The organism is Pseudomonas sp. TYF_14, assembly GCF_043105275.1.
GTDB classification, from domain to species: Bacteria; Pseudomonadota; Gammaproteobacteria; order Pseudomonadales; family Pseudomonadaceae; genus Aquipseudomonas; species Aquipseudomonas alloputida.
On sequence record NZ_JBICLK010000034.1, the window covers coordinates 57672 to 113777 of the forward strand.

Sequence of the window (56106 nt, forward strand, 5' to 3'; positions counted from 1 at the left end):
GGGTAACCATCAACGACAGTGAAACCAACGGCACCGACACCGCCATCGACGTGCGCCAGTTCTATGGCACGGTGGCCAACCCCGAGTGGGGCGAGGTGCTGATCGGCAAGGACTTCGGGCTGTTCGCCCGATCCAACATCCTGCTCGACGAACTGCTGGCCGGTTATGGCCAGGTCAGCGACACCCTGGGGCTGGTGGACGGCGGCGGGGTGTCGTTCGGCAACATTGGCAGCGGTTACCCATACCCGTTCCCTACCTCACAGATCACCTACCGTACGCCCGTGATGGAGGGCCTGCGGGTGGCGGTGGGCATCATGGACCCGGTGGACACCAACGACAGCAGCCCGACCGGAAAGGCCTACCAGGAAAACCCACGCACCGAGAGCGAGATCACCTACCAGTTCGACCTGGGTGGGGCGCAGATCTACAGCTGGGTCAACGGCAGTTACCAGACCTCGGACAATACTGACTCCACGGTAGAAACGATCACTTCCAAGGGGGTGGGTTACGGGGTGCAGGCAAAGATGGGCGGCTGGTCGCTGACCGGCTCGGGGTTCCAGGCCAAGGGCATCAACCCGTTCTTCACCAACAATGCCGGCGAACCGGTTTTGCGCAATGTCGACAGTGATGGCTACCTGCTGCAGGGCTCGTACAAGTTCGGCAAGAACCGCGTGGCGCTGTCCTATGGCAAGACCAAGGACGATGGCAACGGTGCGGTTGGCAGCGGCGCGGACTACGAGACCCGGGGTGTGGCGCTGTTCCATGACATCAACGACAACCTGAAACTGGTGGCCGAGTACAACCAGTTTTCCATCGACGGGCATGACACCAGTGCGCAGAACGAAGACACCGATACCTTTGCGGTGGGCGCGGTGTTGACCTGGTAAGCGGCCGGGGCCGCAAGGCGGCCCCGAATGACACGGTCTTTTACGCCCATGGAACCGCCCACCCGCTACCCAAGTAGCATTCGTCACCCACCACCCGCTCCTTAAACTGATCACTCAGCCACCCCGTGCCGGAGACCACGATGCAGCAGGCTCATAACGACGGTGTGGTCAGTGCCATGTCTCAGGCTACCGACGCACGGCTGGCCGCTCAGGACCTGGCGCGGCAGTTGCTGCACCCGCACCTGGGTTTCGTGCTGTTCTTCTGCTCCGCCGAATACGACTTGCAGGCTTTGGGCGAAGCATTGGAACAGGACTTTGGCGGCATACGCCTGGTCGGCTGCACCAGCGCCGGTGAAATCACCCCGCTGGGCTACGGCCGCAATTGCGTGACGGCGGTGGGCTTCGATCACCGGCACTTTTCGATCGCCACCGCGTTGATCGATGAAATGGAGCGCTTCAGCCTGATCGACGCGCAGCAGATGGTCGAGCGGCTGGTCGGCACCTGCCGCAGCAATACCCTGGCGCCAATCAAGGGCCACAGCTTTGCACTCACGCTGCTCGATGGCTTGTCCAGCCGCGAGGAGATGGTGCTTGCCGCACTCAGCGCAGCCCTGGGGGATATCCCGCACTTCGGCGGCTCGGCCGGTGACGACAATTACCTGAACCGCACCCATGTGTATTACGGCGGTGCATTCCACAACGGCGCAGCCGTGGTGGTGCTGGTCAACACCTGGCTCGACTTTGAAGTGTTCACGACGCATCACATCCTGCCGCGCCAGGAAAAGCTGGTGGTAACCGGTGCCGACAGTGCCCAGCGCCGGGTTTTCGAACTGAATGCCGAGCCGGCGGCCGAGGAATATGCCCGCCATATCGGTGTACCCGTGGCTGCGCTCGATCACCGGGTGTTCGCCGCCCACCCGCTGGCCGTGCGCATTCATGATCAGTACTACGTGCGGGCGATCCAGCAAATGCATCCTGACCTCAGCTTGAGCTTCTACTGCGCGGTGGAGAACGGCATCGTGCTCACGGCCATGACCCCGGGCCCGCTGCTGCCGAACCTGCACCAGCTGTTCGATGGCCTGCACCAGCGTCTCGGACCGCTGCTGCTGACCATCGGTTGTGATTGTTTCCTGCGGCGGCTGGAACTGGAGGCCCACCGCGGCCTGGAGCCGGTCGGCGCGTTCCTGCGCGAGCAACGGGTGATTGGCTTCAACACCTACGGAGAACAGTTCAATGGCATGCACATCAACCAGACCTTCACCGGGGTCGCCATTGCCCGCAACCGGCCTCCTGTCGGTCGCTGAACTGCAGGCCGAGCTGACCCGGCTGCAGCATCAGAACCACAAGCTGCAGCGTATCAATGACGCACTGATCGAGCGCATCGAGTCGGGCGTGACCCGGGGCAACGACCCATACGCCGCGTTCCAGCATTCAGTGGTGCTGGCCGAGCAGGTACGCGAACGCACCGATGCGTTGAACCAGGCCATGGCCGAGCTCAAGGCCGTCAACCGCCTGCTCAGCGAGGCCCGGCAGCGGGCCGAGACGGCCCACCAGCACCAGATTCGCCTGATTACCGACAACGTCCCGGCACTGATCGCTTACCTGAACGCCGATCTGGTCTACGAATTCACCAACAAGGTTTACGAAGAGTGGTATTGCTGGCCGCATGGCGTGATGCTGGGCCAGAGCCTGCGCGAGGCCCACAGCGAGCAGCACTACCAGCGCCTGGAAGGCTATGTGGCGCGGGCACTGGCGGGGGAGAGCGTGACGTTCGAGTTCGCCGAGACCAATATCAACGGCCAGGAACGCTACATGCTGCGTTCCTACGTACCGAACCGCCTGGCCAGTGGCGAAGTGGTGGGTATCTTCGTGCTGATCCGCGACATCACCGAGCGCCGCAACACCGCACAGGCGTTGCACCAGGCGTATCAGCACCTGGAGCAACGGGTGCGCGAGCGCACTGCCGAACTGACCAGCCTCAACGACCAGTTGCTGCGCGAAATCGAAGAGCGCAGCCAGGCCGAGTCGCGTCTGCGCGAGGCCAAGCGCGAGGCCGAGCAGGCCAACCTGTCGAAAACCAAGTTCCTTGCTGCGGTCAGCCATGACCTGCTGCAACCGCTGAACGCGGCGCGGCTGTTCACCAGCGCGTTGCTCGAGCGCGACGCGCCGCAAAACGCTGCCCACCTGGTGCGTAATGTCAGCAATTCGCTGGAGGATGTAGAAAACCTGTTGGGTACCCTGGTGGATATTTCCAAACTCGATGCCGGGGTGATCAAGGCAGATGTCGCCCCGTTTGCCCTCCACGAACTGATGGACAACCTGGCTGCCGAATACGTCCAGATGGCGCGTAGCGAAGGGTTAGAGCTGCATTTTGTGGGGTGTTCTGCCGTCGTGCGCAGTGACATCCAGCTGCTGGCACGCATCCTGCGCAACCTGCTCAGCAATGCTATCCGCTACACCCCCAGCGGGCGCGTGGTGCTGGGGTGTCGGCGCCTGCGCGGTGGCGTGCGGATTGAAGTATGGGACAGCGGCATCGGCATTGCCGAAGAACACCTGCAAGACATGTTCCTGGAGTTCAAGCGGGGTGATGTGCAGCGCCCGGACCAGGACCGTGGGCTGGGTCTGGGCCTGGCAATCGTGGAGAAGATCGCCGGCATCCTCGGCCACCGGATCCGCGTGCGTTCATGGCTGGGCAAAGGCTCGGTGTTCGCTGTCGAGGTGCCGCTGAGCACCACTGCTCCCAAAGCCCAGCCGAGCCAGGTTATCTGCGAGCCGATGCTCGAACGCTTGCGCGGGGCGAGGGTGTGGGTGCTGGATAACGATGCGGCGATTTGCGCGGGCATGCGCACTTTGCTGGAAGGTTGGGGCTGCCGTGTGGTGACTGCGCTGTCGGAGGAAGACCTGGCGCGTCAGGTGGACAACTACCACGCTGACGCCGACCTGCTGATTGCCGACTACCACCTGGACAACGACTGCAACGGTGTCGACGCCGTAGCGCGGATCAATGCCCGCCGCGCCCAGCCGCTACCGGCGCTGATGATCACGGCCAACTACAGCAACGATCTCAAGCAGCAGATCCGCGAACTGGGTCACACGCTGATGCACAAGCCCGTAAGACCGATGAAACTCAAGACGGCGATGAGCCATCTGCTGGCCAGTGGCGTGGCATAGCGGTTGGCCGCTTCGCGGGTTTACCCGCGAGGCGGCCGGAACAGGTCAACGGCGCAGATAATCAGCAAAATCGATATCGCCGGCACTGAGAATGGCTTGTACCCGGTTGTGCACATTGAGTTTGCGCAAGATCGCCGAAACGTGGGCCTTGACGGTAGTTTCGGCGATGTCCAGCGTGTAGGCGATCTGCTTGTTCGATTCACCTTTGGTCATGCGCTCGAGCACCAGCAGTTGCTTGCGGGTCAGGGCCTGGAGCATTTCCGGCGGGAAGCTCGGGGCATCGTTATGGCGCCGGCTGGTACTGCTTTTTTGCGCGCGGATGATGTCTGGCGGCAGGTAGACATTGCCATTGAGGATCTGCTCGATCGCTTCGATCATCTGTGAGCGTGGCGACGACTTGGTGATGAAGCCCACGGCACCGTAGGTAATGGCCTGCAGCACGATCTGCTTTTCCTGCTCGGCCGAAACGATGACCACCGGCGTGGTCGGCGCCTCGTTGCGCAGGGTGATCAGGCCATTGAGGCCGTGCATGCCGGGCATGTTCAGGTCGAGCAGGATCAGGTCGAGGTCGTCATGCGCCTGGGTCAGGGCCAGGGCGCTTTCAAGGTCGGCGGTCTCCATGACCTCGCTGCCCTGGAAACCATCGCTGATGACATTGTGGATGGCTTCGCGAAACAGGGGGTGATCGTCGGCAATCAGAATTTTGTACATGGCCTTTTCACCTTGTTTTTATTGGATGGAGCGGGGCACGCATACACAGGCACTTCAGGGAAACGGCACCGGTTGTGCCGGCTGCAATGGCAGGTTGGCTTGCTGCCAGGCATCCAGGCCGTCGCGGTACCAGTACAGGTTGTTATAGCCCAAGGCTTTCGCGCGTTTTACCGCGTTCCAGCTTAACCAGCAATCGGAGCGGCAGTAAAAGACCAGTGGTTGGTCCAGGTGCCCGGCCGTGGCTTTTTGCAGGTTACGCACGAAGTAGTCCTGCCATGCCGGGCTCAGTTCGCCGTCGCCGGTGTTGGCCAGCCACAGGCTGCCGGGGAGGTTGCTGTGCGGTTCGTCTTCGATGAAGCGACCTTGCAGCCATTGACGGCGATAGACGTCGATCAGCACCGGCCGGGGCGTCTGGCCCAGCAGGCCTTGCAATGTGGCGGTGTCGACGACTTGGCCGCCTTCGACCTGTTGCGGGGTCGGGCTGCGATAGTGCGTGGTGCGATAGCCGTCGGCGGAAAACAGCGGCGCCGTGTCAGCCTGGGCGATACCTAGCGTCAGGCTCAGCGAAAGTACCGCCAGCAAAGGGCGTGGCAGCCGGGGCAGGGCACGTGGCATGGGGGGGGTCCTTTTTGTTATGGACTCATTACATGCCAGTGGCGGTGCTTTGTGAATGCGACGATAGACAGTAAATGCAGTACTAAAGTAGTAGATGGCCGGGCGCCTGAAGGCAGGGAGACGCCCTAGGGAGCAACTGTCTTGCTCAATTTCTGAAAGCTGGCGCGATCCCTGTGGGAGCGGCCTTGCGTCGCGAAAGGGCCGCTCCCACACGCGTTACACGCCAGGTTTTCAGCGCGGCTTGCGCAGCGCTGCATGCTGGGGGTTGAAGGTGAGGATCGCCAGCAGGGTGAACAATGCGGTCAAGCCCAGGCACACCGCCAGCGCCAGCAGGTTCAGCCGCTCATAAAGTGCAAACCGCACCAGCTCTACGGCATGGGTGAACGGGTTCACAGCACACAGCCAGTACAACCACTGGCTGGCCTCGCGCATTTTCCACAACGGGTACAGCGCCGACGACAGGAAGAACAGCGGGAAGATCACGAAGTTCATCACCCCGGCGAAGTTCTCCAGCTGGCGGATGGCGTTCGACAGCAATAGCCCCAGGGCACTGAGCATGAAGGCCACCAGTAGCAATGCCGGCAGCGCCATCAGCAAGCCCGCTGCCGGTGGTTGTACCCCGTATAACCAGGCGATGGCGAGGAAGGCATAGACTTGCAGCAGGGAAATCAATGAAGTTGCCAGCAGTTTGCTGCCCAGCAGGAACGGGCGTGGCAGCGGGCTGGTCAGCAACACGCGCATGCTGCCCATCTCGCGGTCGTAGACCATCGACAGCGAGCCCTGCATGCCGTTGAACAGCAGAATCATGCAGGCCAGGCCGGGGATGATGTACACCTCGTAGGGGATGTAGGTGTCGTAGGGCTCGATGATGGCAATGCCCAGCGCTGCGCGAAACCCGGCAGCGAACACCAGCAACCACAGCAGCGGGCGCACCAGCGCGCTGAGCAGGCGTGTACGCTGCAGCACGAAGCGCAGCCATTCGCGCAGCATGATGCCGTTGAAACATTGCCAGTAAGCGTTCATCGGGCGTTGGCTCCTGAGGGGGCGTTGGTCAGGCGGGCAAAGGCGTGATCGAGGTCACCGCCGTGCTCAAGGCTCAGCGCATCGGCGGTGCCACTGGCCACCAGGCGCCCCTGATGCAGAATCAACAGGTCATCGCTGGGCTGCACTTCGTCCAGCAGGTGAGTGGCCCACAACACACTGAGCTGCTGCTCGCGGCACAACCGGCGCAGGTGCTGGTTAAGCGCCAGGCGGCTGGCCGGGTCGAGGCCGACGCTGGCTTCGTCCAGTAGCAGCAGGCGCGGTTCATGCAGCAGCGCGCGGGCAATTTCCACCCGCCGCCGATGGCCGATGTTCAGCTCACGCACACGATCGCGCCGGCGTTCGCCAAGGCCTTGGCGGGCCAGTTCGGCCTCGACCCGCAGGTGGCTCTGACGCCGCGACAGGCCATGCAAGGCGGCGTGGTAGCGCAGGTTCTGTTCAACGCTCAGGTCCAGGTCCAGGGTGCTTTGCTGAAACACCACACCCAGCTGGCGCAAGGCCGGACGTGCAGCGTTGCGTAGCGAGCAGCCGCACACGCGGATGTCGCCACGCTGCAGGTCGTACAGGCGCGTGAGCAGGGCGATCAAGGTCGACTTGCCGGCACCATTGGGGCCCAGCAATGCGGCGAAGCGCCCGGGTGCCAGGCTGAAACCGACCTGCCGGAGTGCCTCGCGCTGGCCATAGGCAAAGCTCACGTCACTGACGTCGAGGGCGTTCATGGTGTCACCACCACGCCCCAGGGGTAGCGCCCGACCTTCACCGACTTGAGCACTTTGAGCTGCTTCGCATCGATGACCGAAACGTCACCGCTGACACCGTTGGTGGCCAGCAACTGGCTCTGATCCGGGGTGAATGCCAGCTGCCAGACCCGCCGCCCGACCAGCAAGTAGTCGAGCACATCAAAGGTCTTGGCATCGATCACTGCCACGTGGTTGGCCGGGCCCAAGGCGACGAAGGCGTACTTGCCATCGGCGCTGAGCTTGATGCCCACTGGCTGGACTTTGTCCGGGTGCACACCCTTGATCTGGAAGTTCAGGGTTTTCAGCACCTGGCGCGTGGTCACGTCGAGTATGGTCACCGTGCCGCCGATTTCTGCCGAGGCCCACAGGCGCGAACCGTCTTTGCTGAACTCGACGAAGCGCGGGCGCTGGTCGACCAGCGTGCTGTCGGCCAGGGTCTGGGTGCTGGTGTCGATCCAGTGCAGCATGTTGGTGGTTTCGCTGGTGTTGACCGCCCACTTGCCGTCGGGGCTGACCGCCATGCCTTCGGGTTCGATGCCGACTTCGATCTGCCCGAGCACCTTGTCGGTGACGGTGTCGATCACCGTCACCAGCGCATCGTCCTCGTTTGATACATACAGCCAGCGGTCGTTGGGGTGCAGGGCGAACTGCTCGGGGTCCTTGCCGGAAGGCAACTCCTTGATGATCTTGCGGGTGGCCACGTCCATCACCTGCACCCGGTCCGAATCGCTGGCGCAGATGTACAGCAGCTTGCTGTCGTGTGACAGCAGCAAGCCACGCGGGCGCTGGCCCACCGGCAGGGTTTCGGTGACTTCCAGCGTTTGCAGGTCGATCAGGCTGAGGCTGTTGTCCTTCTCGTTGGAGACCCAGGCGGTGGCAGCCATGGTGTGACTGCTGGCCAGCGCCAGGGCGCCCGACAGCAGGCTGGGGTAAAGCAGGGCCCGGTGGAAGAGGGGGCGGCGCATGGCGGATTCCTTATTGTTGTGGTTGTCGGGTCAGGGGTAGCTACACGTCACTTCGGGCTTGTCATAGCCCAGGCTGTCCATTTCGTTGAAGGGATGCAGGAAGCCCTCCTGCGGCGAGGTGCTGACCAGGGCGCGGGGCTGAACCAACGGGATCGGCTGGCGCAGTTCGCCGTTCCACGGGCGGTAACTGAGCTTGCGCCCCTTGAAACCGTCCAGCGGCAATTGCTCGCTGAGCAGCAGTTGCTGCAGCGCGCGAGGTTCGGCCAGGCGCAGCTTGCTGGCCGCACTGGCGACACTGCGCACAGCCATCCAGGCGGCGAAGTCACGGTCATTCATCCAGCGCCCGGCCTGGGCCTCGAAGCGTTTTTGCAACTGCGCCGCCCCGAAGGTTTCCACCGTCTTGTGCCAGCCCGTGGGGGTCAGGCCCTGGGTACCGGCCACCGGACGTGGATACCACGTCTGGTAGGGCAGGTACTCGCCGAAGTCACCGCGTTCGTCGGCCACCAGTACCACGTCGTACTCGGCAGTCTGGGTGAACAGCGGCATGTCGGCCTGGGCGCTGCGGCGCTGGTCGTTGTCGAAGGTCCAGGTTTTTTCCGCGACCAGTTGCACGCCAAAGCGCTTCACCGACCGCCGCAGGGCAGCGGCGTACGCCTGATCGTCCGGGGTCTGGCCGACCACCAGCAATGCCCGTTGCCATTTGCGCAGCACCAGGAACTGCGCCAAGGCGTCGGCCAGCATGGCCCGGCTCGGCAGGCTATGCAGGACATTGCCCAGGCACTGGCTGCTGCGCAGGCTGTCGTCGGGGCTGCCGGCGTTGAACAACAAGCTGTCGGGCAGGGCGGCAGAAAGCGCACGCAGGCTGGCAGCCGGGGCATTCACCACGAACACGCGCAGGCCTTGATCATGCTGGGCCCTGGCGGCTTGCAGCAGGGCCTCGGGACTGTCGACATTGGCGCTGGTCAGCTGAAACTGCTGCTTCAGAAAGCGCCCGGTGCTATTGCTGTCGACAATGGCCAGTTCGGCACCTTGGAGCCCGGCATCGCCAGGTTCGGGGATGATGTTGGACAGCAGCGGGCCAGCGGCGGGGCGATAGCCCAGGTAGCCGATGCGTATGTGCAGCGGGGCTGCGGCCTGGCCCTGAACGGCGGGCGCCAGGGGCGTAGCCAGCGTTGCGGCCAAGGCCAGCAGGCAGGTCAAGGCAAGGTGGGCAGGCTGGCGCATAACACACTCCACGGCAGATGGCGCCAGCATAGGAAGCCCGCCGGGAGGGGGAAATATGCAGAAAGTAGCGCTCGGCCGGTACCAAGGTAGTAATTCAGTGCGGGGGCCGTGGTTTTACGATGGTCCACAACGGCCTGAGGAGAACCGCTTGTGCGCCTTGTCAACTTGTCGGCCCTGTGGCGAGTCAACCTCTGGGTCACGTTATGCTTCGCCTTGGTGACGCTGGCTTGTGCCGGGGTGCTGTTGCACCAGGCGGTGGCCGACGTCGAGCGTGAGTTGCAGTCCGCCGAAGCCGTGGTGGCATACCTGGGCGACACCGCCGAACGTGACCCGGCAAACCTGCAGCCCGGCTTGACCAAGAGCCTGCGCCATGTGCGGGTGCACTGGCTGGCAGCGGGTGAGGTGCCAAGGCTGCCGCAAGAGGCCGGTATCGATGCCTGGCTCGGCCGCCAGTTGTTCGGCGAGCGCTACCACAGCAGCCGGCTGCTGGACTTGAGTGATGGCCGTCGCGTGTTGATTGCCGTGGATGCGCGGGATGAAATCGATGAAGTCTGGGACTCCCTGCAACAACTGCTTGGCGTGTGTGGCCTGGCGTTGTTGCTGAGCTTGTGGACCATCCGCTGGGCGGTACGGCGGGCCATGGGCCTGCTGGATGAGCTGCTGGGGGCCTTGCACCAGGTCTCAGGCGGGCAATTGACGGCACGCCTGCGCGAGGCCGGCCTGCCGGAAGCGCGCCAGTTGGCCAAACACTTCAACCGCATGGCTGCAACCCTGGAGCAGGCTCAGGCCGACAATGCCCAGCTGACCCAGGCGCTGCTGGCAGTGCAGGAGCAGGAGCGTACACAGCTGGCGCAGACCCTGCACGATGATCTTGGGCAATACCTGGCAGGCATGCGTGCCCAGCTATGCCTGCTGCGTATGGTGGCCGAACAGCCGGAAATGGTGACGCAGACGGTGCAGGCCCTTGAACTCAACTGCGAGCGCCTGCAGCAAGGTTTTCGCGCGCTGGTGCACAACTTGTATCCGGTGGCGCTGCACTACATGCCGCTGGCCGAGGCCTTCGGGCTGTTGGTGAGCCAGTGGCAGGCCAGCCAGGGCATCGAATGCCGGCTGCGGGTTGGCGAGCACTTGCCGGCGCTGCCTGGGCCGAGCAGAACGCATTTGTACCGCTTGCTGCAGGAGGCGTTGACCAACGTCGCCCGGCATGCCGGTGCCAGCCAGGTGCGGGTGCGCCTGCAGCGCAGTCCCAAGGGCTTGCGCCTGTTCATTCGCGACAATGGCTGCGGCGCCCACCAGCCCCAGCGCCCAGGGGTAGGCCTGCACTCGATGGCCGAGCGCGCCCGCAGCCTTGGGGGGGAGTTACGCATTTTCAGCCGCCCTGGAGGCGGCTGGGCGCTGGCCCTTAACATTCCCCAGGAGGTGTGATGAATATCGTGTTGGTCGATGACCACGCCGTGGTCCGCCAGGGCTACGCCAGCTTGCTGCGGGCGGTGCTGCCATTGGTGCAGGTGCGTGAGGCCGCCAGTGGTGAAGAGGCGCTGGTCAGGGTACAGGAGCAGGTGCCCAACCTGGTGATCATGGACTTTGGCCTGCCCGGTATCAGTGGCCTGGAAACCACCCGGCGCCTGCGCCAGCGCCTGCCGCAATTGCGGGTGCTGTTTTTCAGCATGCACGACGAGCTGCCGCTGGTGCGCCAGGCGTTGGATGCGGGGGCTTCGGGCTACCTGACCAAGAACTCGGCGCCCGAGGTGCTGATCGAGGCGGTGCAGCGGGTATTGGCCGGGCATGCCTACATCGAGCAGCCCCTGGCCACCCAGCTGGCTTGCCTGTCACAGCAAAGCACCAGTGACCCCCGGTTGCAGCGCATGACCCAGCGCGAACTGGAGATATTCACGATGCTGGCCAAGGGAACCCCGGCGCGGGTGATTGCCGAGCAGTTGTGTATCAGTGCCAAGACCGTGTCCAACCACCTGACCTTGCTCAAGAGCAAGTTGCAGGTCAGCTCGCATGCCGAGCTGGTGCATCTGGGGATTGATCTGGGGGTGGTGCGGGTGGCGGGGTGAGGTAAGCGCCTGGCTTTGCAGATTCAGCGCCTGGGAGATCGAGCGCCTGGCTTTGCAGATTCAGCGCCTAGGAGATCGAGCGCCGCCCGCGCGGCGCATCGCGAGCAAGCTCGCTCCTACATTTGTTTCGGACCAGTATCGTCTGTGCCAGCGCGCGCGACCGCCTTGTTCGTCCGCCGCAATGTCGAGCCATGCACCCAGGCGCTCGCGCGCAAATCCCACAGGAATAACTGGCCCGAAACAAATGTAGGAGCGAGCTTGCTCGCGATGCGCCGCGCGGGCGGCGCTCGATCTCCTAGGCGCTGAATCTGCAAAGCCGGGCGCTCGATCTCCCAGGCGCTCAATCTCCCAGGCGCTGAACCTACCCGGCGAACCCTTCGCTCATTTGTCCCAGGTTTCAGGGCACCCCTTGCACCCCTCCATGTTGGCCTCCTGAAAATTCCCGTAATGCTGCCGTGCCCCGCGTAAATCGGCGTGTGCCAGGTTGCTCTGGCCAAACTTGGCCTCCTGCAGGTTGGCATCCCCCAGGTTGGCCTCTTGCAGGTCAGCCTTGCTCAACCAGGCCATCTCCAGGTCCGCCGCCTGCAAGTTGGCCTGCTGCAGCTTTGCCCCGGACAGCCTGGCGAACTGCAGATAGGCTGCGCGCAGGTCCGCCTTTTCAAACTGTGCGCCTTGGGCGAACAAGCCCCAGCCTTGAATGGCCACCAGCCTGCTGTTGCTCAGGTCAGCCAGGCGCAGATTGCTCTGTTGCAGGCTGGCGCGGGTCAGGTTGGCTCCTTGCAGGCGGGCTTTTTCCAGATTTGCGAGGTCCAGCTGGGCATGACGCAGGTCGGCATCGCGCAGGTCGGCACCGGCCAGGTTCATCTTGCGCAGGTCCTGGTTGGCCAGGTTGGCGCCGCGCAGGTTGGCCCCCGGGCACTGGCTGGCTTCGGCAATCACGCAGCCGTTGATGGTCAAGGGGGTATCGGTGCCGGCGTCGTCGGCGTTCACTGCCAGGGCAGGGGATAGCGCCAGCAGCAAGGTCAAGGGCAGGTAATTCATGGCAAAAGCCTCTGGACGGGAGAAGGGCAGAAACGGGGAGTGGCGCAGGCCGCTCCCCGCTGCAGGTCAACGTTGTGCAGTCTTGTTGTCCCAGCTCGGGATCTTGAACACCCAGAACGAACCACCCTGAGCCACCGGTTTGGTCAGCTCGGCCATGTCGCCGCCCCACAGCGGTACTGCACCGCCGTACCCCACGGTCACGCCGATGTACTGCTCGCCGTCCTGCTCCCAGGTGATGGGCGGCGAGACGATGCCGCTGCCGGTCTGGAACTTCCACAGCTCTTTGCCCGTCTTGGCGTCGAAGGCCTTGAAGAAGCCGTCGCCCGTGCCGGTGAACACCAGGTTGCCCTTGGTCGCCAACACCCCGGCCCATAACGGCAGGTGCTCCTTGTGTTCCCAGACCAGCTTGCCGGTGGTTGGGTCCATGGCGCGCAACGTGCCGACGTGGTCGTCGTACATGCGCTTGATACGGAAGCCCATGCCCAGATAAGCCGAGCCCTTCTTGTAGTTCACTTCCTCGGTCCAGTATTCCTCTTTCCACTGGTTGCCGGGGATGTAGAACAGCCCGGTGTCCTGGCTGTAGGCCATGGGGTTCCAGTTCTTGCCGCCCAGGAACGGTGGCGAGACTTCCACCGGCTTGCCCTTGGTTTCACCCGGCAGCGGCTTGGCCGGGCGTTGGCCGGGGTTTTCCACCGGGCGGCCGGTCTTCAGGTCGATATGGCTGGCCCAGGTGATGTTGTCGACGAAGGGGAAGGCGTTCTGCAGCTTGCCGTTGTTGCGGTCGACCACATAGAAGAAGCCGTTGCGGTCGGCGTGGGCGGTGGCCTTGACCACGTTGCCGTTCTTGTCCTTGTAGTCGAACAGCACCAGCTCGTTGTTGCCGGAGAAGTCCCAGGCATCGTTGGGGGTGTGCTGGTAGAACCACTTGACCTCGCCGGTACTCGGGTCGACGCCGACCTGGCCGGAGGTGTACAGGCTGTCGAAGTCATGCGGGTTGCCGTCCTTCGACGTGCGCGCCCAGGTATTCCAAGGGCCGGGGTTGCCAGCGCCGACAATGATGGTGTTGGTTTCGGGGTCGAAGCTCGCGCTTTGCCAAGGGGCACCGCCGCCGTGGCTCCAGGCTTCGACCTTGCCGGTTTCGGTGGTAGGGTCGTCTGGCCAGGACGGCGCCTTGACGTCACCGGTCGGGGTGCTGTCCTTGCCGTTCAGGCGGCCCATGTGGCCCTCCACGAAGGGCCGCATCCACACTTCTTCACCGGTGTCCGGGTCGCGCGCGAACAGCTGGCCGACCACGCCGAATTCATCGCCGGAGCTGCCGTGGATCAACAGCACCTTGCCGCTGGTCTTGTCCTTGATCAGCACTGGCGCACCGGTCATGGTGTAGCCGGCGCTGTGGTCGCCGAACTTCTTGTTCCACACCACTTTGCCGGTGCGCTTGTCGAGGGCGATGACACGCGCATCGAGGGTGCCAAAGTAGATCTTGTCGCCGTAGATCGCCGCCCCGCGGTTGACCACGTCGCAGCAGGGACGAATGTTGTCGGGCAGGCGGTGGTTGTAGGTCCACAGGCGTTTGCCGGTCTTGGCATCGAGGGCGAATACCCGTGAGTACGAGCCGGTGACGTAGACCACGCCATCGCTGACGATGGCCTGGGATTCCTGGCCGCGCTGCTTCTCGTCGCCGAAGGAGTAGGACCAGGCCGGGGTCAGCTTGAACACGTTCTTGTCATTGACCTGGGCCAGCGGGCTCCAGCGCTGGGCATTGGTGCCCATGCCGTACTGCAGCACGTCCTGGGTGGTCAGGTGGTCATTGGCGATGTCTTCCCAGGTGACGTTCTTGCCGGCAGGTGCAGCGGGTGTGCTGGCCGCTGTTGCCACATTGCCCAGGGCCAGGCTACCGGCCATCAGCAGGACGCGCACGCTCAGGGCCAGCGGGGAAAGGGCGGGTAGCGATCTTATTGTCATGGTTGCAGTTCCCAGTGGAGGTTTTGGCCTGCACAGGGTGGGGCGCAGCGGCCATCGCGGGATACGGAAAAAGTCCCGCCCTTGCCGGGAATAATTCCCGCGCGGCACCTCAATTGGCCCTTCGCCACAAGCCCTACTACCAAGGGATTAAGGCCCGGCCACCAAAGCAGCATTCGGCCGCCCGCGGGCTGTTCCTAAGATGGCGGCACGGCCTCTGTGGTTGAGGCTTTGTGTGCAATGGTGAGGGCATAACAATGACAACAAAATGCAATGTGTTGCTTGCTGCTGGGTTGCTGGCCGCAGCCGTGCTGACCGGTACAGCCTGGGCCCATGGCAACGTGGTGCCCCAGGCAGTGGAGACCAAGGGCCTGACCCCGATCAAGGACACTGGCGTGAGCCTGGACGGCGACGGCTGGGCCGCGGTCAACCCGTACCGCAGCTCGCCCGAGCACGACAAGGCCGTGGAAATCGGCGCCTCGGCCTACAACCAGAACTGCGCTGCCTGTCATGGCCTGGAGGCCAAGTCCGGTGGTATCGCGCCTGACTTGCGCATGCTCGATGCGGGTGATGCCGGCGATGAATGGTTCGTCGAGCGGGTACGCCACGGCGCGGTTCGCGACGGCCGCGTGTACATGCCGAAGATGGCCGACTACCTCAGCCAGGAAGCCCTGTGGGCGGTGCGCACCTACCTGGACAGCGTGCACGTCGAGGAGTGACGGCCATGCGTCTGTGGGCGGTGCTGTTGAGTGGCCTGCTGCTGTGGTGCGCGGCGGCCCAGGCGCAGGTGCGCAACTATGACGCGATCATCGCTGCCGGCGAGCTCAAGGTGGCGGTGTACAAGGATTTCGCCCCCTACAGTTTTCAGGACCACGGCCAGCCGCGTGGTGTCGATGTGGAGCTGGCGCAGGCCCTGGCCACGGCCTTGGGGGTACGCCTGCAACTGATCTGGGCGCCACCCGGAGAAAAGCTCGACGATGATCTGCGCGACTACATCTGGCGTGGCAGCCCGCTGCGTCATCAGCAATTGGCCGACCTGATGATGCGGGTGCCTTACGATCGCGCCTACGCGCAGCGGCGCAACGAGCTGGGGGAGCTGGAAAACGCCCAGGTGGTGATGTTCGGCCCCTATCAGCAGGAGCGTTGGCAGGTGGCCTACGATCGCCGTCGACTGGCCTCGGTGGCCAGTGTCGCGGTATTCCAGCAGCATCCTATCGGGGTCGAGGTGGACAGCGTGCCGTCGTTCTACCTGACATCGGTGTTCAACGGCATGCTCAGCGCCAGGACCCACCATTACCCCGGCGTGCAGCAGGCTTTCGCTGCCATGCAGGCCGGCCAGGTGGACGCAGTGATGGCGATGCGCGGCGAGGTTGACTGGCAGCTGCACCAGGCCGCCGACCCACAACTGGCCTTGGCAGAGAACGCCTACCCGAACCTCGGCAAACAGGCCTGGGAAATCGGCATGGCCGTGCATGAAAGCAACCGGCAGCTGGCCTATGCAGTTGAGGAGGCCATGGAAGCGATGATTCGCGATGGCCGGCTCAAGGCGATGTATGCCGCGTACGGCCTGCGTTACGAGGTCCCGGAGATGTATCAATAGGAGTGGCCATGAACTGGCGAGCAACTTTCCTGCTGGCCTGCTGGATGCCCTGGGCCGCCCAGGCTGCGACACAAGGCACCCACACAGACCCGGTGCCTTCCGTGATGTGGGACTTCTACCACAAGCAGTTGCTGGGGCAGGCGGCGTTCGTGTTCGATGACCGTGTGAAGCTTCTGGCGCCGCCCTTTGCCGAGGATGCACGGCAGGTACCGCTGGAGATCGACGCCCGGGCGTTCACGGGCGATGTGGTGCGGATTATCGCCTGGGCAGAGCTGAACCCTCTGCCGCGCATCGTCGACTTTCAGCCCGGTGAGCGCGTGTTGCCCTGGTTGTCGATCCGCATCCGCATCGAACAGGCCACACCGCTGCGCGCCGCTGTACTGACGCGCGATGGCCTGTGGCACGTCGGTTCGACCCTGATCGATGCGGCCGGCGGCGGTTGTACCGCACCCAGCGTGGTGCGCACCCAGCCCGGCTGGGAGGAGCACCTCGGGGAGGTGCTGGGCGGGCGCTACCCGCGTGGCGACAGCAGCCGCCTGCGCCTGCAGGTGGCCCACCCCATGGATAACGGCCTGGTCAGCGGCATTCCTGAGTTCTTTCTCAACCATGCCGAGTTGCAAGGCGCAGATGGCCAGCGCCTGGCCAGCCTGGAGCTGTACCCGGCGGTCAGCGAAAACCCCAACCTGGGCTTTGACATTCAGGGCCCCGGGCCAACACGGCTGCTGTTGCGGGACAACAGCGGCAACCAGTTCGAGGCGGCGCTGCCCTGAGCGCGTTGTCTGATTTCACCCTGACCCGAGGCACCGTCATGCGTTGGATCCTGCTGTTGCTGCTGTGCCTGGGGCTGCCGGCCCAGGCTGATCTGGCGTACCGGCTCACACCCCGGCAGATCGCCGAGGGCACCTGGTTGCTGGAAGGCAGCACCGACAATTTCGCCAAGGCCAATGGCGGCAATGTGGTCAACACCGCGTTCATCGTCACCGACAGCGGTGTGGTGGTGATCGACAGCGGGCCGTCGAAGGGCTATGGCGAGGCATTGCGCAAGGCAATTGCCACCCTCACCGACAAGCCGGTAGTGGAAGTGCTGTTGACCCATCATCATCCGGACCATGTGCTGGGCAACCAGGCCTTTGCCGATGTGCCGATCGGTGCCCTGGCCGGCACCCGCGACCTGCTGCGCCAGCAAGGCGATGCCATGGCCGAGAACATGTATCGCCTGGTCGGCGACTGGATGCGCGGTACCGAGGTGGTGCTGCCGACCCGGGTGCTGCAGCCGGGCGTGCATGAGGTGGGTGGGCACCGCCTGAGGTTGCTGGGGCTGGGCGGGCATACGGGTGCCGACCTGGCGATTTTCGATGAAAAGACCGGGGTGCTGTTCGCCGGCGACCTGGTGTTCTACCAACGCGCCCTGACCACGCCCAACAGCCCGGGGCTGCACGTGTGGCTCAAGGACCTGGATACCCTGCAGGCACTGCCCTGGAAACAGCTTGTACCCGGGCATGGCCCGTTGGCCAGTGATGCGCAGCCGTTCGTGCAGATGCGTGACTACCTGGGCTGGCTCGATGGCCTGATGCGCGATGGCGCGGCGCGCGGCGACGACATGGCCGAGATGATCCGCAGCCCCATTCCCGAACGGTTTGCCGGGATAAGCCTGACGCGTTATGAGCTTATCCGCAGTGTCAGCCACCTGTACCCGCGTTACGAGCGCCAGCAGTTACAGCGCTTGCCCTGACATTTACGGTGCCTGTGAGCCCCCGCGCCGCCCACCCATCGCTCAGGCCCCTACCAAGGAACTAGAAAACTCCGCACTGCGAGCAATTGTTGGCAATCGGGTCGGGACCAAGAATTCCCGACACACCGGGAAATTTTCCCGGGCACAACAAAAAAACCAAAGGTAGCCGTCATGACCCGATCCCCACGTCGCCCCTTGTTCGCCGTGAGCCTGGTGCTCAGCGCCATGCTGCTTGCCGGCGCGGCTCACGCCGCTGTCAGCAATGAAGAAATCCTCCAGGACCCGAAGAACCCGCAGCAGATCGTGACCAATGGCCTGGGCGTGCAGGGCCAGCGCTACAGCCCGCTGGACCTGCTCAATGTCAATAACGTCAAGGAGCTGCGCCCGGTCTGGGCGTTCTCCTTCGGCGGGGAGAAGCAGCGCGGCCAGCAGGCCCAGCCGCTGATCAAGGACGGGGTGATGTACCTGACCGGCTCCTACTCGCGGGTGTTCGCCGTGGATGCCCGCACCGGCAAGAAACTGTGGCAATACGATGCACGTCTGCCGGATGACATCCGCCCTTGCTGCGACGTGATCAACCGCGGCGTCGCACTGTACGGCAACCTGGTGTTCTTCGGCACGCTGGACGCCAAGCTGGTGGCCCTGAACAAGGACACCGGCAAGGTTGTCTGGAGCAAGAAGGTTGCCGACCACAAAGAAGGCTACTCCATCAGCGCCGCGCCGATGATCGTCAATGGCAAGCTGATCACAGGCGTTGCCGGCGGCGAGTTCGGCGTGGTGGGCAAGATCCAGGCCTACAACCCGGAAAACGGCGAGTTGCTGTGGATGCGCCCCACCGTGGAAGGGCACATGGGCTATGTGTACAAGGATGGCAAGGCGATCGAGAACGGTATTTCCGGCGGTGAGGCGGGCAAGACCTGGCCTGGCGACCTGTGGAAGACCGGCGGCGCCGCGCCGTGGCTGGGGGGTTACTACGACCCTGAAACCAACCTGATCCTGTTTGGTACCGGTAACCCGGCGCCGTGGAACTCGCACCTGCGCCCCGGTGACAACCTGTACTCCTCCTCACGCCTGGCACTGAACCCGGACGACGGCACCATCAAGTGGCACTTCCAGAGCACGCCGCATGACGGCTGGGACTTCGACGGCGTCAACGAGCTGATCTCGTTCAACTACAAGGACGGCGGCAAGGAGGTCAAGGCTGCCGCCACGGCCGACCGCAACGGTTTCTTCTACGTGCTCGACCGCACCAACGGCAAGTTCATCCGCGGCTTCCCCTTCGTGGACAAGATCACCTGGGCCACTGGCCTGGACAAGGACGGCCGGCCGATCTACAACGACGCCAGCCGCCCGGGCGCACCCGGCAGCGAGGCCAAGGGCAGCTCGGTGTTCGTCGCGCCGGCCTTCCTCGGCGCCAAGAACTGGATGCCGATGGCCTACAACAAGGACACAGGGCTGTTCTACGTGCCGTCCAACGAGTGGGGCATGGACATCTGGAACGAAGGCATCGCCTATAAGAAAGGTGCGGCGTTCCTCGGTGCCGGCTTCACCATCAAGCCGCTCAATGAAGACTACATCGGCGTGCTGCGCGCCATCGACCCGGTCAGCGGCAAGGAAGTGTGGCGCCACAAGAACTATGCGCCGCTGTGGGGCGGTGTGCTGACCACCAAGGGCAACCTGGTGTTCACGGGCACGCCAGAGGGCTTCCTGCAGGCATTCAACGCCAAGACCGGCGACAAGGTCTGGGAATTCCAGACCGGCTCGGGCGTGCTCGGCTCGCCCGTCACCTGGGAAATGGACGGCGAGCAATACGTTTCGGTGGTCTCCGGCTGGGGCGGCGCGGTGCCGCTGTGGGGCGGCGAAGTGGCCAAACGGGTCAAGGACTTCAACCAGGGCGGCATGCTCTGGACCTTCAAGTTGCCCAAGCAGTTGCAGCAAACGGCAAGCGTCAAGCCATAACGCCTGCCTACTGCCGCTTGCTGCCGCTGATCGGTGGCAAGCGGCCCTACTACCAAATGACGAGAGCCCCGCTGCCAACGATGCATTCGCCCGGCACGCGGGGCTTCTTACCATCGGTGCATCGCCTGTCGTGGGACAGGCACCGACCCGCAGAGGCTCAGCATGATCTACGCACAACCCGGAACTCCAGGCGCCGTCGTATCCTTCAAACCCCGTTATGGCAACTTCATCGGTGGCGAGTTCGTGCAGCCGTTGGCTGGCCAGTACTTCACCAACAGCTCGCCGGTCAATGGCCAGCCGATTGCCGAATTCCCGCGCTCCACGGCCCAGGACGTCGAGCGCGCCCTGGACGCCGCGCATGCCGCCGCCGAAGCCTGGGGCAAGACCTCGGTGCAAGACCGTGCGCGGGTACTGCTGAAAATTGCCGACCGCATCGAACAGAACCTGGAAGTGCTGGCGGTTACCGAAAGCTGGGACAACGGCAAGGCCATACGCGAAACCTTGAATGCCGACGTGCCGCTGGCAGCGGACCACTTCCGCTATTTTGCCGGTTGCATCCGCGCCCAGGAGGGTGGCGTAGGCGAGATCAACGAAGGCACCGTGGCTTATCACATTCACGAGCCGCTGGGTGTGGTGGGGCAGATCATCCCGTGGAACTTCCCGCTGCTGATGGCCGCCTGGAAGCTCGCCCCGGCCTTGGCCGCTGGCAACTGCGTGGTGCTCAAGCCCGCGGAGCAGACGCCGCTGTCGATTACCGTCTTTGCCGAACTGATCGCCGACCTGTTGCCGGCAGGCGTACTGAACATCGTCCAGGGCTTTGGCCGTGAGGCCGGTGAGGCGCTGGCCACCAGCAAGCGCATTGCCAAGATCGCGTTCACCGGGTCCACCCCGGTGGGCTCGCACATCATGAAGTGCGCGGCCGAGAACATCATCCCGTCCACCGTCGAACTGGGTGGCAAGTCGCCGAACATTTTCTTCGAAGACATCATGCAGGCCGAGCCGGCGTTCATCGAGAAGGCTGCCGAAGGCCTGGTGCTGGCGTTCTTCAACCAGGGCGAGGTGTGCACCTGCCCGTCACGGGCGCTGATCCAGGAGTCGATCTACGAACCGTTCATGGCCGAGGTGATGAAGAAGATCGCCAAGATCACCCGCGGCAACCCGCTGGATACCGAAACCATGGTGGGTGCTCAGGCGTCCGAGCAACAGTACGACAAGATCCTTTCGTACCTGGAGATTGCCCGGGAGGAGGGCGCGCAGCTGCTCACCGGCGGTGGTGCCGAGCGGCTGCAGGGTGACCTGGCCAGCGGTTACTACATTCAGCCAACCCTGCTCAAGGGCAACAACAAGATGCGCGTGTTCCAGGAAGAAATCTTCGGGCCAGTGGTGGGCGTGACCACCTTCAAGGACGAAGCCGAAGCGCTGGCGATCGCCAACGACAGTGAATTCGGCCTGGGCGCCGGCCTGTGGACCCGCGACATCAACCGCGCTTACCGCATGGGCCGCGGGATCAAGGCCGGGCGAGTGTGGACCAACTGCTACCACCTGTACCCGGCGCATGCGGCGTTCGGGGGGTACAAGAAGTCCGGTGTTGGCCGTGAGACCCACAAGATGATGCTTGACCATTATCAGCAGACCAAGAACCTGCTGGTGAGCTACGACATCAATCCGCTGGGCTTCTTCTAGACCGCGTCGCGGCCTTCGCGGGCTTGCCCGCTCCCACAGGTTCACCGCTGGTTCCAGAACCGGTGAAGAACCTGTGGGGGCGGGCGAGCCCGCAAAAGGGCCGGCACATGCATGGCCTACCCGTACCAACGCACCCCGCAAGCTCGTTCCAAAGTAGCATTCGGTCCAGTCCGCCCCCGTGCATTAATGCTTCTACCGGAATCCTCCGGCACAAGAAGAGGACTTGCCCTATGTGGACTAAACCCGCCTATACCGACCTGCGCATTGGCTTCGAAGTGACGATGTATTTCGCCAACCGTTGATGACGGCCCGGCCATCGCCACGGTGGCCGGATCCTCCTGGAGTATGCGCCTGTGAACCTGATTGATCGCCAGCAGGCCCTTGCCTTGGGGCGAGGCTTGCGCCTGGACTGGGAGCCACGGAAGGCTTGCCACGTGCTGTTGTACGCCGGGGGCATCATCGAGCTCAATGCCAGTGCCGGCTGGGTCTTGGAGCTGCTGGACGGCCACAGTACCGTGGCAACGGTCATCGACCGCCTGGCACAACGCTTCCCCGATGTACCGGGGCTCGAAGAGGACGTACTGGCGTTTCTGGAGGTGGCCCGCGCCAAATCCTGGATAGAATGACCGGTAGCCCCGCTTTGGTCTGGTTGCTTTCGTGGTGGGATGCTTTACGCTGGCGGTTATCTTCCAGAACAATAAGAACAGGCTTACCGATGAGCCAGAGTTTCAGCCCCCTTCGCAAGTTCGTATCGCCTGAAATCATCTTTGGTGCCGGCTGCCGGCACAATGTGGCCAATTACGCCAAAACCTTCGGTGCGCGCAAGGTACTGGTGGTCAGCGACCCTGGCGTGATAGCGGCCGGCTGGGTGGCGGATGTGGAGGCCAGCCTGCAGGCCCAGGGTATCGACTACTGCCTGTACACAGCGGTGTCACCCAACCCGCGGGTCGAGGAGGTGATGCTCGGCGCCGAGATCTATCGGCAGAACCACTGTGACGTGATCGTCGCCGTCGGTGGCGGCAGCCCGATGGATTGCGGCAAGGCCATCGGTATCGTGGTGGCCCATGGGCGCAGCATCCTCGAATTCGAAGGCGTGGACATGATCCGCGTGCCCAGCCCGCCGCTGATCCTGATCCCCACCACCGCCGGCACCTCGGCGGACGTGTCGCAGTTCGTGATCATTTCCAACCAGCAGGAGCGCATGAAGTTCTCCATCGTCAGCAAGGCGGTGGTGCCGGACGTGTCGCTGATCGACCCGCAGACCACCCTGAGCATGGACCCGTTCCTGTCGGCCTGCACCGGCATCGATGCGTTGGTGCATGCCATCGAGGCCTTCGTGTCTACCGGCCACGGGCCGCTGACCGACCCCCATGCGCTGGAAGCCATGCGCCTGATCAATGGCAACCTGGTGGAGATGATCGCCAACCCTACTGATATTGCGCTGCGCGAGAAGATCATGCTCGGCAGCATGCAGGCGGGGCTGGCGTTCTCCAATGCGATCCTGGGCGCAGTGCACGCCATGTCGCACAGCCTGGGCGGCTTCCTCGACTTGCCCCATGGCTTGTGCAACGCGGTGCTGGTGGAGCACGTGGTGGCGTTCAACTACAGCTCGGCGCCGGAGCGTTTCAAGGTGATCGCCGAGGTGTTTGGTATCGACTGCCGCGGTCTCAATCACCGGCAGATCTGCGGGCGGCTGGTGGAGCACCTGATTGCCCTGAAGCGTGCCATCGGCTTCCATGAAACCCTGGGCCTGCACGGGGTGCGCACGTCTGATATCCCGTTCCTGTCGCAACACGCGATGGACGACCCGTGCATCCTCACCAACCCCCGTGCGTCCAGCCAGCGTGATGTCGAGGTGGTCTATGGCGAGGCCCTCTGACGAGCAGCAGCGGGCGTTGGCCGGGCTGCTGGGGCTGGGTGACCACTCGGCGCGTAAAAGCCATTACCCGGAGCTGTCCGCCCGCCTGGACGAACTGGAAGCCGAACGCAACCGTTACAAATGGCTGTTCGAAAACGCCGTGCACGGTATTTTCCAGGCCAGCCTTCAGGACGGCATGCGTGCCGCCAACCCGGCGCTGGCGCGCATGCTCGGCTATGACGACCCGCAAGCGGTGCTGTTTTCCCTGACTGACCTGGCCGCCAACCTGTTTGATGGCGGTGCCGAGGAGTTGCAGGCCATTACCGCGGTGCTCGCCCGTGAGCACAGCCTGCACGGCTACGAAACCCGTCTGCGGCGCAAGGACGGCAGCCATCTCGATGTGCTGATGAACCTGCTGCTCAAACCCGGCCATGAAGGGCTGGTGGAGGGGTTTGTCGCCGACATTACCGAACGCAAGCTGGCCCAGCAGCGCCTGCAACAACTCAATGACGAACTGGAGCAACGGGTTGCTGCGCGTACCGATGAATTGCTGGAGGCGCGTGATGCCGCCGAAGCCGCCAACCGCAGCAAGGACAAATACCTCGCCGCCGCCAGCCATGACCTGCTGCAACCGTTGAACGCTGCCCGCTTGCTGATTTCGACCTTGCGCGAGCGGCCATTGCCAGAGGCCGAGCATGTGCTGGTGGAGCGTACCCACCAGGCCCTGGAGGGCGCGGAAGACCTGCTGACCGACTTGCTGGACATTTCCCGGCTCGACCAGGCGGCGGTAAAGCCGGATGTGGCCGTGTACCGCCTGGACGAGCTGTTCGCGCCGCTGGTCTCGGAGTTCAGCCCGGTGGCCGAGGCGGCGGGCCTGAAGCTGCATGCACGCATAGCCGACTACGCCATCAGCACTGACCTGCGGTTGCTCACACGCATCCTGCGCAACTTCCTCAGCAACGCTTGCCGGTATACCGAGGAGGGGCGGATCCTGCTCGGGGCAAGGCGCCGCGGCGGCCATTTGCGGCTGGAGGTGTGGGATACCGGACGGGGCATTGCGCAGGACCGGCTGCAGGACATATTCCTCGAGTTCAACCAGCTGGATGTGGGGCGTGCAGCGGATCGCAAGGGCGTTGGCCTCGGGCTGGCCATCGTCGAGCGGATCGCCAAGATACTCGGTTACCGGATCGAAGTGCGGTCGTGGCTGGGGCGTGGCTCGGTGTTCAGCATCGAGGTACCTCTTGGCAAAGAAGTGCCGCTGGCTGTTCACCAGGCTGTGCCGCTGCCCAGCGTCGGTGATCCGCTGCCGGGCCGCCGCCTGCTGGTACTGGACAACGAAGTGAGCATACTCGAGAGCATGGGCGCGCTGTTGGGGCAGTGGGGGTGCGAAGTGGTCACGGCTACCGACCGGGAGGGCGCCTTGCTGGCGTTGCAGGGGCGAGCCCCGGAACTGATCCTGGCCGACTACCACCTGGACCATGGCGTAGTGGGGTGCGAGGTGGTGAGGTACCTGCGTGAGCATTTTGCGACTGCCATACCGGCAGTGATCATTACCGCAGACCGCAGCGATCAGTGCCGGCGGGGCTTGCAGAAGCTAGGGGCGCCGCTACTGAACAAACCTGTGAAACCCGGGAAACTGCGGGCGGTATTGAGCCAGTTGCTCCTGGTGCATTGATAGGGTACTCGTTCACCACTCGGCGAAATAGAGCACTTAAATGGCCTGTCGCGAAGTTTGGATCCACTGGCCTTTGAAACTTACCATTCGGTCAACTTGCAAGAAGTTAGTAAACTAACTAATACGGCTTTAAATACCGCTGGTCGGTGCTTTTGCTCAAGAAATGAACGATTTGCCAGTGGGTCGTTCCTATTTGCCAGCGAATGTGTTCTTCAAGTACCACACTTCGCACCTCTCCCCAGAACGTACTGGACGTTCAACTTGATTTGAATCGCAGGGATGCACACGGGGCTTTTTACCTCTGACAATGGAGTAACGCCATGTCCAACCGAGGCTCAACGGTTGAGCCACTGTGTGCAATTGAGTAACCCTTTGCTGTTTCAATTAACGATATGAATTTGGTCTTCCCGGTGCGATCAAGTCGTACGCATGCTTGTTGCAAGGCCATCTAGCGCTAATGCATTACGTGGAGAATTCGACGTGGAGTTTAATACAATTATTAGCCTGTTCGGGCAGAAAGAATCCATGGAGCTGGTGCGGTTGTCGGTCATTTATGTTCATTTACTGGCCTGTTGTATCGCCATCGGCCTGGTATTTACCAGTGATGCCGAGATGGTCAGGGACTTGTTGAAGGGGCATCAACAGGCCAGCCATGACGGTAAGCACATGGCCCGATTGCAGGCGTCCGTTGCCAATGCCTTGATATTCCTGTGGCTTACCGGTGCCGCGGTTATTGGTATCGATTACCTTGAAAAAGGCATGAGTTATTTTGCCAATCCCAAACTTCACGCCAAGGTCATTATTGTCTTGCTCCTGACCTTCAATGGCATGTTGTTGCATCGTTATGTATTACCTGCCTTGCTCAAGGCCGGTTCTTTGCTTGACCTGAATATAGGCGTACGGATGTTTGCGTTGTTTTCTGGTGCACTGTCAGGTGTTTCCTGGTTATATGCAGCGATGCTGGGCGTCGGTCGGCCACTGGCCTGGAAGTATTCGTTGACCGAGTTGCTGTTGGCCTATCCGGTGATGATCCTGCTTGGCTTTGCCCTGATGGCCGCACTGACCCAGTGGGCGCGAAAACGCAAAATGGCCAAAGCGACGCCAGCACCTGTGTGGCCGCGGGTGGGCATTCCTTGCTGATGGCCTGAGGCACTGCAACGGCGCCGCGAAGCGGCGCTCGCGGTTACGCGTTTGCCTGCACGCTGCAGCCATAAGGCGGCGCTGGCAGTTCGGCCAGCAGGGTTTTCAAACCGTCGCTCCACTGCCTGCGAATCTGTTGATAATAGGCATCGTCGCTGGTAATGCGCTTGCGCGTCATGCTTTCCAGGCTGTTATTGCGGTACACCAGCAAGTCCAGCGGCATGCCCACCGACAGGTTGCTGCGGATGGTGGAGTCGAACGAAATCAGGCCGCAGCGCAGCGCTTCATCAAGCGGCGTGCGGTAATCCAGGTTGCGGTCGAGTATTGGCCTGCCGTACTTGCTTTCACCCAGCTGCAGAAACGGGGTGTCCGGTGTGGCCTGGAAGAAATTGCCTTGTGCATACACGTTGTAGATGGCCATGGGGCCGCCGGCTATCTGGCCGCCGACAATGAATGAACTGCTAAGGTCGATATCGGCCGTGAGCTTGCTGCGGTCTCTTTTGACCACCTCGCGCAGGGTGTCGGCGACCAGCACCGTTGCATCGTAGAGCGTGGCAACGTTCAGCAGGTGGGGGGCGTTGCCCTGGGTGTGTTGCTGCAGCAGGTTTACCACCGACTGCGAGGTCGCCAGATTGCCGGCGGTCTGCAGCACGATCAGCCGCTCGCCCGGGACGCTGAAGACGAACAACTTGGTGAACGTGGAGATCTGGTCGATGCCGGCATTGGTGCGTGAGTCGCTGATGAAGACAAGCCCGTCCTCCAGGTGCATGGCGACACAGTAAGTCATGCGGTTTCCCTTGTGTTGCGTGTGGAAGGGTCTTGCCGCACTCGCGCGGCAAGACCGGTCTGAAGCCAGTCTGTCACTGGCGATGCACGTGAACGCTGGCCTGCATCGATTCGGCGCCGCCGCCGCGGCGTACGCCCCTGACCGGGCAGGCATCAAGGTAGTCCAGGCCCACCGCCAGCTTCAGGTGACGCTCTGGCCGGGTCAGGCGGTTGGTAATGTCGAAGCTGTACCAGGCATCGTCGACCCAGGCTTCGGCCCAGGCGTGGCTGGCCAGGTGTTGTTCGTCCTCGGTGCACAGGTAGCCGGACACATAGCGTGCCGGTACCCCCAGGCTGCGTGCGCAGGCCAGGAACGCGTGCGTGTGGTCCTGACACACACCTGCGCCACCGTTGAAGGCTTCGATGGCCGTGGTGCCCACTGACGTGGCCCCAGGGCTGTAGGGCATGTGCTCGGCCAGGCCTTGCATCAGCCCGATCAGTGCTGCCCGGTCGCGGTGACTGCCACATTGCCGGGCGGCGAAAGCAGTCAGGGTGTCGTCGGCCTGCGTCAGGTGGCTGCCGCGCAGGAACGGCAGGGGCGACTGGCTCTCGGTTTCGTGTTCGCAATCCGGGTCGATCTCGACCTGGCCGTGTGCGGTAAGCGCCAGGTGGCCATGGGGTTTGTCCAGCGTCAGCACATGCAGAATGTTGCCGTAAGGGTCGATCTGGCCCTTGACCTTGCAGGGCAGGTCCAGTTGCCATTGATTGATACGCTGGCGTTCGCTGCTGCGCGGCGTCAGGCGCAGGAACTGGATACTGTTGCACACGTCGCTGGCATAGCTATAGGTCGTGTCGTGGCGAATGGACAGTTTCATACAACCTCCAGGTAGGAGTGATGGACGGCCTGGCCCAGTTGGTTGATGCGGCCGATGAAGTCGCTCAGCCAGGGGTGCAACCCTGCATCAAGGATTTCGTCGATTGCGGTGTAGCGCAGGCGCGCGTTCAGTTCGGCGGCCATGCGCTGGGCGGCACGCCCGGTACTGCCCGGCAGGCCTGCCAGGATCAGGTCCAGTTCCTCGATGCAGGCATGCAGCGAGCGCGGCACGTCCACCCGCAACAGCAGCAACTCGGACACCGGCCGGGCGCTGGGTGCGGCGCGATAGAGCTCGTTGAAGGCTTCGTACGAGGTCAGCGCGCGCAGCAGGGCGCTCCATTGGTAATAACCGCGGGCGGAGTCGTCGCTGACCTCTTCGGAGGCCTCGCCGAACATTTCATAGCGTGAATCGAGCAGGCGCAGGGTATTGTCTGCCCGCTCCAGGAAGGTCCCCAGGCGAATGAAGCTGTAGGCATCGTTGCGCATGATGGTGCCGGAGGTCGCACCGCGGAACAGGTGTGATCGTTCCTTGACCCAGTCGCAGAACTGGCTGATGCCATAGCGACCCAGGCCATTGCTGGCGATGTTGCGCATTTCGATCCAGGTGGCGTTGATGTTCTCCCACATGTCGGCGGTGATACGGCCGCGCACTGCATGGGCATTGGTCCTGGCGGCCTGCAGGCAGCAGTAGATGCTGCTGGGGTTGGTGGCGTCGAGGGCGAAGAAGTGCAGCATGCGCTCGGTGTCGAGTTCCTTGTGGCGACGCAGGTAGTCATCCAGCATGCCCGAGGCCATCAGCGACATTGCCAGTTCGGCATGGCCGTCGCTGCGCCCGGCCTGGGGCATCAGCGATAGCGAGTAGCTGACCTCGAGCATGCGTGCAAGGTTTTCTGCACGCTCCAGGTAGCGGGACATCCAGTACAGGTCGGAAGCGGTTCGCGAAAGCATGGCTCAGTCCTCCACCACCCAGGTGTCCTTGGTACCGCCGCCTTGCGACGAGTTGACCACCAGCGAGCCTTCCTTGAGCGCCACGCGCGTCAGGCCACCGGGCACCAGGCGGGTTTCACTGCCCGACAGCACGAACGGGCGCAGGTCGATGTGACGCGGTGCGATGCCGCTGTCGACGAAGGTCGGGCAGGTTGACAGGCACAGCGTCGGTTGAGCGATATAGGCGTGCGGGCGGGCTTTGATGCGCGCGCGGAAGTCCTCGATCTGGGCTTTGGTCGAGGCGGGCCCGACCAACATGCCATAGCCGCCGGAGCCCTGGGTTTCCTTGACCACCAGTTCGGGCAGGTGGGCCAGTACATGGGACAGATCCGCCGGCTTGCGGCACTGCCAGGTCGGCACGTTGTTCAGGATTGGTTCTTCGCTCAGGTAAAAGCGGATCATGTCGTCGACGAAGGGGTAGATGGATTTGTCATCGGCCACGCCAGTGCCGACGGCGTTGGCCAGTACCACATTGCCGGCGCGGTAAACCGAGATCAGCCCCGGTACGCCCAGCATCGAGTCAGGGTTGAAGGACAGCGGGTCGAGGTAGTCGTCGTCCAGGCGACGATAGATCACGTCCACCTGTTGGGGGCCGGCAGTGGTGCGCATGTAGACATGCTCATCACGCACGAACAGGTCGGCGCCTTCGACCAGCTCGATGCCCATTTCCCGGGCCAGGAAGGCATGCTCGAAATAGGCGCTGTTGAAACGGCCGGGCGTGAGCAGCACCGCGGTGGGGTTGTCCAGTGGGCTGGCGCTCTTGAGCGTGTCCAGCAGCAGGTTGGGGTAGTGATCGATGGGCGCGATGCGCTGGGCGGCAAACAGTTCGGGGAACAGGCGCATCATCATCTTGCGGTCTTCGAGCATGTAGCTGACGCCGCTGGGGGTGCGCAGGTTGTCTTCCAGCACGAAGTAGTTGCCATCGCCGTCACGTACCAGGTCGACACCGGCAATATGCGCATACAGCCCACGGTGAAGGTCCAGGCCCTGCATGGCGATCTGGTAGCCCTCGTTGGCCAGCACTTGCTCTGGCGGGATGATGCCGGCCTTGAGAATGCGTTGGTCGTGGTAGATGTCCTCCAGGAACAGGTTCAGCGCCTGTACCCGTTGAATGCAGCCACGCTCGACCGTGCGCCATTCGCTGGCGCGGATGCTGCGCGGGATGATATCGAAGGGGATCAGGCGCTCGGTATCCTGCTTGTCGCCATACAAGGTGAAGGTGATGCCTGCGCGGTGAAACAGCAGGTCGGCCTCGCGCCGGCGCTGTTCCAGCAACTCCAGCGGGGTGTTGGCCAGCCAGCGGGCGAACTCCTGATAATGCGGGCGGCAGTTGCCGTCCGCTTCGTACATTTCATTGAAAAAAGCCCGGGACATACCCACTCCTTGCCGCCGTTGCCGGCAGCTTCATTGCGGTTCATCTGCGTCTTTCAGGGTGCTGCCTTGCTGGGGTAAGTGGGAGCTGTGTCTCGCGTTAACCTCGGTTTCGGTAGATTGCCTGTGCGTTGAGTACAACCAGTCTGTGCAATAAAAGTGCCGAACACGCCAGGCGGCTCTGGGGGGCGGGAAATGTGAGGGGCACAACCGATGTGAGCTGCCTGGCCGCAAGGGCCGGCGCATCAAAAAAGGGCGCTATTGACCCGGGCGCGGGTTTTGAACCGAAATGGGGCGCAGGCCGGTGCCTGGCGGGAGAAAAAGGGAGTATTCCGGGTGCATGACGTGGGGCGGAGGGGGCATGCATCGAGCGCCGCGCGGGCGGCACTCGATTGCGCGAACGCTGAATATCGTGAGACGGGCGCCTTCAGGGCGTCAGAGGCAGGCGTAGACCACCAGTTCCACCAGCATTTCTTCCCGGGCGAGGCCAGCCACCACTACGGCCGCGCGGTTGGGGTAGGGTGCCTGGAAATACTCGGCGTACACGGCATTTACAGTTGCCAGATAACGGCGGTCGGTCACGTAGATCAGCACCTGGGTCACGGCATCCAGCGAGCTGCCAGCGGCTTCCAGGGTGTGGCGCAGGTTGTCCAGTGTCTGGCGGGCCTGGGCCTCGATGCCGCCGGCAACCACCTGGCCCTGCGTATCGATTGGGATCTGCGCAGTGTACAACGTACCGTTGCCGACGACCGCCCATTCCAATGGCGCCCTGGAGGCGAACAGCTCGGTCTTTATCGCATGCTTCATGGGTTGTTTCCTCAGTGGCAAGGGTGTTCAGTCGGCGTCGCTGCCGCCGCCTGCACCGTGGCGGCGTGAGGCATCGGTGCTCTCGACAAGGATGTGTTCGGCCAGCTGCCTGAGCCTTTGCCAGGTATGTTCGTTGACTGTAAAACCTTGCTGCAGTGTGCGCTGCGGGTCGCTTATCGCTTGGGCGGTCTGGCCTGCTCGGGTGAACAGCACCGTTACGTCCTGCGCGGCCGCTTCAATGGCCTGGGGCCGGGTTTCACTGCTCAGTTCCGGGCGCGGCATGCTGGCGGTAAAATCGGCCAGGTGGCATTGGCGGGCGTCCTCCCAGCGGGCTTGCACGTGCAGCCCCTGCACCGCTGCCCGGCTCAGGTAGCCCAGCAACAGCAAACGGTTGTGGCAGTGGCGTATGCGCAGTTCAGCCTGACCACAGCGCATGGCCTTGGCTGCCGCCAGTTCCACCACCGTGGCGGCGCAGCGCAACACGCTCTGGCCCTTGGCGTCGATCACCAGCAGGGCGTTATCCTCATGGCACAAGGCGTATGGCCGTGCAGCTTCGGCTTGCAGATAACGCAACGCCTTTTCCAGTGCACCGACGCCATCGAGCCCCTGCAGTTGCAACCAGCCCACGAGTTCGGCGGCATCCTCGCAGTCGCCCGGGGCGAAGCCCATGCCTTCGAATGCCTTGCGGCACATCACCTGTATTTCGTTAAGCGATACGCGCATGGTCAAAACTCCCTTTGCGGCATGACTGCGAAATTCCAGTCGTCTGCGAACGGCTGACCGATGTCGCTGACCAGCGGCGCGCCCTGGAACAGCGTGATACGCACCCAGCGGCTTGACTTGGGGTCGAATTTCCCCGCGCCGAAAAATGCCAGTTTGCAGCGCAGCAGGTGAATCGGCAGCATGTCCCGGGCCAGCAGGTTGGCACGGATTTCACCGTAGTTCGTTTTTGCCATGCCTTGCAGGCGGCGTACCGCGCCCTTGAACATCGGTTGGGCGATCAGGAAGTGAGCGGTCAGCGCCTGAGGCTGCAGTTGCAGGTGCTCCAGCAGCGCGCCATGGCACTGCTGGATATTGCGGGCGATACCCAGCTGCATTTCTTTTTCGGCTCCTGGCTCCTCTGCGCGAATGCCCAGGCGCGGCTCTTCTTTTTCAGCTGAGCGGTACCAGAAGAAGTGCTCCGCATCGGCAGCACTGAAGTCGTAGCGCAACGCCCAGCCATACTGCTGCTCGATGAGCTGGCGCAGTTGCCCAAGGGGCATCTGGGCGTCCAGCTGCCAGCTTTCGTTGACCCCCATGTGCTCGGCCAGGGGCGTGACCTGCTCGGGGTACAGCTCCAGCAGCAGGCTGACCAGAAGCTCCTGGCAGCCCACCCCCGTGTGTAATTGCGCCCAGGCCAGCAGGCGCGGCCAAAGGCCCGCGCCGTCGGCTTGCGTGCCAAGCCAGGTGGCCAGTAAAGCAAGCTCGGCCAAGGTTTGCAGGTTCTGCTCATGCTGGCGCTGGTCTTCGGTCCGGGACTGGCTCAGGTGCAACTGGGCGCGCGCCAGCAATTGCTGCAGGCGCGCCAACGGGGCGGGCTCCGCCGGCTGCGCCAGCACCAGGGCCAGGGCCGTTTCCCGCGTACTGATCCAGTGCTCCACCAGTTGAGGGTGGTTGATCAGAAAAGGGGCCATTCCCAGCCCGGTCGCGTTGCCGACCCCCAGGTAGCGTTGAAGGGCCGGGGCCAGTTGCACTGCCCGCTGCGGGGCGAGTGCCTGGGCCATGTGGTTGATCTGCTCGATGCTGAAGTGACGCAGCAGGTAGACGGTGAACATCTGCGCGCTGAACGGCTGGTTGAAGTCCGGGTTATCTTGCAGGCAACCAAAATCGGCGATGCCGAACTTGCCGTTACCGTAAACAGCTGTAGTGCGATACAGGTAGCCGACTTCAGCCAGTTGCTGTGGATCGGGCTGGCGACCTTCTGCCAGCGCCGCCAGAAACCGGTCGAAATTGCGCAAGCTACGGTTGGCCCGCGACAACACCAGCACGCGTGCATCGAAGCGGCCGGCTTCCTGCAGCGGCACGTTGCGTTGCAGGTCGGCCAGTTGTGCCGAGTCGACATCGCCGGCCACCAGCACGAAGCTGACGTCCCACTGGTCGGCGATGACCCGATCGCTGCGCTTTTCCGGCGGCAGGTAGGCCGAGAAGATCACGCAGTGGTAATGGCCGTTTGGCGTTTCGATGCGGTAGATCGCAGTGCCGAAGCCTTGACCATCGAGGTCGAAACAGCTGCGCCGGATTTGCCAGCGCTGTTGCATCATCCGCCGCATGCTGCTGCGCACGAAGCTTAGCGGGCTCTGGAAGTGGCTACCCAGCCGGGCCAGGTCCATGACTTGGCTGGCAGGGCGCAACGCGGGTATTGCAGGCACGCTGTTGGGCATTGTTGTTGTACCTGGATGGATCATGTTCAGACGCCTTGTTCACGGGCCATGTGTCGAGCGATGCGCACGGCATCCCACAGGGCTGGCAGGATCACCAGCGACACCGGCACCGCGGTGATGACAATGAAGGATTGCAGGGCCGTCACACCGCCTGCGCCAATGGTGATCAGCACCACCGCCGCCAGGCCCATGCCGATTGCCCAGAAACCGCGCAACCACTTCTTCGGTTTATCGTCGCTGGACATCGCCAGCGCCACGGTGAAGGCCATGGCGTCGCCATTGGTGGCCACTGAGATGAAACTTAGGAACAGGAACAGCGCGCTGACAAGGCCACCTAGTGGCAGGTTCTGCGTCACTCCCAGCAGCAGGTCTTCAGGCTTGGCGCCATGGGCGGTGACGCTGCCTGGCGTTTGCAGCTCCAGGCCGATCCCGGTACCGCCCACCACAGTGAACCAGAACATGGTCACCAGCGGTGCGATGATCGACAGCGTCATGATGATCTCGCGGATGGTGCGGCCCCGCGAGATCCGCGCGACATACAGGGCCACCATGGGCGCATAGCCGATGAACCAGCCCCAATAGAACACCGTCCACCAGTCCAGCCATTTGGGGTCGGCGCGGAACATTGTCAGGGGGATGAAGTGCTCCACGTGCAGGGCAAAGGCTGCCGGGAAACCGCCGAGGATGAACAGCGTCGGTCCGAATACCACCATGAACAGTGCCAGGCCGATCATCAACCAGACGTTGATTTCGCTGACAAAGCGGATGCCTTTGAGGCCCACCAGGCACGATACAGTGTACATCGCGGTGACCAGGACGATGGTCAGCGACTGGGTGACGATAGTGTTGGGCAACCCCCACACGGCGTGCATGGCGCTGCTGATCTGCAGGCCAAGGAAACCGATCGGACCGATGGTGCCGGCCACTACCGCGATGATCGAGGCAGCGTCGGCCAAGGTGCCGATCGGGCCCTTGAGCGCTCGCTTGCCGAACAGGGGGTAGAGCAGGGTACGCGGCGCCAGCGGAAGGCCTTTATCGTAATGCAGGTGCATCAGCACGATCGCCAGCAGGCTACCCAGCACGGCCCAGGCCAGGAAGCCCCAGTGCACGAACGATTGCGCCAGTGCCGCGGTGGCCGCCGCTTCGCTGTGCGGTTGCAGGCCGGCGAAGAAGGGCGGTGGGCTGGCAAAGTGCATCAAGGGTTCGGCAGCGGCCCAGAAGGCGCCACCACCTGCCAGCAAGGCGCACATGATCACTGCGATCCAGTTGAAGGTGCTGATGTCCGGGCGCTGGGTGACCCCGCCCAGGCGTACACGCCCGCACCTGGAAAAACCGATGAACAGGCTGACGGCGAAGGTTGCCAGCATCAGCACTTGCCAATAGAGGCCAAAGGCCTTTGTCGACCAGGCGAACAGGGTATTGACCAGCGCCGACACGGTGTCGATGTCGATCAGCGCCGCCAGCAGGAAGGCGCCGAGGAATCCGCCGCTGATCAGGAACAACGGCCAGTCGATATCGCGTGCCATAGGCAGGCCCATGGCCTGGCCGTCGGCCTGCAAGGTGGTTGGGTTTTTCATGAAACCTCCGGAACCTGCGATTGTTTTTATTGTTGATGCTGTCCGTGCAAAGGGTTCAGGCCTGTGCCGTGGTGGCGGTCTCCAGCAGGCGCAACCAGTTCAGCCCCATGATGTTGCCCACGTCGTGCTCGGCAAAGCCGCGGGCGCGCAGGCCCTGGGCGATGTTGCGGAGGTCGCGGCTGTCGCGGAACCACTGCAAGGGCGCCGGCCAGTTGGCGTTGTCCCTGGAGCCTTCGCCGTAGTCCTTGTCCTTGCTCCAGCGGCCGTTGCGCATCCATTCCAGCACCGACAAGGGTTGCGCCTGGCACAGGTCGGTGCCGATGCCGATATGCTCCACACCCATCAGGTCGGCGGTGCGCGCGACCATGTCGCAGAAACTTTCCAGGCTACAGTCCGAGGCACCCTTGAGGTGGAACGGATAGGTGCTGAAGCCCAGCAGCCCGCCGGACTCTGCGATCCCGCGTAGCACCGCATCGGATTTGTTGCGCTTGGCGGCGTGGAAGCTGGCAGGGTTGGCGTGGGAGATGATCACGGGTCGACTCGACAGTTCGATGGCCTCAAGCGTGCTTCGCTCGGCGCTGTGAGACATGTCGATGAGCATGCCGACGCGGTTCATTTCGGCGATCACCTGGCGGCCGAAGCGGCTGATGCCGTTGTCCTCGCGCTCATAGCAGCCGCTGGCCAGCAGGCTTTGGTTGTTGTAGGTCAGCTGCATGACGAACACCCCGAGCTGGCGGAAAACCTCTACTAGGGCAATGTCGTCCTCGATCGGCGAGCAGTTCTGGAAGCCGAAGAAGATGCCCACCCGGCCCTCCTCGTGGGCCAGGCGGATGTCGCTGGCCGTGCGTACCGGGCGGATAAGCTCGGGCCATGTTTCGAAGCGGCGGTTCCACTCGCCCAGGCGCGACAGGGTTTCGCGGGCGTTTTCGTGGTAGGCGATGGTGGCGTGCACCGCGCTCAGGCCACCGGCCTGCATCTGCTGGAATATTTCCTGGCTCCAGTTGGAGTACTGCAGGCCGTCGATCATCAAGAGGTCGTGCATGGCATGTATTCCTTCAGGGCCGCAGGTAGGTGGTCTTGACCACGGTGTAGAAGTCGCGAGCGTATTGCCCCTGTTCCCGCGGGCCGAAACTCGAGGCTTTACGGCCCCCGAATGGCACGTGGTAGTCGGTGCCGGCGGTGGGCAGGTTGACCATCACACAGCCGGTCTGGGCGCGGCGCTTGAAGTGGCTGGCGTGGCGCAGCGACTGGGTGATGATCCCGGCTGTGAGGCCGTACTCGGTATCGTTGAGCGTGGCCAGCGCCTCTTCAAAATCGCGCACGCGGATCACGCAGGCGATGGGGCCGAACACTTCCTCGCGGTTGATGCGCATGTCGTTGCGGCTGTTGATGAACAAGGCAGGGCGCATGTAGTAGCCATCGCAGGCCAGTTGCAGGCGCTCGCCGCCTTCTATCAGGGTGGCGCCTTCGGCCTGGGCCAGTTGCAGGTAGGCCAGGTTCTGTTCCAGCTGGCGTGCGTCAGCTACCGGGCCGATCTGGACGCCAGCCTCCAGTGCATGGCCGACCTTGAGCTGGCGCATGCGCAGGCGCAGCGCCTCGACGAAGCGGTCGTGGATGCCGTCGCAGACGATCAGCCGTGACGAAGCGGTGCATTTCTGCCCGGTGCCGAAGAAGGCCCCGTTGAGCGCGCATTCCACGGCCAGTTCGAGGTCGGCGTCGTCCATGACCACCAGGGCATTCTTGCTACCCATTTCCAGCTGGCAGCGCACCAGATTACCGGCGGTGGCCACCGCTACGCGTCGGCCCGTCTGCAGAGAACCGGTGAACGTCAGGGCATCAATCTCGGCGGACTGGATCAGGGCCTCGCCGACGTCGGCACCACTGCCCATCACCAGGTTGAAGGTGCCGCTGGGCAGGCCCTGACGGCTGATGATTTCGGTGAGCGCCCAGGCACTGGCCGGCACCAGGTTGGCCGGCTTGAACACCACGGCGTTGCCGAAGGCCAGGGCCGGGGCGATTTTCCAGGCGGCGGTGGCCATGGGGAAGTTCCAGGGGGTAATGATGCCTACCACACCCACCGGTTCGCGATGCACTTCGATGTCGACCCCAGGGCGCACCGAGGCGGCAGTCTCGCCCATCTGGCGCAGCACTTCGGCGGCGTAGTAATGGAAGAACTGGCCACTGCGGTTGACCTCGCCGATGCCTTCGGCCAAGGGTTTGCCTTCTTCTCGCGACAGCAGTTCGCCGAGCTCTTCCTTGCGGGCGATCAGCTCGTCGCCGATGGCCATGAGCACTTGCTGGCGGCTTTCCAGACCACTGGCGGCCCACAGGGGTTGAGCGGCGCGGGCGGCCTGGATGGCCTGGCGGGCCTGTTCGGCGCTGGCCTGATGGTACTGGCCGATCAGGTCGCCAGTGTCCGAGGGGCTGTAGTTGCCCAAAGTGGCGTGGCCTTCACACCACTGGCCATCGATGTAGTTGTTGTAGGTCTTGTGTGACATGGATGAACGCCTCCGTTTGCATGGCATTCATCATGCGAGCAATATGCAGCAAATAAAAATTAATAAAAAAAATGCTTTGATAAGGAATGCTAACCATGTTGCCCGAGCTGAAAATCGCCCAGTTGCGTTACTTCGTACTGGTCGCCGAACTCAAGAGTTTCCACGCGGCCGCCCGCCAGGCCTTTCGCACCCAGCCTGCGATATCCCTGGCCCTGCGTGAACTGGAGCAGAAGCTGGGGCAGGCACTGGTCGAAAAGGGCGGTGGCCGGGTAGAGCTGACGCCATATGGCGAGCATTGCCTCCCGTTGTTTCGTGGCTTGATCGAGCACCATGACCGTATTGCGCGTGAAGCCATGCTGTTTGCCCGGCATGAAATCGGCCAGGTCAGCATCGCCACCGTGCCTTCTGTGGCCAGCCGAATGCTGCCAGGGCCGCTGGCCCGCTTTGTGGCCGCGCACCCCAATGTGCTGGTCAGCATTCAGGACGGCACGGCCGAACGTGTGCAGCAGTTGCTCGCTCAAGGGCAGGTGGATTTCGGCATCAGCAGCCTGTGGGTGGACGATGACCAGCTCGAATTCGCCCCCATCGTGAATGATCAGGTTGGCGTGGTGTGCCGCAGCGACCACCCGCTGGCGCAGGCGGGCGGGCGGCTGCATTGGGCGCAGTTGCTGGGCGTGCCGATGATCCGCAACGGTACCTCGCAATTGCTGGCGGGTACCGAGGCCGAGGGTTTGCTGGCCGATAGCCGGCTGTTCATTTCCAACATGATTTCGTTGATCGCCATGCTGGAGGAGGGGGTAGGGATCAGTACCTTGCCGTACCTCGCTTTTCCGCAGGAGAACGACAAACTGGCGTTCGTACCCCTTGAGGAGCCCAGGGTAGAACGGCATATCGGCATGCTCACCCGCAAAGGGCGCAGCTTGTCACCTGTGGCGGGGGCACTGATGGCGTTTCTGCAAGTGCAGTTGGCGAAGGCTGGCTGATTCGTTGGCGGTAGGGGCATGGCGCGCCATCGCCGGCACTGAGGTTCGCAAACGCACGCCCGGCTTTCAGAGAACCGGGCCTGACGCCACGCTGACACCTTCCAGCGTGGTGAACGAGATGTCCTTGGCCGTGAGCAGAAAATCACGCACGTACGGCACCTCCAGCATGTCACTGCGCAGCGCAGCATAGAGGTTTGCCTGCAGGCCGTGCTCGCCAAGGCGCTTGGCGGTTACATAGCCGCGCGAACTGTATTCGTGCACGGCCCAGTTGGGCAGGCAGCAGACGCCGCGCCCGGAAGCAACCAGTTGCATCATCATCACGGTCAGTTCTGAAGTACGTACCTGTGCGGGCTCGACGTCGGCGGGGTCGAGGAAGCGGGTGAAGATGTCCAGACGGGTGCGTTCGATCGGGTAGGTGATCAGTGTCTGGCTGGCGATATCGGCGGGCTCCAGGTACGGCTTGTGGCGCATGGCGTGGTGGTTGTCGATGGCCAGCAGTGCCTCGTAGCTGAACAACGGCACGTAGCTGATACCCGGCAGTGTCACCGGGTCGGAGGTCACCACCAGGTCCAGGTCGCCGCGCTCCAGGGCTGGCAGTGGCGCGAAGGAAAAGCCCGAGGCGAGGTCCAGTTCCACCTCAGGCCAGGCGCCGCGAAACTCATCCACTGAAGGCATCAGCCACTGGTAGCAGCTGTGGCACTCGATGGCGATGTGCAGCCGTCCGGCGCAGCCCCCGGCCAGCTTGCCCAGGTCCCGTTCGGTATTGCGGATCTGAGGCAGCACCTGATCGGCCAGCTGCAGCAGCTTCAGCCCGGCGCTGGTGAAGCGCACCGGCCTGGATTTGCGCACGAACAGTGGCATGCCGATGCGCTCTTCCATATCGCGGAACTGGTGCGACAGGGCTGATTGTGTCAGGTGCAGGCGCTCGGCGGCCTCGTGCAGGCTGTCGGTTTCACGCAGCGCGTGGAGGGTTCGCAGGTGGCGTAAATCGATCATGAGTAAAATGGCGGATCAACGCAGTAATGGCGGGTTTTCTTCACTGCTGCGTGATCCTGACAATTCCTTTGCTGGGTTTTCCGTGAGTGGGGTGAGGCTCAAGCCGCGTGAGGCGCGGCGAGGTTGCAGTACTGCCCCTTGAAATACAGCAGCGGCTGCGTGGCAGCAGTGGCCTGCAGGTTCAACGCTTTGACTTCGCCAATCACGATCAGGTGGTCCCCGGCGGCATGTTCGGCGTGAATTTCGCAATCAAGCCAATGCAGGCTGCCGGCAATGATCGGGTTGCCCAACGGCGAAGCTTGCCATTCGACGCCCTGCCACTTGTTGGCGCCGCGCCGGGCAAACTGGTTGGAAATGCCGACCTGTTCACCTGACAGGATGTTGACCGTGAAGCGGCCAGCCTGGCGAATTTTCGGGTAGCTGGCCGAACGGGACATCACACTGAATGACACCAGCGGCGGGCTCATCGATACGCTGTAGAACGACTGGCAGGTGAAGCCGATCGGCTCACCTTCGTGGTGCGATGTAATCACCGTGATGCCGGAGGCGTAGTGCCCGAGTGCCTGGCGAAAAGTCGACGGCTCGATCGCCGTACCGGAAAGCAACATGGTAGGTCCTGTGGCTGCATTCATTTCAGCGTGCGTTAGCGAGTTCCTGACGGACGATGGCTGCGCCTGCACTCAACGCCTTGAGCTTGCCGCTGGCTACCTGGCGGGGCAGGGGCGCCATGCCGCAGTTGGTGCAAGGGTAGAGCTTGTCGGCATCGACGAATTGCAGTGCCTTGCGCAGGGTGGCGGCGACCTGTTCGGGTGTTTCAATGGCATGGGTGGCCACATCGATGGCGCCGACCATGACTTTCTTGCCGCGAATCAGCTCGAGCAGGTCCATCGGAACATGCGAGTTATGGCATTCCAGCGAAATGATATCGATGCTGGACTGCTGCAGTCTGGGGAAGGCCTGTTCGTATTGCCGCCATTCTGAACCGAGGGTCTTTTTCCAGTCGGTGTTGGCTTTGATGCCATAGCCATAGCATATATGGACGGCCGTTTCGCACTTGAGGCCCTCGATGGCCCTTTCCAGGGTAGCCACGCCCCAGTCATTCACATCGTCAAAGAAAACATTGAATGCCGGTTCGTCGAACTGAATGATGTCCACGCCCGCGGCTTCCAGTTCTCTGGCTTCCTGGTTGAGAATCCTGGCGAACTCCCAGGCCAGTTTCTCGCGGCTTTTGTAGTGGTTGTCATACAGTGTGTCGATCATGGTCATGGGGCCGGGCAGCGCCCACTTTATCGGCTGTGTGGTGTGCTGGCGCAAGAACTTGGCATCTTCGACAAACACCGGCTTTTGTCGAGCGACAGCACCCATAACCGTCGGTACGCTTGCATCGTAGCGGTCACGGATTCTGACGGTTTTCCGTTGTTCGAAATCAACGCCGCTGAGGTGCTCGATAAATGTGGTGACAAAGTGCTGGCGGGTTTGTTCACCGTCACTGACGATGTCGATACCGGCCTGTTGTTGTTCTTGCAAGGCCAGGCGCAAGGCATCCTGTTTGCCTTCGATCAGTTGCTCGTCTTGCAACTTCCACGGTGACCAGAGTGTTTCGGGTTGAGCAAGCCAGGCGGGTTTAGGCAGGCTGCCGGCCGTGGAGGTGGGTAGCAATGTGTTCATGAACTGTGACCTTGTGCTTTGAATGTTCAACGTGCGTATTGAGCGGACCATTGCGCCAGCGTGGCCTGGTAGGGTTTGACAAATTGCTCCTCGGCAAACTTGCCCTGCTCGATCGCCAGGCGGCTGCGCTCTTCCCGGTCGTAGACAATGCGCGTGAGCGAGTAATCCTGGTTTTGCAGGCTGGGCTGGTAGGCCTTGCCTGCGGGAGAATTGGCGTTGTAGATCTCGGGTCGGTAGATTTTCTGAAAGGTGTCCATGGTGCTGATGGTGCTGATCAGTTCAAGGTCGGTGTAGTCAGCCAGCAAGTCGCCGGCAAAATAAAACGCCAACGGGGCGACGCTGTTCGGCGGCATGAAATAGCGCACCTTCAAGCCCATTTTCTTGAAGTATTCATCCGTCAGGGAGTATTCATCCTGCTGGTACTCAACCCCTAGCACAGGGTGCTGATTTTCGGTGCGCAGGTAAGTCCTGCTGCTCGATACGCTCAGGCAGATAACCGGTGGTTTGCTGAAATGCTCCTGGTAGGTTGGCGAGTTGACGAAGCATTTGAACAGGTTGCCATGCAGCTCGCCGAAATGATCAGGTGTGCTGAAGGTCGACCGATGCTTGTTATGCTCCAGTAACAGCACACTGAAGTCGTAATCGCGCACGTACGAAGAAAAGTTGTTGCCTACCATGCCTTCGAGGCGCGTATTGTTTTGGCGGTCGACAATATGGGTTTTCAAAATCTCTATCAGCGGCAGTGCATGGCCGTGCTGCGAATTTTCAATATTCATTTCCACCGATATGATGTCCAGCTCTACGCGGTAGCGATCATGTTCGGGGTTGTCCCAGTGCGCCAGCGCATTGAAACGGTTATTGATCATCGTCAAGGTATTGCGCAGGTTTTGCTGGCGGTTTGCACCCCGTGCCAAATTGGCGAAATTGGTCGTGATGCGGGTGTTTTCGGCGGGGTGATAATGTTCGTCGAACGCAATGCGCGTGACGGTGAATGTTGGCGCTTTATTCATGGTGACGGCTTCCAGTTGCCTGAGTGTGAGCAACTCAGTGCTGGTCAGTTGCGTAGGCTGAGTCGTTCACACCGTAATCTTGATGTGTTTGATTGAGGCGTATCCTAGGCGGGGCGCTGCATGAATGATATTGAAGTTATTTCACAGGTTTTTTAGCCCTGCTCATGATGCGTTGCCTGGTCGACTGCGGCATCATGGCCGCCTGGCCCTCACCTCACCCAGGAGACAGCGATGATCAAAACCGGCGATCAACTGCCCGACGTTACCCTTTATCAATACAACAGCGACGCAGGCGCCTGCGCGATCGGCCCGATGGCCTTTTCCATTCGCGAGCGTTGCAAGCACAAGAAGGTGCTGATCTTCGCGTTGCCGGGCGCATTCACGCCGACGTGCTCTGAACGTCACGTTCCCGGTTATGTCGCGGCGGCCCCTGCATTGTTCGCGGCTGGCATTGACGAAATCCTGTGCGTCTCGGTGAACGATGCCTTTGTCATGAACGCCTGGGGCAACAGCATGCAGGTCGGGGATGCGGTCAAGATGATCGGCGATGGCAATGGCGAATTCAGCGAGGCGCTGGGGCTGACCCAGGACCTTTCGGCACGCGGTTTGGGGCGGCGCTCGCAGCGGTATGCGATGTTGGTCGACGACCAGGTAGTCCAGTACATTGCGGTTGAAAGCCCCGGCAAGTTCGAGGTCAGCGATGCGGCCAGCCTGCTGGCTGTGTTGCGCTAGCCATACCTTTCAGGCCTTGCCGACAACGGCTGTCAGGGCTGCCAGAACTCTTTTCGAACCGGCCGCTAACAACAAGGTACAAACGGTTGAAACTTCACCAACTCAGGGCGCTGGTCGCCATTCATAACGCAGGTAGCATCCTCGAAGCCTCCAAGCTCATGCACATTACTCAGCCCGCGCTGAGCCGTTCGATCAAGGAGCTGGAGCGGGAGGTGGGGTTTACCCTGTTGCAGCGGTCGCACAAAGGCATGGCCCTTACCGAGGAAGGCAAGCGTGTCATCCGCCATGCCAACCTCGTGGTAGAGAGCATACGCCGCCTGCAGATCGAAGCGGCGAGCATTCAGGATGCGGCGCTGGGCGCCGTGTCGATCGGGGTGACGTCGTTGACGGCGATGCTCGATGGCGTCGATGAAAGTATCCTGGCCTTTCGGCGCAAGTACCCGCGGGTGAAGATCACCATCACCGACCTGCGTCCCAGCCAGATCCTGCAGCGCTTGCGCGATGGCAGCCTGGACTTTGCCATTACTTCGCAGCAACCGCTGAGTCGGCTGAGCCTGGACTGGGAGGCGCTGGGCAGTATCAAGGGCAGGGTGATTTGCCACGCCTCGAATCGGCAGAAGTTCAGCCAGTCACTGCGCACCTTGCAATACGCCCCCTGGATCAGCCTGGACGAGTTGTCCGACCAGGCTTCGCAGTTTCACCAACTGTTCGAGGCCAACGGCCTTCGGGTGCCACAGAACACCGTTGAATGCACTTCAGTGATGATGGCGCTGAAGCTGTTGAAGAACACGGAATCGTTGATGACCATCAGCGAACTGGCGGTGGACCAAGGGTTTACCTACGGTATCGATTGCGAGTTCGTCGCCATGGCGGTGCAGGAGTTGATTCCGGATTACCCCATCAATCTGGTCTGCATCGACCGCCACAGCCTCACGGCGCCTGCCCAGGAGCTGTTCCACAGCTTGCGCGGGCAGGTGCTCAAGCAGACCCGCCCCGTGGGGTCAGAAGTGGTAGTACATGCCTAGTGAGACGTTGCTTGGGTTATCGCCCGCCTGATCCACCGGGGTGCCGGCGTAGGTGACCGACGAGGCGCGCTGGTTGGCGATCATGCCAAGGCGTCCATAAAGGGCCCAGCGGGGGTTGATGAAGTGGTCATAGCCGATCATCACTCCCCACGCGTCCTTGTCGCGGGCGCTGACCTGGCGTTGCATCACTGCCAGGCGCAGCACGTCCAGCTCGCCCACCGGCGCCATCATGCCGAAGGTGTACAGCGTGGTGCTGGGCGTGCCGGCCTGGTCCACGTCCTGACGTTGCCAGGTGAGGCTGGTGGCCAGCGGGCCGAAATCGTAGAACGCCGACAGGCTCTTGAAATCGTTGGCGGTCTGGCGTGAAGCGCCGCCGTCGTCCCATGGGTCGCTGTAGTAACGGTTGTAGGAGGCCAGCAACATCACCCGGCTGTTGCGGTACTGCAGCCGGGCGCCACCGCCACGCACGGTGCGCCCAGCGCTGGCGGCATCGTCGAAGCCAAAGCTCAGCGCGGTACCGAGGCTGAAGCCACTGAAGGTCGGGCTGGTGTAGGCCAGGGTGTGCTTGGGGCGCAGGTCAAGGTAAAAGGCGCCCTTGCCGGCGGCAGGCAGGGCCAGGTAGGTGTAGGGCGAGCCATAGGTGGCCAGGAACGGGTCGGCGTATGTGGGTGTGGCCATGCCGTAGGTCTTGCCGAACTCGAGCTTGCCCAGGGTGCGCGAGCGCAGGGCGACTGTCGCCAGGCGCAGGGTGCCGACGGTATCCCAGGTGCCCTCCAAGGCCTCGCCATTGAGGTTGAAACCCTCCTCGACGTCAAGCTCCACCACGGTATCGGGGTCAAGCGCCTTGCGTGCGTACAGCCCGAGCTTGTTGGTCCAGGCGCCGCCACCGGCCAGCCTGAAACCCGAGTGGTGCTGTGAGTCGTGATAGCTGGCGAATGCATCCACGGTGCCGTACACCTTGAGCGTGTCATCGAAGCCGTAATCCAGCCCGTAATAACCAAAACCCGGCGCAATCCGCGCGAGCGTCGGAAAACCCTCTGCCTGTGCCTGCGCAGCAAGGCAAGCCCCTTGGATCATCAACAGCAACGACGTAATGCGAGTGTTCATTCACGACTCCAGGCCAGCACGGTGATGTGGTGGCTTTAGCGTCGGTGAACAGAACGTTGCAGCGTGATTGCTTATTCGGTCAGGTCATGCCGTTTGGTTAATCAGGGGCTGGCGCGGCGTGTGGATTGGCGAGCGCATCCGCGTTAGACAGGCTTCGTACCCGCGCCAACGCTGCGCTACGGATGCTGATCTGTGGGCGTTATTGGGGCCGCGCGCGGAACGAGGGCGGACTGTGCGCCAGCTCAGGGCAATTTGGCCAACGATCGCGCCGGCAAATTGCTCATTGGTTATCCCTATGCCGAAACTGCAAGTGTATTGGGTGCCCGATTGGCTGATATTCGCTGCACGCCGCGATTTGCCAACGGAGACAACAATGATCAGACCGCTACCCACATCGCCGAGCCTGCAAAAAGGTGCGCACTCAGCCGCGCAGGTATCGTCCTCCCGTAAAACCTTGGTCGCCTGCTCGTTGGGCAATGCGCTCGAAATGTACGACTTCACGATCTACAGCTTCTTCGCTGTACTGATCGGCAAGCACTTCTTCCCCTCCGACTCGGCCATGGCGTCGTTGTTGATGTCGCTGGCCACCTTTGGCGTCGGTTTCCTGATGCGCCCGGTCGGGGCGATGGTCATCGGTCGCTATGCTGACCGGCATGGACGCAAGGCCGCTTTGAGCCTGACCATCGGGCTGATGACCCTGGGCACCGCGATGATTGCCTTTGCGCCCACGTATTCACAGATCGGGATTTTCGCCACCTTGCTGCTGGTGACCGGCCGGCTCATCCAGGGCATGTCGGCAGGCGGGGAGGTCGGTACCGCGTCGGTATTCCTGATGGAATCCAGTGCGGTCGGCAATCGCTGCCAGAGCGTCAGCTGGCAGGCCGCCAGCCAAGGCTATGCCGCCTTGGTGGGGGCCGGCTTTGGCCTGGCCCTCAGCCAGTTGCTCGACCCTTCCGCGCTGGAAAGCTGGGGATGGCGCATACCGTTCATCTTCGGCTTGCTGATCGGGCCGGTCGGTTGGTACATACGCACGCGGTTGCCGGAAACCCACGAGGCCGCACCGGCGAATAAGGCAGCGCAGGGGCTGGATGCCGAACTGCTCAAACGCATCGCCCAAGGCATCGGCCTGATGGCCAGCTCGACCATTGGCATGTACCTGTTCGTGTTCTACATGCCGACCTACCTGACCACCGCCTTGCATTATCCACCCGGCAGCGCGATGGCGATTGCCTGCATCAGTAGCGGTTGCATGGCCGTCATCTGCCCGTTGGCCGGCAAATTCGCCGACAAGTATCAGCTCAGAAAACGCCTGCTGGTGTGGACGGTCGCCGCGCCGGTGGTGTTGACCCTGCCCGTGTTCTATCTGCTTGGGCAAGTGCAGCACATGGGCCTGGCCATGATGGGCGTGGCGATCCTGATCTTGCCGACCTGCATCGGTGCCGGTGCGTTCTTCGCGCTGATCATGGAGGGCTTCCCGAAGGCCAGGCGCTCGTTCGGCACCTCGGTCAGCTACAGCCTGGGGGTGACCCTGTTCGGTGGTTTCTCGCCATTGGTGGCCACATGGCTGATTGCAGCGCTGGGCACGCCGTTGGCGCCAGCCTACTTCCTGCTGGCCGGCGGCGTTGTCAGCCTGGCCTGCCTCAGATACTTCCCTGAAAACAAAGGATGCGAGTGATATGGGTATTTTGCAGAGCAATCAAACACGGGGCTCAGCTGCCGAGCTGGATGAGTTCGTCATGCTGCGCCGGCAGATCCACGCTGCGCCGGAAATTGGCGGCGACACGCCGGATACGGCGGCCCTGGTAGCCGACAAGCTGCAAGCTTTGGGCTATGAAGTGCATCGCAACGTGGGTGGGCATGGTGTGGTCGGCGTGCTGAAAGTGGGGGACAGCCCGCGCAGCATCGGTTTGCGTGCAGACATGGACGCACTGCCCATGGGCGAAAAGAATGCGTTTGCGCATGCCAGCAAGATCCCTGGCCGCATGCATGCCTGTGGCCATGACGGGCATACCGCGATCCTGCTGGCAGCCGCTGCGCAACTGGCGGCTACACGCCAGTTCAACGGGACGTTGAACGTGATATTCCAGCCCGACGAGGAAGGCCTGGCGGGGGCCAAGGCGATGATCGACGACGGCCTGTTCGAGCGCTTCCCGTGCGACTCGGTGTATGCGCTGCATAACATGCCCGGCCTGCCGGTGGGCACGTGCGTGGTGCAGGCGGGGCCCACCATGGCGTCTTCCGAACGTGTCAGCATTCGGATTACCGGCAAAGGCGGGCACGGTGCGATGCCGGAACTGTCGGTAGACCCGGTGATGGCGTTGAACAGCCTGATCAGTGGCATCCAGACCATCAAGTCGCGCAATCTGAGCGTCGAGGACTACGCCGTGATCAGCATCGGCATGATCCAGGCCGGCACCGTCTACAACATCATCCCTGACGAGGCCTGCATGTTGCTGAGCGTGCGCACCGACACGGCCCAGACCCAGCAGAAGATCAACAGCCGCATTGACGCCCTGGCCAAGGGGCACGCAGAAAGCTATGGCGTGGAGATCGATGTGCAATTCACCCAACTGGCGCCCGCCTTGTGCAACAGCGATCACGAAAGCGCGTTGCTGCGTGACAGCCTGAGGCCGTTGTTCGCCGACGGCGCGCTGCTGGACAAGATGCCCAAGAAGGTCATGGGCACCGAAGACTTTGCCTACATGTTGCAGGCGCGGCCTGGCTGTTACTTCATGCTGGGCAATGGCACGGGCGAGTTCCATGGTTGCTCGGTGCATAACCCTCACTACGATTTCAATGATGCGTTGGTGAAGATTGGCGCTGATTGTTGGGTGAAGTGGGTTCAGGACTATCTGCGTTGACCCTGCGTCATCTGCGCTGGAATGGTCTACGCTCTCAGCCGAAGCGCGTCGTGACAGGCTTCATCCCGTTATCGTCGCTCTGGCGATTCACATCGACGGACCAGGCTCGGTCCAAAGAGGGTGCTGCAATGGCGACTATCGCAAGAGGGCAGCCGGTGCGGACAAGCTGGAGAGCGACATGGCACGGTATCCCCATTACTTTCAGTGACGCCTGATTGAACGTCGAGCTGTGCCCGGGTTCTGACAAGCAAAGGGTACAGCGAGGACGCTTTCATGAGCATCGAACGCAACATTCCCGAGCTTGAGGCCTGGTACGCCCAGTACGACGACATCAGTTACCGGCGCGCGTCACCGGATGCCTACCACCATGAACTGCTTCGCACAGCCGAGGCCCTGCGCGACGACGGTGCCATCGACTGGGACGACTGGTTGGCGCTCAAGGCGCTGGCCGATGAGGCGCATATCCGCGCGCTGGAAGATGCCGTGCAGGCCCATGTGAGCGACCCGGACGCATGAAAGCGCTGAAGATTGCCACCTTCAACATCAATGGCATCCGCAGCCGTTTGCCGGCGCTGCTGGCCTGGCTGGAGCGGGAGCAGCCCGACATTGCCTGCCTGCAGGAGCTGAAGGCGGCCGATCAGCAATTCCCTCGCGCGGAGCTGGAGGCAGCAGGCTATGGCAGCCTTCATCATGGGCAACCGTCATGGAACGGCGTGGCCATTCTGGTGCGGGGCAGTGATCCGCTCGAGGTTCGCCGCGGCTTGCCCGGCCTGGAAGAGGACAGCCAGAGTCGCTATCTGGAAGCTGCGGCACACGGGGTGTTGGTCGCTTGTCTCTACCTGCCGAACGGCAACCCGCAGCCCGGGCCCAAGTTCGATTACAAGCTGCACTGGTTCGAATGCCTGATCCAGCATGCGCGCAGCCTCCAGGAAAGTGGCCACCCCACGCTGCTGGCAGGGGATTTCAATGTCGTGCCCACCGACATGGACATCTATAACCCGCGTTCCTGGCTGAAGGACGCACTGCTGCAGCCTGAGTCGCGAGCGTGTTACCAACGACTGCTTGACCAGGGCTGGCTCGATGCCATACGCCATCTGTACCCGGACGAGCGTGTCTACACCTTCTGGGACTATTTCCGTAACCACTGGGCCCGCAATGCCGGGTTGCGAATCGATCACCTGTTGCTCAATCGCGAGCTTGCGCCTTATCTGAAACGGGCGGGTGTCGATGCATGGGTGCGCAACCAGGCCAAGGCCAGCGACCATGCGCCCGTCTGGATCGAGCTGGGTACGCGTCGTGCTCGGTCATAGTCAGTTCAGCACATGAACGAGCGCCGGGCTGAGGCGCTCCGACAGTAGCCGACTTCAGATTGCATTCAGATTCGGCCCCGATAATTCCCTCCGTCGCACCTAGGCGGGGGAAACTTCATGACTCAGTCTCATCAATGGCACAGTTTGCTTCCGTTACCCATCGGTAGCCATGCCGATCATCAGGCGCATCTTTCTCTTCACCTTAGCGGCGATCATGGGCGAGGCGAGCTGGAGCACTTCATACACGAGCGCTTTGCCAGTGTGCACCAGGCGGATGTGCAGCATTACCTGCCGGAGCTGCTTGCCTTGCAGGGTAGCCACGGTCGCCTGATCGCGGCGGCAGGCATGCGGCCGGCCAGCGAAGGGCCGCTCTTTCTTGAGCGGTACCTGGACGAGCCTCTGGAATCCGCTGTTTCACGGGTAACCGGTGCCTCACCGGATCGCAACTGCATGGTAGAAGTAGGCAACCTGGCCTCGCTCAGCGCCGGTAGCGCTCGAATAATGATCATCGCCGTGACGTGGTTGCTGGCCATGCGAGGTCTGGAGTGGGTCGCATTCACGGGCGCCGCGACACTGTTCAACAGTTTCCGGCGACTGGGGCTGGTGCCCACCGTTCTGGCCTCAGCGGATCCTGCGCGCTTGCAGGGCCAAGTGGACCAATGGGGGACCTACTACGACCAGCGACCCCAGCTATTTGCCGGCAACATAGGCGTTGGCTTCGATGCCCTGAAGCAGGCGGGCATGTTCGAGCGGCTTGGGTTTCCCATGTTAGCCCTGGAGACCGGCCATGCGGCATGAACTGACAGCCTTTCAGGCACTGTTGCGCCAGCACGCCGTGGAGCATCCTGACGCCGTGGCCGTTCAGGGCGATGCGCAGCGTTACACCTACCGGCAACTGCTCAACGAAGTCGAATCCCGTGCGAGCTGCTTGCGCAGCCAACCACCGGGAACCTTCGCCGTGGTGCTGGATAACGGGCCCGAAGCGCTATTCTGGGATTTGGCGGCGCTGTTCGCCGAACGCGCCAGTGTGACAGTGCCGCCGTTTTTCAGCGCGACCCAGTTCCAGCACTGCTTGCAGCAAAGCGGAGTGACGGCGGTCGTGTGTGAGGCGCAGTGGGCCGAACAGCTCATTGCGCTTGGCTTTGCCCGGCAGGCGCCAGCTGGCGTGTGGCAGCGTGACAGTTTTGTCGCCCCGGCGCTGCCCGAGGGCACTGCCAAGATCACTTATACCTCCGGTAGCACCGGCACGCCCAAAGGCGTGTGCCTGAGCGCTGAAGCCCTGCTGCGTGTGGCGCATGAGCTGGAGGCCGCCAGCCGCCCAACCGCGCCGCAGCGATATCTGGCGGTACTGCCACTGGGCGTTTTGCTGGAAAACCTGGGCGTCTACGCCGCGCTCATGGCTGGCGCTTGTGTGCAGCTCTATCCGCAGCAGCAGTTGGGGATGGGAGGGGCAAGCCAGGTCGATTTCAAGCGCCTGTTGGGCGCAATCGCCCTCAGTGGTGCTCAGAGCCTGATCCTTGTGCCGCAGCTGCTGATGGGGTTGGTGACAGCGATCGAGCGCGGGCTGATGCGGGTCGGCCCACTGCGTTTGGTGGCGGTAGGCGGGGCTCGGGTATCGCCAAGCCTGCTCGCGCGGGCCGAGGCAGTCGGTTTGCCGGTGTTCGAAGGTTACGGCTTGTCCGAGTGCGCCTCGGTAGTGGCGCTCAACCGCACAGGGGCTGTGCGCCCTGGGAGCGTCGGCAAGCCATTGCCGCATGTGCAGGTGCGCATCGCCGAGGATGGCGAAGTCCTGGTGGCCGGCTCGACATTGCTGGGCTACCTGGGAGAGCCGCCTGTAACCGGGCAGTGGTGGGCAACAGGCGATGTAGGCCACCTCGATGAGGATGGCTACCTCTACCTGGATGGCCGCAAGAAGCATCAGTTCATTACCAGCTTCGGGCGCAACGTCAACCCGGAGTGGGTAGAAGCCGAGCTGAGCCAAAGTGGTGTGATCGCCCAGGCTTTCGTGCATGGCGAAGCCTTGCCACGCAACCTTGCCTTGCTCTGGCCGCTGGATCCCGGCATCAGCGACGAGGCCATCGAACAGGCCGTACAGCAATGCAACGCGCGATTGCCCGATTACGCCAGGGTGCACGCCTGGCGCCGCTTGCCAGTGCCTCTGAGCACGCTTGACGAAACCCTGACTGCCAATGGCCGCCCGCGACGTGAGGCGATCTTGCAGCGTTACCACACCCTGTTGTCCGACATCTCGTTGTGAGGTTCACAATGTCCTTTTTCGACACCCTGCAAGTACAAACCGCCCAAGAGCGTCAGGCGCTGTTCGCCGTACCGGTGATCCGCGAAGCGCTGGCCGGCCAGGTCAGCCTGGACAGCTACGTCGCCTTCCTGACCCAGGCCTATTACCACGTGCGCCATACCGTGCCGCTGATGATGGCCTGTGGGGCACGATTGCCGCTGCGGCTGGAGTGGCTGCGCGGTGCGGTCTGCGAATACATTGAAGAGGAATATGGCCACGAGCAGTGGATCCTCAACGACATCAGAGCGTGCGGTGGTGACTGGGAGGCCGTGCGCGATGGCCAGCCGGTGCAATCCATCGAGCTGATGGTCGCCTACCTGTACGACCTGATCGCCCGTGGCAACCCGGTCGGGTTGTTCGGCATGGTCAACGTGCTCGAAGGCACCAGCATCGCCCTGGCCACCCAGGCGGCAGGCGTTATCCAGAACACATTGGCACTGCCTGACCAGGCGTTCAGCTACCTCAGCTCGCACGGTGCGCTCGACCAGGAGCATATGGTGACCTACAAACAGTTGATGGATCGCCTCGACGATGCCGGTGACCAGCAGGCCGTTCTCCACGCGGCCAAGGTCGTCTACCGCTTGTACACCGAGATGTTCCAGGGCCTCCCGCGTGCCGGGCAGCAAGAGGTGCACCATGCGTTTGGCTGAGTCCGTGGTGATCCTCACCGGCGCCAGTGGGGGCATAGGCCTGGAATTGGCTGAACAGCTCTGCGCTGCCGGTGCCCAGGTGTTGGCCGTCAGTCGGCATATGGGCAAGCTGGCTGGCCTGATGAATCGGTACCCTGATCGTCTGCGCTGGCAGGAAGCCGACCTGCGCAGCCCGTCAGGGCGCGAACATGTCATCGAGCGGGCACGCGAGATGGGGGCTGTGAATGTGCTGATCAACGCTGCTGGCGTGAATCGCTTCGCTCTGCTCGACCAGCTGGATGAGTATGCGCTGGACGAGCTATTGGACATCAACCTGAAGGCTCCCCTGCAACTGACCCGGGCCTGCCTGCCGTTGCTGCGCGCTCAGCCCAAGGCGTTGGTGGTCAATGTCGGGTCGACCTATGGCTCGATCGGCTACCCCGGCTACGCCACCTACTGCGCCAGCAAGTTTGCGTTGCGTGGTTTTTCGCAAGCGCTGCGCCGCGAGTTGGCCGACACCACGGTGAACGTGCTGTATGCCGCCCCCCGGGCGACCCGCACAACGATGAACAGCAGCGCTGCGACTGCGCTTAATCAAGCGCTGAAAGTTGGTATGGACGACCCGGCGGACGTCGCCCGTGCTGTGCTCCAGGCGGTGCAATCCGAGCGCACCGAGCTTTACCTGGGGTGGCCGGAAAAGCTCTTCGTGCGTATCAACGGCATGTTGCCGGGCATGGTCGATCGCGCTCTACGCAAGCAACTGCCAGTCATTCGCCGCTATATCGGCAGCCATTCCAAGGAGTCGAACAAATGAAGCGTCTGTTCATTGCCAGCTTGCTGGCATTTGCACCCTTCACCTGGGCATTGGACCAGGCAGGCAGCCAGCGCCTGAGTGATCTGCAGCAGCGCTGGGCGCAGATTCAGTACCAAATGCCCAAGGATAAGCGTGCCGACGCCTTCGAAAAGCTGGCAGGCGATGCTGCAACGTTTGTTCGTCAGTATCCCGGCACACCTGAACCCTTGATCTGGGAGGGCATCATCAACAGCAGTTGGGCGGGGGCGACGGGTGGCCTCGGTGCACTGGGCAAGGTCAAGGCGGCGAAAGCTAGCCTGGAGCAGGCCATGAAATTGGACCCCGCCGCCCTGCAAGGTTCGGCTTACACCAGCCTGGGCACGCTGTATGACCAGGTGCCAGGCTGGCCTATCGGTTTCGGTGATGCCGAGATGGCCGACAAGATGCTGCGCAAAGCCTTGCAGATCAACCCCAACGGTATCGACAGCAACTATTTCTGGGCCGATCATCTGTATCGGCAGAAGCGCTACCCTGAAGCTACCGCCGCCCTGCAGAAAGCCTTGCAGGCACCGCCCCGGCCGGGGCGTGAGTTGGCTGACCAGGGCCGGCGTGCCGATATCGATGCTTTACTCAAGACCATCAAGGACAAACAGGACTGAACATGCGGCTGTTGCTGGTTGAGGATGACATCGCACTGGGGGAAGGGATCTGCGACGGCTTGCGCCAGGAGGGTTACACCCTTGACTGGTTGCGGGACGGTGTCAGTGGCTTGCATGCGTTGCAGCACGAGACCTTCGACCTGGTGATCCTGGATCTTGGATTGCCCCGCATGGATGGCCTCGAGCTACTCAGGCGATTACGCGCCGGCGGCGACAGCTTGCCGGTGCTGATCCTCACCGCGCGGGATGCCCTCGATGATCGCATTGCCGGCCTGGATGCCGGCGCCGATGATTACCTGGTCAAGCCTTTTGACCTCAATGAGCTCAAGGCACGCCTGCGCGCCTTGCTGCGGCGCAGCGTCGGGCGCGCCAAGGTGCTGATCGAGCATGCCGGGGTCAGCCTGGACCCGACCACCCAGCAAGTGCAATACAACGGCGTCGAGGTTGTGCTCACCCCCAAAGAGTATGTGCTGTTGCATGAGTTGCTGGCACAGCCGGGCAAGGTATTCACACGTGAGCGCCTGACTCAACTGCTGTATGGCTGGGATGAAGAGCCGGAGAGCAACACCCTGGAGGTGAACATCTACCATTTGCGCAAGAAGCTGTTCAACGGCCTGATTCGCACGGTGCGCGGCATTGGCTATCTGGTCGAGGTCAAGGCATGACCTCGCTTCGCCAGCGCACGCTGTGGCGCGTGATGCTCTTGCTGCTACTCGGTACCGGCTTGCTCGCGCTCTATAACTACCACGACAGCAGCCACGAAATTAACGAGGTGTATGACGCGCACCTGGCCCAGAACGCGCGTTTGCTGCAAGGCGTCATGAGCATGCCGGTACAAGAGGGCTCGCGTGAGGCGCTGTATCAGGCCTTCAACGATGCCTTGGGCAAAGCGGGGCGGCATCAGGTGGGGCACCCTTACGAAAGCAAGCTGGCATTCCAGGTCTGGGGTGAAGGCATGGCGTTGCTGGTGCATACACCCAGTGCGCCACCCATCGACCCACCACCCACTGCTCCAGGGTTCTACGACTTTTCCAGTGGCGGTGAACAATGGCGCGGTTTCGTTTTGCCGGTGCCGGAAAAACACTGGCTTATCTGGGTGGGGGAGCGTGATGATGTGCGCTACGACCTGATCGACCGCATCGTTCGCCACACGCTGTTCCCGTTCCTGCTTGGCAGCCTGGCGTTGGCACTGCTGGTGTGGGCTGCGATCGGCTGGGGGCTGCGGCCACTGCAGAACATGGCCAATGTCATCCGCAGGCGTCATGCAGATTCGCTGGAGCCGCTGCAACTGGTACCGCTTCCCACTGAACTGGAGCCCATGCAGGCGGCCATCAATCGCTTGCTGGCGCAGATCGACGATCTGCTGCGGCGTGAACATCGCTTCATTGCCGATGCTGCCCACGAAATGCGTACGCCTCTGGCCGTATTGCGCCTGCACGCGCAGAACGCGCTGGCCGCCAGCAATGATGCCGAGCGCCAGAAAGCCCTGGGCTTTCTTGTGGGCGGGGTCGATCGGCTGACACGGGTGGTCAACCAGTTGCTGACCTTGGCCCGCGTCGAGCCAAGACTGGGGCAGCGAGCCAGCACCCGGATCGACCTGGCCGAGGTCGTCACCGAAACCCTGGCTGAACTGACCCCATGGATACTGGACCGTGGCCTGGAACCCTCGCTGGACATCGACGAAGGGGACCACCACCTGCAGATCGACGCCGGCGCGCTGGGCATTGCGCTACAGAACCTGGTGTCCAACGCGGTAGAACACTCACCGCCTGGGGGGCGCATCGCCGTGTTACTGCGGCGCCTGGACAGCAGCATAGAACTGGTCGTCGAGGATGAAGGGACGGGTATCGATGAGGAGAGCCTGTCCCGTGTATTCGAGCGCTTTTACAGCCGAAACAGCCCAAATGGTGCTGGCCTCGGGCTGTCCATCGTCGCGACCATCATCGACCGTATGGGGGGGCAGGTACGCCTTGAAAACAGAGCGGGCAGCGGGCTGGCCGCTACCTTGTCGTTTCCACTGTCTTGAATCACCTTTGCTTCAGATGGATCGCTGATTGACCCGCTCAGACAGCTGCTCGGCGCTTTCCTTGCGCTCTGAATAGCGATCGACCAGGAATGCCTGGCGGTCGCGCAGCAGCACGGTAAACTTCACCAGCTCCTCCATGACATCAACCAGGCGATCGTAGTACGGCGATGGCTTCATCCGCCCGGTGTCGTCGAACTCCAGATAAGCCTTGGGTACCGAAGACTGGTTCGGGATGGTGAACATCCGCATCCAGCGGCCCAGCACGCGCAACTGGTTGACCACGTTGAACGACTGCGAGCCGCCGCACACCTGCATCACGGCCAGGGTCTTGCCTTGGGTGGGGCGCAATGCCCCCAGCGCCAAGGGAATCCAGTCGATCTGTGCCTTGAACACCGCCGACATCGCCCCATGGCGCTCTGGCGAGCACCACACCTGGCCTTCTGACCATTGCACCAGTTCACGCAGCTCCTGCACCTTGGGATGCTCTACGGGTACATCGTCAGGCAGCGGCAGGCCCGACGGGTCGAAGGTGCGGGTTTCGGCACCGAAGTGCTCCAGGAGGCGCGCGGCTTCTTCTACCAGCAAGCGACTGAAGGAGCGTTCTCGGGTAGACCCGTACAGCAGCAGGATGCGAGGTTTGTGTTCGCA

At 62.5% G+C, this 56106-nt stretch carries 54 protein-coding genes (2 of these 54 running past the window's edge); 30 read left to right on the plus strand and 24 right to left on the minus strand.

Annotated elements, in window-relative coordinates:
• From ACF8O8_RS10765 to ACF8O8_RS10775, 3 genes are all read left to right on the plus strand, one after another.
• Positions 1-887, plus strand: partial view of a porin gene (locus ACF8O8_RS10765; RefSeq protein WP_010953581.1) — the 3' portion only. Its footprint begins 301 nt before the window's first position; only the last 887 of its 1188 coding nucleotides appear in the window; the start codon falls outside the window, past its left edge; its stop codon occupies positions 885-887.
• Positions 888-1027: 140 nt separating this feature from the next.
• Positions 1028-2191: a nitric oxide-sensing protein NosP gene (gene nosP / locus ACF8O8_RS10770; protein ID WP_010953582.1), complete on the plus strand. Its 1164-nt coding sequence runs from the start codon at positions 1028-1030 to the stop codon at positions 2189-2191.
• The gene (locus ACF8O8_RS10775; protein ID WP_392509662.1) at positions 2160-4058 is read left to right on the plus strand and encodes a NahK/ErcS family hybrid sensor histidine kinase/response regulator; all 1899 of its coding nucleotides are present in this window, start codon (positions 2160-2162) and stop codon (positions 4056-4058) included. The genes nosP and ACF8O8_RS10775 overlap by 32 nt, the downstream gene beginning before the upstream one ends.
• A gap of 45 nt (positions 4059-4103) precedes the next feature.
• Here ACF8O8_RS10775 and ACF8O8_RS10780 read toward each other — a convergent pair whose 3' ends face one another.
• The 6 genes from ACF8O8_RS10780 to ACF8O8_RS10805 form a co-directional block, all read right to left on the minus strand.
• Positions 4104-4769, minus strand: a complete 666-nt coding sequence (locus ACF8O8_RS10780) for a response regulator transcription factor (RefSeq protein WP_003254108.1) — start codon at positions 4767-4769, stop codon at positions 4104-4106.
• 54 nt (positions 4770-4823) lie between these two features.
• Positions 4824-5384, minus strand: a complete 561-nt coding sequence (locus ACF8O8_RS10785; protein ID WP_392509663.1) for a PQQ-dependent catabolism-associated CXXCW motif protein — start codon at positions 5382-5384, stop codon at positions 4824-4826.
• A 231-nt stretch (positions 5385-5615) separates the two neighbouring features.
• Entirely contained in the window at positions 5616-6407 is a 792-nt protein-coding gene (locus ACF8O8_RS10790; protein WP_010953586.1) for an ABC transporter permease, read from the minus strand.
• Positions 6404-7144: an ABC transporter ATP-binding protein gene (locus tag ACF8O8_RS10795; RefSeq protein ID WP_010953587.1), complete on the minus strand. Its 741-nt coding sequence runs from the start codon at positions 7142-7144 to the stop codon at positions 6404-6406. The genes ACF8O8_RS10790 and ACF8O8_RS10795 overlap by 4 nt, the downstream gene beginning before the upstream one ends.
• Entirely contained in the window at positions 7141-8130 is a 990-nt protein-coding gene (locus ACF8O8_RS10800) for a YVTN family beta-propeller repeat protein (RefSeq protein WP_010953588.1), read from the minus strand. Before ACF8O8_RS10800 ends, ACF8O8_RS10795 begins: the two co-directional genes overlap by 4 nt.
• Before the next feature lie 30 nt (positions 8131-8160).
• Positions 8161-9354, minus strand: coding sequence for an ABC transporter substrate-binding protein (locus ACF8O8_RS10805; RefSeq protein ID WP_350297706.1), 1194 nt, complete (start codon positions 9352-9354; stop codon positions 8161-8163).
• A gap of 150 nt (positions 9355-9504) precedes the next feature.
• On the opposite strand from ACF8O8_RS10805, the gene ACF8O8_RS10810 reads away from it, so the two are divergent.
• Positions 9505-10779 carry a histidine kinase gene (locus ACF8O8_RS10810; protein ID WP_010953590.1) on the plus strand — a complete coding sequence of 425 codons (1275 nt, stop codon included), beginning with the start codon at positions 9505-9507 and terminating at the stop codon, positions 10777-10779.
• Positions 10779-11417 (plus strand): response regulator, encoded by a 639-nt coding sequence (locus ACF8O8_RS10815; RefSeq protein ID WP_010953591.1) that lies wholly within the window; start codon positions 10779-10781, stop codon positions 11415-11417. The genes ACF8O8_RS10810 and ACF8O8_RS10815 overlap by 1 nt, the downstream gene beginning before the upstream one ends.
• Before the next feature lie 381 nt (positions 11418-11798).
• Here ACF8O8_RS10815 and ACF8O8_RS10820 read toward each other — a convergent pair whose 3' ends face one another.
• Positions 11799-12458: a pentapeptide repeat-containing protein gene (locus tag ACF8O8_RS10820; protein WP_010953592.1), complete on the minus strand. Its 660-nt coding sequence runs from the start codon at positions 12456-12458 to the stop codon at positions 11799-11801.
• A gap of 66 nt (positions 12459-12524) precedes the next feature.
• Complete coding sequence (gene exaA, locus ACF8O8_RS10825; protein WP_010953593.1) at positions 12525-14420, minus strand: quinoprotein ethanol dehydrogenase; 1896 nt, start codon at positions 14418-14420, stop codon at positions 12525-12527.
• Positions 14421-14674: 254 nt separating this feature from the next.
• Between exaA and pedF the strand changes: the two genes are divergently transcribed.
• The 11 genes from pedF (at position 14675) to ACF8O8_RS10880 (ending at position 26064) form a co-directional block, all read left to right on the plus strand.
• Positions 14675-15136: a cytochrome c-550 PedF gene (gene pedF / locus ACF8O8_RS10830; RefSeq protein ID WP_010953594.1), complete on the plus strand. Its 462-nt coding sequence runs from the start codon at positions 14675-14677 to the stop codon at positions 15134-15136.
• 5 nt (positions 15137-15141) lie between these two features.
• The gene (locus ACF8O8_RS10835; RefSeq protein ID WP_049586273.1) at positions 15142-16017 is read left to right on the plus strand and encodes an ABC transporter substrate-binding protein; all 876 of its coding nucleotides are present in this window, start codon (positions 15142-15144) and stop codon (positions 16015-16017) included.
• An 8-nt stretch (positions 16018-16025) separates the two neighbouring features.
• Positions 16026-16787, plus strand: a complete 762-nt coding sequence (locus ACF8O8_RS10840) for a quinoprotein dehydrogenase-associated SoxYZ-like carrier (RefSeq protein ID WP_019436701.1) — start codon at positions 16026-16028, stop codon at positions 16785-16787.
• A 38-nt stretch (positions 16788-16825) separates the two neighbouring features.
• Positions 16826-17749, plus strand: a complete 924-nt coding sequence (locus ACF8O8_RS10845) for a quinoprotein relay system zinc metallohydrolase 1 (protein WP_392509664.1) — start codon at positions 16826-16828, stop codon at positions 17747-17749.
• A 171-nt stretch (positions 17750-17920) separates the two neighbouring features.
• Positions 17921-19708, plus strand: coding sequence for a PQQ-dependent alcohol dehydrogenase PedH (pedH, locus tag ACF8O8_RS10850; RefSeq protein ID WP_010953598.1), 1788 nt, complete (start codon positions 17921-17923; stop codon positions 19706-19708).
• A 162-nt stretch (positions 19709-19870) separates the two neighbouring features.
• The gene (locus ACF8O8_RS10855; RefSeq protein ID WP_003254088.1) at positions 19871-21391 is read left to right on the plus strand and encodes an aldehyde dehydrogenase family protein; all 1521 of its coding nucleotides are present in this window, start codon (positions 19871-19873) and stop codon (positions 21389-21391) included.
• A 230-nt stretch (positions 21392-21621) separates the two neighbouring features.
• Positions 21622-21693, plus strand: coding sequence for a pyrroloquinoline quinone precursor peptide PqqA (gene pqqA / locus ACF8O8_RS10860; protein ID WP_003243383.1), 72 nt, complete (start codon positions 21622-21624; stop codon positions 21691-21693).
• 51 nt (positions 21694-21744) lie between these two features.
• Positions 21745-22017, plus strand: a complete 273-nt coding sequence (gene pqqD / locus ACF8O8_RS10865; RefSeq protein WP_014591381.1) for a pyrroloquinoline quinone biosynthesis peptide chaperone PqqD — start codon at positions 21745-21747, stop codon at positions 22015-22017.
• An 89-nt stretch (positions 22018-22106) separates the two neighbouring features.
• A complete protein-coding gene (gene ercA, locus ACF8O8_RS10870) occupies positions 22107-23270 on the plus strand; it encodes an alcohol dehydrogenase-like regulatory protein ErcA (protein ID WP_004576476.1) in 1164 nt (387 codons plus the stop codon).
• Positions 23254-24924, plus strand: a complete 1671-nt coding sequence (locus ACF8O8_RS10875; RefSeq protein ID WP_049586268.1) for a NahK/ErcS family hybrid sensor histidine kinase/response regulator — start codon at positions 23254-23256, stop codon at positions 24922-24924. Before ercA ends, ACF8O8_RS10875 begins: the two co-directional genes overlap by 17 nt.
• A 525-nt stretch (positions 24925-25449) precedes the next feature.
• Complete coding sequence (locus ACF8O8_RS10880) at positions 25450-26064, plus strand: hypothetical protein (protein ID WP_392509719.1); 615 nt, start codon at positions 25450-25452, stop codon at positions 26062-26064.
• Positions 26065-26107: 43 nt separating this feature from the next.
• Here the strand turns inward: ACF8O8_RS10880 and ACF8O8_RS10885 are convergent, their stop codons facing one another.
• From ACF8O8_RS10885 to ACF8O8_RS10930, 10 genes are all read right to left on the minus strand, one after another.
• Entirely contained in the window at positions 26108-26851 is a 744-nt protein-coding gene (locus ACF8O8_RS10885) for a peptidase (protein WP_392509665.1), read from the minus strand.
• 73 nt (positions 26852-26924) lie between these two features.
• The gene (locus ACF8O8_RS10890) at positions 26925-27704 is read right to left on the minus strand and encodes a transglutaminase family protein (protein WP_010953604.1); all 780 of its coding nucleotides are present in this window, start codon (positions 27702-27704) and stop codon (positions 26925-26927) included.
• Positions 27701-28651, minus strand: coding sequence for an alpha-E domain-containing protein (locus ACF8O8_RS10895; protein ID WP_003254074.1), 951 nt, complete (start codon positions 28649-28651; stop codon positions 27701-27703). Before ACF8O8_RS10895 ends, ACF8O8_RS10890 begins: the two co-directional genes overlap by 4 nt.
• Positions 28652-28654: 3 nt before the next feature.
• Positions 28655-30064 (minus strand): circularly permuted type 2 ATP-grasp protein, encoded by a 1410-nt coding sequence (locus tag ACF8O8_RS10900; protein WP_392509666.1) that lies wholly within the window; start codon positions 30062-30064, stop codon positions 28655-28657.
• Between the two features lie 432 nt (positions 30065-30496).
• Positions 30497-30868 carry a RidA family protein gene (locus ACF8O8_RS10905; protein ID WP_003254071.1) on the minus strand — a complete coding sequence of 124 codons (372 nt, stop codon included), beginning with the start codon at positions 30866-30868 and terminating at the stop codon, positions 30497-30499.
• Positions 30869-30895: 27 nt separating this feature from the next.
• Complete coding sequence (locus ACF8O8_RS10910) at positions 30896-31591, minus strand: DUF3726 domain-containing protein (RefSeq protein ID WP_392509667.1); 696 nt, start codon at positions 31589-31591, stop codon at positions 30896-30898.
• Positions 31592-31593: 2 nt separating this feature from the next.
• Positions 31594-33288, minus strand: coding sequence for a hypothetical protein (locus ACF8O8_RS10915; protein ID WP_392509668.1), 1695 nt, complete (start codon positions 33286-33288; stop codon positions 31594-31596).
• Positions 33289-33314: 26 nt separating this feature from the next.
• Positions 33315-34865: a BCCT family transporter gene (locus ACF8O8_RS10920; protein WP_350297708.1), complete on the minus strand. Its 1551-nt coding sequence runs from the start codon at positions 34863-34865 to the stop codon at positions 33315-33317.
• Between the two features lie 55 nt (positions 34866-34920).
• Positions 34921-35907 carry a dipeptidase gene (locus ACF8O8_RS10925; protein ID WP_392509669.1) on the minus strand — a complete coding sequence of 329 codons (987 nt, stop codon included), beginning with the start codon at positions 35905-35907 and terminating at the stop codon, positions 34921-34923.
• 13 nt (positions 35908-35920) lie between these two features.
• A complete protein-coding gene (locus tag ACF8O8_RS10930) occupies positions 35921-37363 on the minus strand; it encodes an aldehyde dehydrogenase family protein (RefSeq protein WP_010953610.1) in 1443 nt (480 codons plus the stop codon).
• A 95-nt stretch (positions 37364-37458) separates the two neighbouring features.
• Here ACF8O8_RS10930 and ACF8O8_RS10935 point away from each other — a divergent pair, with 95 nt between their 5' ends.
• The gene (locus ACF8O8_RS10935) at positions 37459-38346 is read left to right on the plus strand and encodes a LysR substrate-binding domain-containing protein (RefSeq protein WP_392509670.1); all 888 of its coding nucleotides are present in this window, start codon (positions 37459-37461) and stop codon (positions 38344-38346) included.
• Between the two features lie 66 nt (positions 38347-38412).
• On the opposite strand, the gene ACF8O8_RS10940 is transcribed toward ACF8O8_RS10935, so the two are convergent.
• From ACF8O8_RS10940 to ACF8O8_RS10955, 4 genes are all read right to left on the minus strand, one after another.
• On the minus strand, positions 38413-39342 hold the full coding sequence (locus ACF8O8_RS10940; RefSeq protein ID WP_392509671.1) for a LysR family transcriptional regulator: 930 nt from the start codon (positions 39340-39342) through the stop codon (positions 38413-38415).
• Positions 39343-39440: 98 nt separating this feature from the next.
• Entirely contained in the window at positions 39441-39950 is a 510-nt protein-coding gene (locus ACF8O8_RS10945; RefSeq protein WP_004576490.1) for a flavin reductase family protein, read from the minus strand.
• A 25-nt stretch (positions 39951-39975) separates the two neighbouring features.
• Positions 39976-41010 (minus strand): methionine synthase, encoded by a 1035-nt coding sequence (locus tag ACF8O8_RS10950; RefSeq protein WP_392509672.1) that lies wholly within the window; start codon positions 41008-41010, stop codon positions 39976-39978.
• Between the two features lie 26 nt (positions 41011-41036).
• Positions 41037-42020 carry a DUF1852 domain-containing protein gene (locus tag ACF8O8_RS10955; protein ID WP_392509673.1) on the minus strand — a complete coding sequence of 328 codons (984 nt, stop codon included), beginning with the start codon at positions 42018-42020 and terminating at the stop codon, positions 41037-41039.
• 231 nt (positions 42021-42251) lie between these two features.
• Between ACF8O8_RS10955 and ACF8O8_RS10960 the strand changes: the two genes are divergently transcribed.
• Together ACF8O8_RS10960 and ACF8O8_RS10965 are read left to right on the plus strand one after the other, a co-directional pair.
• Positions 42252-42752, plus strand: a complete 501-nt coding sequence (locus tag ACF8O8_RS10960; RefSeq protein WP_012052751.1) for a peroxiredoxin — start codon at positions 42252-42254, stop codon at positions 42750-42752.
• Positions 42753-42838: 86 nt separating this feature from the next.
• The gene (locus ACF8O8_RS10965; RefSeq protein ID WP_010953617.1) at positions 42839-43777 is read left to right on the plus strand and encodes a LysR family transcriptional regulator; all 939 of its coding nucleotides are present in this window, start codon (positions 42839-42841) and stop codon (positions 43775-43777) included.
• Here ACF8O8_RS10965 and ACF8O8_RS10970 read toward each other — a convergent pair.
• Positions 43754-44884 carry a porin gene (locus ACF8O8_RS10970; RefSeq protein ID WP_010953618.1) on the minus strand — a complete coding sequence of 377 codons (1131 nt, stop codon included), beginning with the start codon at positions 44882-44884 and terminating at the stop codon, positions 43754-43756. The two genes, ACF8O8_RS10965 and ACF8O8_RS10970, sit on opposite strands and share 24 nt — an antisense overlap.
• 373 nt (positions 44885-45257) lie before the next feature.
• Between ACF8O8_RS10970 and ACF8O8_RS10975 the strand changes: the two genes are divergently transcribed.
• The 11 genes from ACF8O8_RS10975 (at position 45258) to ACF8O8_RS11025 (ending at position 55458) form a co-directional block, all read left to right on the plus strand.
• Positions 45258-46559 (plus strand): MFS transporter, encoded by a 1302-nt coding sequence (locus ACF8O8_RS10975; protein ID WP_049586256.1) that lies wholly within the window; start codon positions 45258-45260, stop codon positions 46557-46559.
• A 1-nt stretch (position 46560) separates the two neighbouring features.
• On the plus strand, positions 46561-47745 hold the full coding sequence (locus ACF8O8_RS10980; protein WP_392509674.1) for a M20 aminoacylase family protein: 1185 nt from the start codon (positions 46561-46563) through the stop codon (positions 47743-47745).
• Between the two features lie 273 nt (positions 47746-48018).
• Positions 48019-48261, plus strand: coding sequence for a hypothetical protein (locus ACF8O8_RS10985; RefSeq protein WP_003254042.1), 243 nt, complete (start codon positions 48019-48021; stop codon positions 48259-48261).
• Positions 48258-49055, plus strand: a complete 798-nt coding sequence (gene xth, locus ACF8O8_RS10990) for an exodeoxyribonuclease III (protein WP_350297712.1) — start codon at positions 48258-48260, stop codon at positions 49053-49055. The genes ACF8O8_RS10985 and xth overlap by 4 nt, the downstream gene beginning before the upstream one ends.
• Positions 49056-49172: 117 nt before the next feature.
• Positions 49173-49853, plus strand: a complete 681-nt coding sequence (locus tag ACF8O8_RS10995) for a thermostable hemolysin (RefSeq protein ID WP_392509675.1) — start codon at positions 49173-49175, stop codon at positions 49851-49853.
• On the plus strand, positions 49843-51312 hold the full coding sequence (locus ACF8O8_RS11000; RefSeq protein ID WP_392509676.1) for an AMP-binding protein: 1470 nt from the start codon (positions 49843-49845) through the stop codon (positions 51310-51312). The genes ACF8O8_RS10995 and ACF8O8_RS11000 overlap by 11 nt, the downstream gene beginning before the upstream one ends.
• A gap of 8 nt (positions 51313-51320) precedes the next feature.
• Complete coding sequence (locus ACF8O8_RS11005; protein WP_129932157.1) at positions 51321-52001, plus strand: TenA family transcriptional regulator; 681 nt, start codon at positions 51321-51323, stop codon at positions 51999-52001.
• Positions 51988-52794 (plus strand): SDR family oxidoreductase, encoded by an 807-nt coding sequence (locus ACF8O8_RS11010; protein WP_392509677.1) that lies wholly within the window; start codon positions 51988-51990, stop codon positions 52792-52794. The genes ACF8O8_RS11005 and ACF8O8_RS11010 overlap by 14 nt, the downstream gene beginning before the upstream one ends.
• Entirely contained in the window at positions 52791-53432 is a 642-nt protein-coding gene (locus ACF8O8_RS11015; protein ID WP_010953628.1) for a hypothetical protein, read from the plus strand. The genes ACF8O8_RS11010 and ACF8O8_RS11015 overlap by 4 nt, the downstream gene beginning before the upstream one ends.
• A 2-nt stretch (positions 53433-53434) precedes the next feature.
• Positions 53435-54097, plus strand: coding sequence for a response regulator (locus ACF8O8_RS11020; RefSeq protein ID WP_010953629.1), 663 nt, complete (start codon positions 53435-53437; stop codon positions 54095-54097).
• Entirely contained in the window at positions 54094-55458 is a 1365-nt protein-coding gene (locus tag ACF8O8_RS11025; RefSeq protein ID WP_392509678.1) for a sensor histidine kinase, read from the plus strand. Before ACF8O8_RS11020 ends, ACF8O8_RS11025 begins: the two co-directional genes overlap by 4 nt.
• A gap of 12 nt (positions 55459-55470) precedes the next feature.
• Here ACF8O8_RS11025 and arsH read toward each other — a convergent pair whose 3' ends face one another.
• Positions 55471-56106: the 3' portion of an arsenical resistance protein ArsH gene (gene arsH / locus ACF8O8_RS11030; RefSeq protein WP_392509679.1), read on the minus strand. 66 nt of this gene lie beyond the right edge of the window; the window shows 636 of its 702 coding nt (coding positions 67-702); its start codon lies off the right edge, out of view; its stop codon occupies positions 55471-55473.

Coding starts and splice junctions, on each gene's coding strand:
- nosP (WP_010953582.1), top strand. CDS start 1,028: ATGCAGCAGGCTCATAACGACGGTGTGGTCAGTGCCATGTCTCAGGCT.
- ACF8O8_RS10780 (WP_003254108.1), bottom strand. CDS start 4,769: ATGTACAAAATTCTGATTGCCGACGATCACCCCCTGTTTCGCGAAGCC.
- ACF8O8_RS10785 (WP_392509663.1), bottom strand. CDS start 5,384: ATGCCACGTGCCCTGCCCCGGCTGCCACGCCCTTTGCTGGCGGTACTT.
- ACF8O8_RS10790 (WP_010953586.1), bottom strand. CDS start 6,407: ATGAACGCTTACTGGCAATGTTTCAACGGCATCATGCTGCGCGAATGG.
- ACF8O8_RS10795 (WP_010953587.1), bottom strand. CDS start 7,144: ATGAACGCCCTCGACGTCAGTGACGTGAGCTTTGCCTATGGCCAGCGC.
- ACF8O8_RS10800 (WP_010953588.1), bottom strand. CDS start 8,130: ATGCGCCGCCCCCTCTTCCACCGGGCCCTGCTTTACCCCAGCCTGCTG.
- ACF8O8_RS10805 (WP_350297706.1), bottom strand. CDS start 9,354: ATGCGCCAGCCTGCCCACCTTGCCTTGACCTGCCTGCTGGCCTTGGCC.
- ACF8O8_RS10815 (WP_010953591.1), top strand. CDS start 10,779: ATGAATATCGTGTTGGTCGATGACCACGCCGTGGTCCGCCAGGGCTAC.
- ACF8O8_RS10820 (WP_010953592.1), bottom strand. CDS start 12,458: ATGAATTACCTGCCCTTGACCTTGCTGCTGGCGCTATCCCCTGCCCTG.
- exaA (WP_010953593.1), bottom strand. CDS start 14,420: ATGACAATAAGATCGCTACCCGCCCTTTCCCCGCTGGCCCTGAGCGTG.
- pedF (WP_010953594.1), top strand. CDS start 14,675: ATGACAACAAAATGCAATGTGTTGCTTGCTGCTGGGTTGCTGGCCGCA.
- ACF8O8_RS10835 (WP_049586273.1), top strand. CDS start 15,142: ATGCGTCTGTGGGCGGTGCTGTTGAGTGGCCTGCTGCTGTGGTGCGCG.
- ACF8O8_RS10840 (WP_019436701.1), top strand. CDS start 16,026: ATGAACTGGCGAGCAACTTTCCTGCTGGCCTGCTGGATGCCCTGGGCC.
- ACF8O8_RS10845 (WP_392509664.1), top strand. CDS start 16,826: ATGCGTTGGATCCTGCTGTTGCTGCTGTGCCTGGGGCTGCCGGCCCAG.
- pedH (WP_010953598.1), top strand. CDS start 17,921: ATGACCCGATCCCCACGTCGCCCCTTGTTCGCCGTGAGCCTGGTGCTC.
- ACF8O8_RS10855 (WP_003254088.1), top strand. CDS start 19,871: ATGATCTACGCACAACCCGGAACTCCAGGCGCCGTCGTATCCTTCAAA.
- ercA (WP_004576476.1), top strand. CDS start 22,107: ATGAGCCAGAGTTTCAGCCCCCTTCGCAAGTTCGTATCGCCTGAAATC.
- ACF8O8_RS10875 (WP_049586268.1), top strand. CDS start 23,254: ATGGCGAGGCCCTCTGACGAGCAGCAGCGGGCGTTGGCCGGGCTGCTG.
- ACF8O8_RS10880 (WP_392509719.1), top strand. CDS start 25,450: ATGGAGCTGGTGCGGTTGTCGGTCATTTATGTTCATTTACTGGCCTGT.
- ACF8O8_RS10885 (WP_392509665.1), bottom strand. CDS start 26,851: ATGACTTACTGTGTCGCCATGCACCTGGAGGACGGGCTTGTCTTCATC.
- ACF8O8_RS10890 (WP_010953604.1), bottom strand. CDS start 27,704: ATGAAACTGTCCATTCGCCACGACACGACCTATAGCTATGCCAGCGAC.
- ACF8O8_RS10895 (WP_003254074.1), bottom strand. CDS start 28,651: ATGCTTTCGCGAACCGCTTCCGACCTGTACTGGATGTCCCGCTACCTG.
- ACF8O8_RS10900 (WP_392509666.1), bottom strand. CDS start 30,064: ATGTCCCGGGCTTTTTTCAATGAAATGTACGAAGCGGACGGCAACTGC.
- ACF8O8_RS10905 (WP_003254071.1), bottom strand. CDS start 30,868: ATGAAGCATGCGATAAAGACCGAGCTGTTCGCCTCCAGGGCGCCATTG.
- ACF8O8_RS10910 (WP_392509667.1), bottom strand. CDS start 31,591: ATGCGCGTATCGCTTAACGAAATACAGGTGATGTGCCGCAAGGCATTC.
- ACF8O8_RS10915 (WP_392509668.1), bottom strand. CDS start 33,288: ATGCCCAACAGCGTGCCTGCAATACCCGCGTTGCGCCCTGCCAGCCAA.
- ACF8O8_RS10920 (WP_350297708.1), bottom strand. CDS start 34,865: ATGAAAAACCCAACCACCTTGCAGGCCGACGGCCAGGCCATGGGCCTG.
- ACF8O8_RS10925 (WP_392509669.1), bottom strand. CDS start 35,907: ATGCACGACCTCTTGATGATCGACGGCCTGCAGTACTCCAACTGGAGC.
- ACF8O8_RS10930 (WP_010953610.1), bottom strand. CDS start 37,363: ATGTCACACAAGACCTACAACAACTACATCGATGGCCAGTGGTGTGAA.
- ACF8O8_RS10935 (WP_392509670.1), top strand. CDS start 37,459: ATGTTGCCCGAGCTGAAAATCGCCCAGTTGCGTTACTTCGTACTGGTC.
- ACF8O8_RS10940 (WP_392509671.1), bottom strand. CDS start 39,342: ATGATCGATTTACGCCACCTGCGAACCCTCCACGCGCTGCGTGAAACC.
- ACF8O8_RS10945 (WP_004576490.1), bottom strand. CDS start 39,950: ATGTTGCTTTCCGGTACGGCGATCGAGCCGTCGACTTTTCGCCAGGCA.
- ACF8O8_RS10950 (WP_392509672.1), bottom strand. CDS start 41,010: ATGAACACATTGCTACCCACCTCCACGGCCGGCAGCCTGCCTAAACCC.
- ACF8O8_RS10955 (WP_392509673.1), bottom strand. CDS start 42,020: ATGAATAAAGCGCCAACATTCACCGTCACGCGCATTGCGTTCGACGAA.
- ACF8O8_RS10960 (WP_012052751.1), top strand. CDS start 42,252: ATGATCAAAACCGGCGATCAACTGCCCGACGTTACCCTTTATCAATAC.
- ACF8O8_RS10970 (WP_010953618.1), bottom strand. CDS start 44,884: ATGAACACTCGCATTACGTCGTTGCTGTTGATGATCCAAGGGGCTTGC.
- ACF8O8_RS10975 (WP_049586256.1), top strand. CDS start 45,258: ATGATCAGACCGCTACCCACATCGCCGAGCCTGCAAAAAGGTGCGCAC.
- ACF8O8_RS10980 (WP_392509674.1), top strand. CDS start 46,561: ATGGGTATTTTGCAGAGCAATCAAACACGGGGCTCAGCTGCCGAGCTG.
- ACF8O8_RS10985 (WP_003254042.1), top strand. CDS start 48,019: ATGAGCATCGAACGCAACATTCCCGAGCTTGAGGCCTGGTACGCCCAG.
- xth (WP_350297712.1), top strand. CDS start 48,258: ATGAAAGCGCTGAAGATTGCCACCTTCAACATCAATGGCATCCGCAGC.
- ACF8O8_RS10995 (WP_392509675.1), top strand. CDS start 49,173: ATGACTCAGTCTCATCAATGGCACAGTTTGCTTCCGTTACCCATCGGT.
- ACF8O8_RS11000 (WP_392509676.1), top strand. CDS start 49,843: ATGCGGCATGAACTGACAGCCTTTCAGGCACTGTTGCGCCAGCACGCC.
- ACF8O8_RS11005 (WP_129932157.1), top strand. CDS start 51,321: ATGTCCTTTTTCGACACCCTGCAAGTACAAACCGCCCAAGAGCGTCAG.
- ACF8O8_RS11010 (WP_392509677.1), top strand. CDS start 51,988: ATGCGTTTGGCTGAGTCCGTGGTGATCCTCACCGGCGCCAGTGGGGGC.
- ACF8O8_RS11015 (WP_010953628.1), top strand. CDS start 52,791: ATGAAGCGTCTGTTCATTGCCAGCTTGCTGGCATTTGCACCCTTCACC.
- ACF8O8_RS11020 (WP_010953629.1), top strand. CDS start 53,435: ATGCGGCTGTTGCTGGTTGAGGATGACATCGCACTGGGGGAAGGGATC.
- ACF8O8_RS11025 (WP_392509678.1), top strand. CDS start 54,094: ATGACCTCGCTTCGCCAGCGCACGCTGTGGCGCGTGATGCTCTTGCTG.